84 protein-coding genes and 1 pseudogene (1 of these 85 running past the window's edge) are annotated in these 49,870 nt (G+C 65.5%); 43 read left to right on the plus strand and 42 right to left on the minus strand.

All coding sequences use genetic code 11. The features are described from left to right. Positions 1–149: 149 nt before the first annotated feature. The 37 genes and pseudogenes from CCR97_RS07585 to CCR97_RS07770 all read right to left on the minus strand — a co-directional run bounded on the left by CCR97_RS07585 (position 150) and on the right by CCR97_RS07770 (position 15,370). Positions 150–1,193 carry a tyrosine-type recombinase/integrase gene (locus CCR97_RS07585; protein ID WP_201159423.1) on the minus strand — a complete coding sequence of 348 codons (1,044 nt, stop codon included), beginning with the start codon at positions 1,191–1,193 and terminating at the stop codon, positions 150–152. Positions 1,194–1,574: 381 nt separating this feature from the next. After that, positions 1,575–2,108, minus strand: a complete 534-nt coding sequence (locus tag CCR97_RS07590; RefSeq protein ID WP_146618680.1) for a hypothetical protein — start codon at positions 2,106–2,108, stop codon at positions 1,575–1,577. 100 nt (positions 2,109–2,208) lie between these two features. Next, on the minus strand, positions 2,209–2,460 hold the full coding sequence (locus CCR97_RS07595; protein ID WP_111356259.1) for a hypothetical protein: 252 nt from the start codon (positions 2,458–2,460) through the stop codon (positions 2,209–2,211). A 1-nt stretch (position 2,461) separates the two neighbouring features. Further along, entirely contained in the window at positions 2,462–2,845 is a 384-nt protein-coding gene (locus tag CCR97_RS07600) for a hypothetical protein (protein WP_111356260.1), read from the minus strand. 2 nt (positions 2,846–2,847) lie between these two features. Then, on the minus strand, positions 2,848–3,105 hold the full coding sequence (locus CCR97_RS07605) for a hypothetical protein (protein WP_111356261.1): 258 nt from the start codon (positions 3,103–3,105) through the stop codon (positions 2,848–2,850). Positions 3,106–3,109: 4 nt separating this feature from the next. Beyond that, positions 3,110–3,352, minus strand: a complete 243-nt coding sequence (locus tag CCR97_RS07610) for a hypothetical protein (protein WP_111356262.1) — start codon at positions 3,350–3,352, stop codon at positions 3,110–3,112. Next, complete coding sequence (locus tag CCR97_RS07615) at positions 3,345–3,536, minus strand: hypothetical protein (RefSeq protein WP_111356263.1); 192 nt, start codon at positions 3,534–3,536, stop codon at positions 3,345–3,347. Before CCR97_RS07615 ends, CCR97_RS07610 begins: the two co-directional genes overlap by 8 nt. Then, positions 3,529–3,798 carry a hypothetical protein gene (locus CCR97_RS07620; RefSeq protein WP_111356264.1) on the minus strand — a complete coding sequence of 90 codons (270 nt, stop codon included), beginning with the start codon at positions 3,796–3,798 and terminating at the stop codon, positions 3,529–3,531. The genes CCR97_RS07615 and CCR97_RS07620 overlap by 8 nt, the downstream gene beginning before the upstream one ends. Continuing rightward, a complete protein-coding gene (locus tag CCR97_RS07625) occupies positions 3,791–4,249 on the minus strand; it encodes a hypothetical protein (protein ID WP_170145734.1) in 459 nt (152 codons plus the stop codon). The genes CCR97_RS07620 and CCR97_RS07625 overlap by 8 nt, the downstream gene beginning before the upstream one ends. A gap of 13 nt (positions 4,250–4,262) precedes the next feature. Further along, entirely contained in the window at positions 4,263–4,628 is a 366-nt protein-coding gene (locus CCR97_RS07630; RefSeq protein WP_111356266.1) for a hypothetical protein, read from the minus strand. Next, the gene (locus CCR97_RS07635) at positions 4,625–5,128 is read right to left on the minus strand and encodes a hypothetical protein (RefSeq protein WP_111356267.1); all 504 of its coding nucleotides are present in this window, start codon (positions 5,126–5,128) and stop codon (positions 4,625–4,627) included. Before CCR97_RS07635 ends, CCR97_RS07630 begins: the two co-directional genes overlap by 4 nt. Next, complete coding sequence (locus CCR97_RS07640; protein WP_111356268.1) at positions 5,125–5,757, minus strand: lambda exonuclease family protein; 633 nt, start codon at positions 5,755–5,757, stop codon at positions 5,125–5,127. Before CCR97_RS07640 ends, CCR97_RS07635 begins: the two co-directional genes overlap by 4 nt. Further along, positions 5,754–6,587 (minus strand): annotated as a pseudogene (locus CCR97_RS32255) (ERF family protein). The gene CCR97_RS07640 and the pseudogene CCR97_RS32255 overlap by 4 nt, the downstream one beginning before the upstream one ends. Next, a complete protein-coding gene (locus tag CCR97_RS07655; RefSeq protein ID WP_170145735.1) occupies positions 6,584–7,192 on the minus strand; it encodes a helix-turn-helix domain-containing protein in 609 nt (202 codons plus the stop codon). Before CCR97_RS07655 ends, CCR97_RS32255 begins: the two are co-directional and overlap by 4 nt. Positions 7,193–7,197: 5 nt before the next feature. Further along, entirely contained in the window at positions 7,198–7,410 is a 213-nt protein-coding gene (locus CCR97_RS07660) for a hypothetical protein (protein ID WP_170145736.1), read from the minus strand. 2 nt (positions 7,411–7,412) lie between these two features. Beyond that, complete coding sequence (locus CCR97_RS07665) at positions 7,413–7,664, minus strand: acyl carrier protein (protein WP_207199411.1); 252 nt, start codon at positions 7,662–7,664, stop codon at positions 7,413–7,415. Positions 7,665–7,729: 65 nt separating this feature from the next. Continuing rightward, entirely contained in the window at positions 7,730–7,897 is a 168-nt protein-coding gene (locus CCR97_RS07670) for a hypothetical protein (RefSeq protein ID WP_170145737.1), read from the minus strand. Between the two features lie 7 nt (positions 7,898–7,904). Continuing rightward, the gene (locus CCR97_RS07675; protein ID WP_146618681.1) at positions 7,905–8,210 is read right to left on the minus strand and encodes a hypothetical protein; all 306 of its coding nucleotides are present in this window, start codon (positions 8,208–8,210) and stop codon (positions 7,905–7,907) included. Between the two features lie 4 nt (positions 8,211–8,214). Beyond that, on the minus strand, positions 8,215–8,490 hold the full coding sequence (locus tag CCR97_RS07680) for a hypothetical protein (RefSeq protein ID WP_111356275.1): 276 nt from the start codon (positions 8,488–8,490) through the stop codon (positions 8,215–8,217). 17 nt (positions 8,491–8,507) lie between these two features. After that, complete coding sequence (locus CCR97_RS07685) at positions 8,508–8,714, minus strand: hypothetical protein (protein ID WP_111356276.1); 207 nt, start codon at positions 8,712–8,714, stop codon at positions 8,508–8,510. Next, complete coding sequence (locus CCR97_RS07690; RefSeq protein ID WP_111356277.1) at positions 8,711–9,160, minus strand: hypothetical protein; 450 nt, start codon at positions 9,158–9,160, stop codon at positions 8,711–8,713. The genes CCR97_RS07685 and CCR97_RS07690 overlap by 4 nt, the downstream gene beginning before the upstream one ends. A gap of 10 nt (positions 9,161–9,170) precedes the next feature. Next, positions 9,171–9,470, minus strand: coding sequence for a hypothetical protein (locus tag CCR97_RS07695; RefSeq protein ID WP_111356278.1), 300 nt, complete (start codon positions 9,468–9,470; stop codon positions 9,171–9,173). 2 nt (positions 9,471–9,472) lie between these two features. Further along, entirely contained in the window at positions 9,473–9,700 is a 228-nt protein-coding gene (locus tag CCR97_RS07700; protein ID WP_111356279.1) for a hypothetical protein, read from the minus strand. Continuing rightward, positions 9,697–10,323 carry a hypothetical protein gene (locus tag CCR97_RS07705; protein ID WP_111356280.1) on the minus strand — a complete coding sequence of 209 codons (627 nt, stop codon included), beginning with the start codon at positions 10,321–10,323 and terminating at the stop codon, positions 9,697–9,699. The genes CCR97_RS07700 and CCR97_RS07705 overlap by 4 nt, the downstream gene beginning before the upstream one ends. Continuing rightward, positions 10,320–10,574: a hypothetical protein gene (locus CCR97_RS07710; protein WP_111356281.1), complete on the minus strand. Its 255-nt coding sequence runs from the start codon at positions 10,572–10,574 to the stop codon at positions 10,320–10,322. Before CCR97_RS07710 ends, CCR97_RS07705 begins: the two co-directional genes overlap by 4 nt. Beyond that, entirely contained in the window at positions 10,571–11,245 is a 675-nt protein-coding gene (locus CCR97_RS07715) for a hypothetical protein (RefSeq protein ID WP_111356282.1), read from the minus strand. The genes CCR97_RS07710 and CCR97_RS07715 overlap by 4 nt, the downstream gene beginning before the upstream one ends. Before the next feature lie 2 nt (positions 11,246–11,247). Further along, positions 11,248–11,775 carry a hypothetical protein gene (locus CCR97_RS07720; RefSeq protein WP_111356283.1) on the minus strand — a complete coding sequence of 176 codons (528 nt, stop codon included), beginning with the start codon at positions 11,773–11,775 and terminating at the stop codon, positions 11,248–11,250. Positions 11,776–11,783: 8 nt separating this feature from the next. Then, the gene (locus tag CCR97_RS07725; protein ID WP_170145738.1) at positions 11,784–11,936 is read right to left on the minus strand and encodes a hypothetical protein; all 153 of its coding nucleotides are present in this window, start codon (positions 11,934–11,936) and stop codon (positions 11,784–11,786) included. A gap of 5 nt (positions 11,937–11,941) precedes the next feature. Continuing rightward, positions 11,942–12,202: a hypothetical protein gene (locus CCR97_RS07730; RefSeq protein WP_111356284.1), complete on the minus strand. Its 261-nt coding sequence runs from the start codon at positions 12,200–12,202 to the stop codon at positions 11,942–11,944. A gap of 8 nt (positions 12,203–12,210) precedes the next feature. After that, positions 12,211–12,567, minus strand: coding sequence for a DUF3850 domain-containing protein (locus tag CCR97_RS07735; RefSeq protein WP_244670331.1), 357 nt, complete (start codon positions 12,565–12,567; stop codon positions 12,211–12,213). Positions 12,568–13,143: 576 nt separating this feature from the next. Then, a complete protein-coding gene (locus CCR97_RS07740; RefSeq protein WP_111356285.1) occupies positions 13,144–13,407 on the minus strand; it encodes a hypothetical protein in 264 nt (87 codons plus the stop codon). Positions 13,408–13,450: 43 nt separating this feature from the next. Next, complete coding sequence (locus CCR97_RS07745; RefSeq protein WP_170145739.1) at positions 13,451–13,621, minus strand: hypothetical protein; 171 nt, start codon at positions 13,619–13,621, stop codon at positions 13,451–13,453. Continuing rightward, entirely contained in the window at positions 13,621–13,797 is a 177-nt protein-coding gene (locus CCR97_RS07750) for a hypothetical protein (protein WP_170145740.1), read from the minus strand. The genes CCR97_RS07745 and CCR97_RS07750 overlap by 1 nt, the downstream gene beginning before the upstream one ends. A gap of 2 nt (positions 13,798–13,799) precedes the next feature. Further along, on the minus strand, positions 13,800–14,654 hold the full coding sequence (locus tag CCR97_RS07755) for a DUF7666 domain-containing protein (protein WP_207199412.1): 855 nt from the start codon (positions 14,652–14,654) through the stop codon (positions 13,800–13,802). Positions 14,655–14,724: 70 nt separating this feature from the next. After that, a complete protein-coding gene (locus CCR97_RS07760; RefSeq protein WP_111356287.1) occupies positions 14,725–14,955 on the minus strand; it encodes a hypothetical protein in 231 nt (76 codons plus the stop codon). Positions 14,956–14,957: 2 nt separating this feature from the next. Beyond that, positions 14,958–15,146, minus strand: a complete 189-nt coding sequence (locus CCR97_RS07765) for a hypothetical protein (RefSeq protein WP_111356288.1) — start codon at positions 15,144–15,146, stop codon at positions 14,958–14,960. A 47-nt stretch (positions 15,147–15,193) separates the two neighbouring features. Beyond that, positions 15,194–15,370: a hypothetical protein gene (locus CCR97_RS07770; RefSeq protein ID WP_170145741.1), complete on the minus strand. Its 177-nt coding sequence runs from the start codon at positions 15,368–15,370 to the stop codon at positions 15,194–15,196. A gap of 796 nt (positions 15,371–16,166) precedes the next feature. On the opposite strand from CCR97_RS07770, the gene CCR97_RS07775 reads away from it, so the two are divergent. Beyond that, complete coding sequence (locus CCR97_RS07775) at positions 16,167–16,577, plus strand: hypothetical protein (protein WP_146618683.1); 411 nt, start codon at positions 16,167–16,169, stop codon at positions 16,575–16,577. A 38-nt stretch (positions 16,578–16,615) separates the two neighbouring features. Here CCR97_RS07775 and CCR97_RS07780 read toward each other — a convergent pair whose 3' ends face one another. Continuing rightward, positions 16,616–17,104 carry a helix-turn-helix domain-containing protein gene (locus tag CCR97_RS07780; protein WP_111356290.1) on the minus strand — a complete coding sequence of 163 codons (489 nt, stop codon included), beginning with the start codon at positions 17,102–17,104 and terminating at the stop codon, positions 16,616–16,618. Here CCR97_RS07780 and CCR97_RS07785 point away from each other — a divergent pair. Next, entirely contained in the window at positions 17,046–17,267 is a 222-nt protein-coding gene (locus tag CCR97_RS07785; RefSeq protein WP_201159424.1) for a helix-turn-helix transcriptional regulator, read from the plus strand. The genes CCR97_RS07780 and CCR97_RS07785 overlap by 59 nt on opposite strands. A 5-nt stretch (positions 17,268–17,272) precedes the next feature. On the opposite strand, the gene CCR97_RS07790 is transcribed toward CCR97_RS07785, so the two are convergent. Next, entirely contained in the window at positions 17,273–17,485 is a 213-nt protein-coding gene (locus CCR97_RS07790) for a hypothetical protein (RefSeq protein ID WP_146618684.1), read from the minus strand. Between the two features lie 197 nt (positions 17,486–17,682). Between CCR97_RS07790 and CCR97_RS07795 the strand changes: the two genes are divergently transcribed. The 21 genes from CCR97_RS07795 (at position 17,683) to CCR97_RS07890 (ending at position 33,614) form a co-directional block, all read left to right on the plus strand. Beyond that, on the plus strand, positions 17,683–17,946 hold the full coding sequence (locus CCR97_RS07795) for a hypothetical protein (protein WP_111356292.1): 264 nt from the start codon (positions 17,683–17,685) through the stop codon (positions 17,944–17,946). Then, complete coding sequence (locus CCR97_RS32025; RefSeq protein ID WP_274611497.1) at positions 17,943–18,068, plus strand: hypothetical protein; 126 nt, start codon at positions 17,943–17,945, stop codon at positions 18,066–18,068. The genes CCR97_RS07795 and CCR97_RS32025 overlap by 4 nt, the downstream gene beginning before the upstream one ends. After that, positions 18,065–18,265, plus strand: coding sequence for a hypothetical protein (locus CCR97_RS07800; RefSeq protein ID WP_111356293.1), 201 nt, complete (start codon positions 18,065–18,067; stop codon positions 18,263–18,265). Before CCR97_RS32025 ends, CCR97_RS07800 begins: the two co-directional genes overlap by 4 nt. Next, on the plus strand, positions 18,265–18,456 hold the full coding sequence (locus CCR97_RS07805; RefSeq protein ID WP_111356294.1) for a hypothetical protein: 192 nt from the start codon (positions 18,265–18,267) through the stop codon (positions 18,454–18,456). Before CCR97_RS07800 ends, CCR97_RS07805 begins: the two co-directional genes overlap by 1 nt. Positions 18,457–18,554: 98 nt before the next feature. Beyond that, on the plus strand, positions 18,555–18,908 hold the full coding sequence (locus CCR97_RS07810) for a hypothetical protein (protein WP_146618685.1): 354 nt from the start codon (positions 18,555–18,557) through the stop codon (positions 18,906–18,908). 346 nt (positions 18,909–19,254) lie between these two features. After that, positions 19,255–19,659: a hypothetical protein gene (locus CCR97_RS07815; protein WP_146618610.1), complete on the plus strand. Its 405-nt coding sequence runs from the start codon at positions 19,255–19,257 to the stop codon at positions 19,657–19,659. A 248-nt stretch (positions 19,660–19,907) separates the two neighbouring features. After that, positions 19,908–20,879, plus strand: a complete 972-nt coding sequence (locus CCR97_RS07820; RefSeq protein WP_146618611.1) for a hypothetical protein — start codon at positions 19,908–19,910, stop codon at positions 20,877–20,879. 4 nt (positions 20,880–20,883) lie between these two features. After that, a complete protein-coding gene (locus tag CCR97_RS07825) occupies positions 20,884–21,681 on the plus strand; it encodes a ParB/RepB/Spo0J family partition protein (protein WP_111355229.1) in 798 nt (265 codons plus the stop codon). Then, entirely contained in the window at positions 21,678–22,256 is a 579-nt protein-coding gene (locus tag CCR97_RS07830) for a GcrA family cell cycle regulator (protein ID WP_111355230.1), read from the plus strand. The genes CCR97_RS07825 and CCR97_RS07830 overlap by 4 nt, the downstream gene beginning before the upstream one ends. Before the next feature lie 24 nt (positions 22,257–22,280). Continuing rightward, entirely contained in the window at positions 22,281–22,910 is a 630-nt protein-coding gene (locus tag CCR97_RS07835; protein ID WP_111355231.1) for a DUF2312 domain-containing protein, read from the plus strand. Beyond that, positions 22,910–23,287 (plus strand): RusA family crossover junction endodeoxyribonuclease, encoded by a 378-nt coding sequence (locus tag CCR97_RS07840; RefSeq protein ID WP_111355232.1) that lies wholly within the window; start codon positions 22,910–22,912, stop codon positions 23,285–23,287. Before CCR97_RS07835 ends, CCR97_RS07840 begins: the two co-directional genes overlap by 1 nt. Next, entirely contained in the window at positions 23,287–24,180 is an 894-nt protein-coding gene (locus tag CCR97_RS07845) for a hypothetical protein (protein WP_201159425.1), read from the plus strand. The genes CCR97_RS07840 and CCR97_RS07845 overlap by 1 nt, the downstream gene beginning before the upstream one ends. Beyond that, on the plus strand, positions 24,177–26,441 hold the full coding sequence (locus tag CCR97_RS07850) for a DEAD/DEAH box helicase (RefSeq protein ID WP_111355233.1): 2,265 nt from the start codon (positions 24,177–24,179) through the stop codon (positions 26,439–26,441). Before CCR97_RS07845 ends, CCR97_RS07850 begins: the two co-directional genes overlap by 4 nt. Then, on the plus strand, positions 26,438–27,166 hold the full coding sequence (locus CCR97_RS07855) for a GIY-YIG nuclease family protein (protein WP_111355234.1): 729 nt from the start codon (positions 26,438–26,440) through the stop codon (positions 27,164–27,166). The genes CCR97_RS07850 and CCR97_RS07855 overlap by 4 nt, the downstream gene beginning before the upstream one ends. Then, a complete protein-coding gene (locus CCR97_RS07860) occupies positions 27,166–28,122 on the plus strand; it encodes a toprim domain-containing protein (RefSeq protein ID WP_111355235.1) in 957 nt (318 codons plus the stop codon). The genes CCR97_RS07855 and CCR97_RS07860 overlap by 1 nt, the downstream gene beginning before the upstream one ends. Before the next feature lie 17 nt (positions 28,123–28,139). Then, positions 28,140–28,709, plus strand: coding sequence for a transcription termination/antitermination protein NusG (nusG, locus tag CCR97_RS07865; RefSeq protein ID WP_111355236.1), 570 nt, complete (start codon positions 28,140–28,142; stop codon positions 28,707–28,709). A 229-nt stretch (positions 28,710–28,938) separates the two neighbouring features. Continuing rightward, on the plus strand, positions 28,939–29,121 hold the full coding sequence (locus tag CCR97_RS07870) for a hypothetical protein (RefSeq protein ID WP_111355237.1): 183 nt from the start codon (positions 28,939–28,941) through the stop codon (positions 29,119–29,121). Further along, on the plus strand, positions 29,122–29,412 hold the full coding sequence (locus CCR97_RS32505) for an HNH endonuclease (RefSeq protein ID WP_111355238.1): 291 nt from the start codon (positions 29,122–29,124) through the stop codon (positions 29,410–29,412). A 94-nt stretch (positions 29,413–29,506) separates the two neighbouring features. Then, positions 29,507–29,914, plus strand: coding sequence for a hypothetical protein (locus tag CCR97_RS07880; protein WP_146618612.1), 408 nt, complete (start codon positions 29,507–29,509; stop codon positions 29,912–29,914). Next, positions 29,862–31,424 carry a terminase large subunit gene (locus CCR97_RS07885; RefSeq protein ID WP_111355240.1) on the plus strand — a complete coding sequence of 521 codons (1,563 nt, stop codon included), beginning with the start codon at positions 29,862–29,864 and terminating at the stop codon, positions 31,422–31,424. The genes CCR97_RS07880 and CCR97_RS07885 overlap by 53 nt, the downstream gene beginning before the upstream one ends. A gap of 12 nt (positions 31,425–31,436) precedes the next feature. Then, positions 31,437–33,614, plus strand: coding sequence for a phage portal protein (locus tag CCR97_RS07890; RefSeq protein WP_111355241.1), 2,178 nt, complete (start codon positions 31,437–31,439; stop codon positions 33,612–33,614). Between the two features lie 193 nt (positions 33,615–33,807). Here the strand turns inward: CCR97_RS07890 and CCR97_RS07895 are convergent, their stop codons facing one another. Beyond that, complete coding sequence (locus CCR97_RS07895) at positions 33,808–34,035, minus strand: hypothetical protein (protein WP_111355242.1); 228 nt, start codon at positions 34,033–34,035, stop codon at positions 33,808–33,810. A gap of 76 nt (positions 34,036–34,111) precedes the next feature. Here CCR97_RS07895 and CCR97_RS07900 point away from each other — a divergent pair, with 76 nt between their 5' ends. The 11 genes from CCR97_RS07900 (at position 34,112) to CCR97_RS07950 (ending at position 41,439) form a co-directional block, all read left to right on the plus strand. Then, complete coding sequence (locus CCR97_RS07900; protein ID WP_170145652.1) at positions 34,112–34,270, plus strand: hypothetical protein; 159 nt, start codon at positions 34,112–34,114, stop codon at positions 34,268–34,270. 4 nt (positions 34,271–34,274) lie between these two features. Next, the gene (locus CCR97_RS07905) at positions 34,275–35,009 is read left to right on the plus strand and encodes an HK97 family phage prohead protease (protein ID WP_170145653.1); all 735 of its coding nucleotides are present in this window, start codon (positions 34,275–34,277) and stop codon (positions 35,007–35,009) included. 25 nt (positions 35,010–35,034) lie between these two features. After that, a complete protein-coding gene (locus CCR97_RS07910) occupies positions 35,035–36,297 on the plus strand; it encodes a phage major capsid protein (RefSeq protein WP_111355244.1) in 1,263 nt (420 codons plus the stop codon). A 73-nt stretch (positions 36,298–36,370) separates the two neighbouring features. Further along, a complete protein-coding gene (locus CCR97_RS07915; protein WP_111355245.1) occupies positions 36,371–36,793 on the plus strand; it encodes a hypothetical protein in 423 nt (140 codons plus the stop codon). 77 nt (positions 36,794–36,870) lie between these two features. Continuing rightward, a complete protein-coding gene (locus CCR97_RS07920) occupies positions 36,871–38,244 on the plus strand; it encodes a class I SAM-dependent methyltransferase (RefSeq protein ID WP_111355246.1) in 1,374 nt (457 codons plus the stop codon). A 15-nt stretch (positions 38,245–38,259) separates the two neighbouring features. Beyond that, positions 38,260–38,526, plus strand: coding sequence for a hypothetical protein (locus CCR97_RS07925; protein WP_111355247.1), 267 nt, complete (start codon positions 38,260–38,262; stop codon positions 38,524–38,526). Beyond that, positions 38,519–39,742 (plus strand): SGNH/GDSL hydrolase family protein, encoded by a 1,224-nt coding sequence (locus CCR97_RS07930; protein ID WP_146618613.1) that lies wholly within the window; start codon positions 38,519–38,521, stop codon positions 39,740–39,742. The genes CCR97_RS07925 and CCR97_RS07930 overlap by 8 nt, the downstream gene beginning before the upstream one ends. 44 nt (positions 39,743–39,786) lie before the next feature. Then, positions 39,787–40,002: a hypothetical protein gene (locus CCR97_RS07935; RefSeq protein ID WP_111355249.1), complete on the plus strand. Its 216-nt coding sequence runs from the start codon at positions 39,787–39,789 to the stop codon at positions 40,000–40,002. A 2-nt stretch (positions 40,003–40,004) separates the two neighbouring features. After that, on the plus strand, positions 40,005–40,646 hold the full coding sequence (locus CCR97_RS07940; RefSeq protein ID WP_111355250.1) for a phage head-tail connector protein: 642 nt from the start codon (positions 40,005–40,007) through the stop codon (positions 40,644–40,646). Next, the gene (locus CCR97_RS07945; protein WP_111355251.1) at positions 40,643–41,083 is read left to right on the plus strand and encodes a hypothetical protein; all 441 of its coding nucleotides are present in this window, start codon (positions 40,643–40,645) and stop codon (positions 41,081–41,083) included. Before CCR97_RS07940 ends, CCR97_RS07945 begins: the two co-directional genes overlap by 4 nt. Continuing rightward, complete coding sequence (locus CCR97_RS07950; protein ID WP_111355252.1) at positions 41,080–41,439, plus strand: hypothetical protein; 360 nt, start codon at positions 41,080–41,082, stop codon at positions 41,437–41,439. Before CCR97_RS07945 ends, CCR97_RS07950 begins: the two co-directional genes overlap by 4 nt. A 4-nt stretch (positions 41,440–41,443) precedes the next feature. Here CCR97_RS07950 and CCR97_RS07955 read toward each other — a convergent pair whose 3' ends face one another. Then, positions 41,444–41,743, minus strand: coding sequence for a helix-turn-helix domain-containing protein (locus tag CCR97_RS07955; protein WP_244670326.1), 300 nt, complete (start codon positions 41,741–41,743; stop codon positions 41,444–41,446). 148 nt (positions 41,744–41,891) lie between these two features. Between CCR97_RS07955 and CCR97_RS07960 the strand changes: the two genes are divergently transcribed. The 4 genes from CCR97_RS07960 (at position 41,892) to CCR97_RS07975 (ending at position 44,852) form a co-directional block, all read left to right on the plus strand. Next, entirely contained in the window at positions 41,892–42,677 is a 786-nt protein-coding gene (locus CCR97_RS07960; RefSeq protein WP_146618614.1) for a hypothetical protein, read from the plus strand. Further along, positions 42,670–43,566, plus strand: coding sequence for a hypothetical protein (locus CCR97_RS07965; RefSeq protein WP_146618615.1), 897 nt, complete (start codon positions 42,670–42,672; stop codon positions 43,564–43,566). Before CCR97_RS07960 ends, CCR97_RS07965 begins: the two co-directional genes overlap by 8 nt. A gap of 166 nt (positions 43,567–43,732) precedes the next feature. Then, entirely contained in the window at positions 43,733–44,410 is a 678-nt protein-coding gene (locus CCR97_RS07970) for a hypothetical protein (protein ID WP_111355256.1), read from the plus strand. A gap of 4 nt (positions 44,411–44,414) precedes the next feature. After that, positions 44,415–44,852: a phage tail terminator-like protein gene (locus CCR97_RS07975; protein ID WP_111355257.1), complete on the plus strand. Its 438-nt coding sequence runs from the start codon at positions 44,415–44,417 to the stop codon at positions 44,850–44,852. On the opposite strand, the gene CCR97_RS07980 is transcribed toward CCR97_RS07975, so the two are convergent. Then, positions 44,853–45,023: a hypothetical protein gene (locus CCR97_RS07980; protein ID WP_170145655.1), complete on the minus strand. Its 171-nt coding sequence runs from the start codon at positions 45,021–45,023 to the stop codon at positions 44,853–44,855. A gap of 166 nt (positions 45,024–45,189) precedes the next feature. Between CCR97_RS07980 and CCR97_RS07985 the strand changes: the two genes are divergently transcribed. The 5 genes from CCR97_RS07985 to CCR97_RS08005 all read left to right on the plus strand — a co-directional run. Continuing rightward, positions 45,190–46,653, plus strand: a complete 1,464-nt coding sequence (locus CCR97_RS07985) for a phage tail tube protein (RefSeq protein WP_111355258.1) — start codon at positions 45,190–45,192, stop codon at positions 46,651–46,653. A gap of 121 nt (positions 46,654–46,774) precedes the next feature. After that, the gene (locus tag CCR97_RS07990) at positions 46,775–46,984 is read left to right on the plus strand and encodes a hypothetical protein (RefSeq protein WP_146618616.1); all 210 of its coding nucleotides are present in this window, start codon (positions 46,775–46,777) and stop codon (positions 46,982–46,984) included. Beyond that, the gene (locus CCR97_RS07995) at positions 46,984–47,415 is read left to right on the plus strand and encodes a hypothetical protein (protein WP_201159426.1); all 432 of its coding nucleotides are present in this window, start codon (positions 46,984–46,986) and stop codon (positions 47,413–47,415) included. The genes CCR97_RS07990 and CCR97_RS07995 overlap by 1 nt, the downstream gene beginning before the upstream one ends. 68 nt (positions 47,416–47,483) lie before the next feature. Beyond that, positions 47,484–47,756, plus strand: coding sequence for a phage tail assembly chaperone (locus CCR97_RS08000; RefSeq protein WP_111355259.1), 273 nt, complete (start codon positions 47,484–47,486; stop codon positions 47,754–47,756). A 6-nt stretch (positions 47,757–47,762) separates the two neighbouring features. Continuing rightward, on the plus strand, positions 47,763–49,870 hold the 5' portion of the coding sequence (locus CCR97_RS08005) for a phage tail length tape measure family protein (RefSeq protein WP_111355260.1). The gene runs 676 nt beyond the window's last position; only the first 2,108 of its 2,784 coding nucleotides appear in the window; the start codon lies at positions 47,763–47,765; its stop codon lies beyond the right edge, outside the window.

Below are 49,870 nucleotides of genomic sequence, written 5' to 3' on the forward strand. Positions count from 1 at the left end.
GCCGGCTCTCCCCCAAGAGCCGGCCGCACCCCTTTTATACGCTGAAAAATCAACGAAATCCATCTGTTATCCGGCACGTTCGCGTCGTTTGGTGCACGAACGGAACACGCACACGATGCAACGATCTGGGGAAATTTTGGGGAATCTGTTCACCCTTCGGGCTCGCCCGGCAGGTCGTCGACCCGGCACCACTCGTCGCGCGGCACTACGTGCGCGTAGCGGGCGGCCGAGCGCGGGTCCGACCAGTTCCCCGTCGCCACCAGCCCCTGCACGTCGGCGCCGCCGTACATCCGCATCCAAGTCGCCCATGTGTGCCGGAAGGTGTGGAAGTTCACCCACGCCAGCCGGTAGTCGGGCCGCGGCCGGCGCTGGCCCGTCTTGCCGCGGGGCGGCATCGGCACGTCGCACACCGCGAGCTTGGCGCGCAGGAACTGGTCCTTCAGCCGGCCGCCGTAGGCGAACTGGAACACCCGGCCGGCGCCGGTCTCGGGTCGAATGGCACGGAGCTGCGCCACCAGGTCGGCCCGGAGCTTGGCGGTGCGCGCCTCCCCGGTCTTGGTGAGCCCGACATAGGCCGTCCCACCGGCCAGGTCGATGTCCTCCCACCGCAGCCGCAGCGCCTCGTTGATGCGCATCCCGGTGTAGAGCAGAAGCCGGAGGAGCAGCCCGAGCCGAGCGTCGATCTGGTCGGCCTCGCGGATGATGGCGAACGCATCCGGCTGCGTCAGGAACCGGGTAACGACCCGCCCCTTAGCGCCCTTGGGCCGGCGGATCGGGCGATCGACGCCAGCATGGCGCAGCACGGCCGACAGCGGCGTGTAGAAGCACGTGTTGCGGGTCTGCGGTTGGACGGCCGGATAGAGCTCGACAGCGGCCCGGTCGATCTCGGCTTGCGTGATCCCCGACAGCGGCGTGTCGCCGAACCGGTCCAGGAGCTTCAGGAGGTACTTGCGGCGCCGGCCGGCTCGGACGTAGCCCTCGACGGCGTCGGCGAACGTAGGCTCGTGGCGCGGGGCAGGCGGGGTGCTCCACTCGCCGGCCTCGATCTCGCGCTCTACCTCGCGGAGCCGCCGTTCGGCGATCCGCCGGTCAGGAGAGCCCGCACTGCGCTCGACCGCGATCCCGCGGTGTGTGCCGCGGATTTCCCAGTTCGGCGTCCGGCCGAGGCGGGGCGGGCGGAGACGGAGAGCCATTGCATGGTCTCGGCGATGCGGTCCAGGTCTCGGGGGCTGAACAGCATAGTGCGACCCGCGCGGGTGTAGAAGGGGCGCCCGGTGTGGTCTACGGGGTGAGCCCGCAGCCACGACCGGAGCCAGCGCGGCCCCTTGCGGAACCGCTCGGCAGCCTCCCGGATGGTCAGGAGGTCGGGCATGGTCACCCTCTCTTCGGCATGCGGTTCTTGTTCCACCGGAAAAACTGCCCGAGACAGCGCCAAACCCGGCGGTTGCGCTTCAGACGGAACCTGAACCTCACCTCCAGGAACGGGCTCCCGCGCAACCGCAAGAACCCGTCGGGCACGATCTGGTGCGGGCGGCGCTTCTTCGGCAGCTCGGACCAGGACGGGCGGCGCATGGTCAGGCGGGCTCCATGCCGGACGGCAACGCCTTGCGTGGCGGCGGCGCTTTCTTGGCGTACTCGCGCACGTCCTGGAATATCGGCGCCTTCGTGTCGATCCCGTGCTTCTCGATCCACGCATCGATTGCGGCGTTGACCATGTCGGCGAGATCGCGTTCTTGATCGGCTGTGAAACTGAGGAACTCACCGTCCTCGTTCATCCGGTCTTCGTTCTGGCCGTAGAACAGGTCATACAGTACATCAGCGTCGACATGCAGGTCGAAGTCGCCATCCTGGCACTCGGCGACGAGGCCGTAGCCATAGTCATCGAGACGCGCGAGCGCTTGTTCTTTGGAATCGCACAGATCGGTGAAGAACTCGCCGCCGACATCGGTCGTGAACCACCAGCGATAGGGCCGCTCCGCAGCGACGACGGGAGTCGCCACTGGCGCAGCGGCAGACTCGCAGACAGCCGCAGGGGTGGCGCTGATTGCGGCAACCGCGGGAACAGCAGCGGCGACTTTCAGAACAGAGCGTCTCGAAAATTTGGACATCCTCATCTCCTGTTACCCGCACGCCGGCCGCGCGGGCGGGGTGGTCAGCCCTTCGCCTTCCACGCCCGGAGCGCGGCGATGCAGATCAGCTCGTCAATCGTCACTGCCGCCTCCCCTGGACCGAAACGTCGGCCATCCCAGATGCCGACTGAAACAACTGCTGAGACGCACCCTCACATAGCGTGTTCATCACGCCGGGATCGCCGCGGGACGCGACGGCGATGGTGAGCCCGAGTGAATGGACGAGCCGCTCGATCATGACGGCGGCGCGAGCCGGGTCTTTGCGGGCGTGGACGCACTCGCGTGAGCAAAGCTTGGAGAGCTGGTCGGAGAAGTCGGGGTCGATGGTCATGTCACTTCTCCTCGGCCGGCGGGGCGCTACTGATGCGGTAGTGAGTCGGGAGGATTGTCGTGTCGTCTTGAAATTGAAATACATCATGTCCCGTTAGAAGCCCCCGCCAACGTTGGCCGTCCCAATACCCGTGGCCTAACCGGAGATCACGCCAAGACTTGATCACCGCGGATTTCGGACCCCCACGACAATCGTCAAGCTTCAAATCGCGGTAGAAATACTCGACTTGACACGGCGCGGCGGGGAGATGTTCGATGGGCTCCCACGCGACCCGCTCCGCCGCATCCAGCGCATCCCTGATCAGCGTTTCGGTCACGCTCGGCGGTGCGTCGATCATGTCGCGCAGGATTTCCGCTGCCGCCTCGATCTGCTTCTCGGTCGCCATGGTCACGTTCCTTTGAACGCGTTGGTCAACACGTCGCGGCAGCGGAGCAGCCGGCGGCGTCGCTCCACCGCGCCTTCCCGAACCGTCAGCAGATCATTTAGACGGCCCGACATGTCCTTGAACACGACGTACATAGGATCGTCCGGCGACACGCCGTGCTCGTCAGGACTCTCGTCGAACGAGAGTTCCGCGACTGTCATGGAGTCCATGTCCTCGTCGTCCAGATCGGCCACCATCGTGGCCAGCATCGAGATTGCCATCGCTCTACCTCTCCACCCATCCGTTGCCCTGCTCGCGCGCCGGCCCGGCGCCGCTGGTTTGCACGTTGATCGCATTGACGCGAGCACGCGGGTTCTTTGCGTTGATGAAAAACCTCGTCTCCGAACCGTCCTGATCGGTGATGCAGACAAACCATGACGAGCCCGACATGCGCTCGATCTGCACGTCAGCCCCGCGGGCCACGACCTCGTCGATGGCGCCTGCGTCGTCGTGGCGGAGGTCAGGCATTGGACGGCTCCCGCGCCACCGTGACCGGGACGACCTTCCATCGATCGTCGTCGCCCATGATGCGCCTCGCGTTGTTGAGTCTGATCGCCTCGTCAATGTTGCCGAAGGCCGAAGCAGCCCAGACCTCGCCGAATCCATGCTCCGGGTGCCACGGCGCCCACATCTTGATGGTGGTCTCAGCCATCGGCGTTGCCCTCCATCACCTTTCGGATCGCGTCGCGTATCTCGTGCTGCCGCTTCCAGTAGCGATCGGCCGTGTCGCGCGACACGTACCCGTCCCCGCCATACTCTCCACCGCACAGCGGGCACGGCTGCTCTTCCTCTCCGCAGACGCACAGATCGCCTCCGCAATGGCAGGCGATCTCGCCATCACCGTTGCACCGCGGGCAGAGGACGTGATCAGTCGGGATGCTGGGCTCATGGTAGTCGTCCTCGTTGTCACACATCGGTCTTCTCCGTGCTCTGCAGGCGGGCGATAAGGTCGCTGGCCGTGTGCAAAACAGCCGTGCGCCCACAGGTGCATGTATTGCCGCCGCGACAGAACCCGACGTGCGCAGACCAGCGCGCGATCCATCCTTCACACGCCTCCAGAGCCTCCGCCGCCTCGGCCAGATCGCGCCTGGCGGCGTCTCGGTCGGCCTTCACCCGCGTCAGTTCGGCTTCGTACTCGGGCCACACCTCGCCGCCAGCCGCCGCGCGCGCCAGAAAGTCGGCGGTCTCGGATAGTTCGGTGTTGGTCGTGACGAACGCAGCGCGGATGTTCTCCGGCGCCTCGTCGAGCGACGCGATAATGCCGCGGCCGGCCGTTGATGAGGCACACCAGAAGCAGCACGACGAAGAACGCCACAAGCCCAACCGTAATCGGCCAAAGCGCCACAAATGCTGCAAGGCGCTCATCGCCCGCCCCTCCTCAATCTCTGAGCACGACTGATCCGTCCATGCGCTTCTTCCACCGGCTATCGCGTGAGCAGGGGAAGCGTGACGGCTTTCGGATTCCCAAGTGCTTGGCCTTTCGACGCTTCGCCCGCGCGATCGTCGCGAGGTCGCCATCCGGCCCGTAGGTCTTGGCGTCGGCGCAGGCCTTGTGCGCCGGCCGCAGCTCGCCGCGATCGTCACTGCCACCCAACCCGAGCGCCGTGGGGTGCTCGACGATCCACCCGTCGCCAGCCTCGATCTTCCCGCCACAGCAACAGCAGACCCCGCCGGCGCGCTCGAAGATCGCCAGCCGCTCGCGAGGCGACAGCTTCCGGCGCTGCGTGGTGGAGACGTCGGTCATGCGGCGTTCTCGGCTTGACTGGTGAGCGCGACGCTCGTCGTACCGATCAGGCCCGATACGATATCGAGGACCCGTTGCTTGCTTTCGTTGAACACTTTACCGCCCATCGCTCGCATCGACTGGCTCTTGGCCGTGTAGACCGACACGACTGCTTCTGACACCGTGACCACGGCGAACTCGTCCATCGGTCCGACAAACGCTGCGACACGGTGGGCCTCGGCTTTCGACGCGCAGACGATCGATCGCTCGTCGCAATACCCGGCCTTGATCAACGCCCATTTCCGCAGCGCTTCGGGGTTGGGGAACTGGTCGGCCATGTGCTCGGGGAGGTTCCGCCACGCTTCGGTCAGGGCCGCGAAATAGAAACGATGGCTCTTGGCCGACCGCTGTTCGACCACCTCCAGATTGTACACCTCTCCGACGACGAAGTCCTGATCAGCTCGTTTCCGGAACGAGTTGAGCACAACGAATCCGTCGCCATCCCATCGGGCAGGGGTCATGCCGCACTCCCATACATACGCTGAAGCGTTGCGATCTTCTCGTCCATCTCAGCGAGGAAATCGACGACGGCCTTCTCGATCTCGACGATCTGCTCCTCATCCCACCGAATCCGTCTCACGAACAGTTTCATGGACTCCGGCATCCGGTTGTCGAACGATACAAAGTCGCACCATCGGCGATTGGTGCAGCGCATCTGCCACAGCATTTGCTTGACGTATTTGCTCGGGATTGAGCCGCCGATCAGAGTCTCGATGTGCGTCGCGGTGTTCGGGCACTTGATCTCCACAAGCCCGTCGTCGTCGACAAGCCCATCAGGGCTGGCGCCGGACATCCGGATGACAGGATGCGGGACGAACCCGACCTCCGCCACGGTACTGCCGGTCACGAACTCGTACGCGGCGCGTGCCTCGGCCTCAGTCTCGATCCCCCAGCGCATGGCGTCGGTGGTGAATCCCTCGGCCGGGACGCCGGTGAGCCGCTCCGAGATCAGCGTCGCCATCAGGTTCGCCCGGGACGCGCCCCACCCCGTCTTGGTGCGCGCCATCAGGTCGGCGATGCGTGATGCCGTGACGCGGCCGGCCCTGGCAGCTTTCCATTCCTCTGAGCCCTGGACCAGATCGGCTGTCATGCGCTGGGCTCCGCAGCGCGTGCGGCTTTCGCCTTCAGTGCCGCCACGGCCTTGTCGTAACTGGCGGCCGGGATGTCTTCGATCGCCCCGATTTCGCATTTGCACGCCTTCGCCATGTACTTCAAGAACCCCGGGATGTCCGTCCCCGTGGCGACGATGCGCGTCTGAAGATCGGCCACTTGATCCTGCGTGATGGTGTCCGCCGGCTCGGCGCTCTTGGCGTCGTCGTCGGCGCTGGCCGCGAGCCCGAGCGCGGCTTTGAGCGTGTAGCGAGACAGGTACGTCACGGCGCTGGCGACCGCCTAATGGCTGTTCTTGTTGCCGGTGTCGTCACGCCCGGCGCTCAGCGTGTTCTCCTCGAAATAGCCGTCGCGGTGCGAGATGATGCACGTCACGGTCACCGGCTCGTTCACCGGAGACTGCGTGCGGAACCGGTACGAGAGGCCGTGTCGCGCTAAGATCGGGTCGACGACGCTGGCGATCCCGGCGAGGTCTTCGTGTCGGTAGTGCGTCCTCCCCTTGGTGGACGTGAAGTCGACCTCGCGGTTCTTGAAGATCACCGGGATCTCGGCCTTGGCGTTGGCGATGGCCGCGTTGAACGCCTTGCGAGCCTCGTTCGCCTCCCACCGCTCGTGCAGCGACATCAAACGTTCCATGACGTCGATGCCGGCGCCGCGCTCGACCGCGGCCTGAAGCATCGCCATCGGCGTCATGCCGACTGGCGCCAGCGGCGTGTCTTCGTGAACGATCACCTGTCCCATCTTACTCTCCAGTGCTCCGACGACGCCGGCCGCCGCCTGCCCAATGCTGATTGCGTCGCGCTCGCTCATGCCTCGCTCCCGATGCCGAGCTTGGCCCGCACCGCGGCGATTGCGGCCAGCGTCTCGGCGTCGCCGCGCTCGATCTTGGCGTCGACCTTCCGGATCCCGTGAAGCACCGAAGTGTGATCTCTGCCGCCGAGCACGCGGCCAATCTCGGGCAGGCTGATGCCCTTCACGTCCCGCAGCATCCAGTAGGCCAGATGCCTCGCCCGGACGATCGGCGCATCCCGGCGCGGCGCCCGCAGGTCCATCGGCGAAAAGCCGTAGTGCTGGCCCACGATCTCGACGATGCGGCGATGCGTGATCATGACGTAGCGCGTCGGCACGGTGTGCGGCGACCGATACCGGACCGTGCCGTTCTCAAACCGCACCGCGACGTCGGGGTCGAACTCGACGACGTGGGTGATCGGCGCCGGGCCCGGTGTTGGCTCGGGCGCGCTCTCCGGCACCGGCACCGGGATCGCGATCAGGAACGGCCGGCGCTGTGCCTCCGGATCGGGCCGGGCGTTGGCCGACATGCGGGCGAGGCGCGCCCGGTGGTCGTTGAGCCACGTCGCCGGGTTGAACGGGCGCATCCGGACTTGGCTGGGGGCTGAGGCGTCGATCGCGGGCATGGGCGTCAGTCCAGCGTGATGGTGCAGCGGCGGACGCGGTATCCGGCCTTCTTGGCGGCCCCCCACCCGGCGACCAGGTCGTCGTCGAACATCTCCGCAATGTTTCTCCGCACGTCCTTGGCGAGGCTTTCTGTCGACCATGGAAGGATGACGACGACGCCATCTTCGTCAGTGGTTGTCGCGACATACGCCAGCGTCGATGTGGATTCGCGTGCCATGGTCAAGCCGCCTCCAGCCGCCCGACGACCGTCGCGATCAGCTCGGCGACCGTCGTGTCCCCGCTCACCGCGTCGGCGCCGATCCGGACGCCGAACTCGATCTCGAGCCGCACCGCGATCTCGTCGACCTCCAGCTCGTCGGCGTGCAGCGAGTACAGCGTCCGGTCGTCGGTGATCTCGTCGGGCTCGTAGCTCACGACGCTGCACAGAACGGCGCGAACTTGGTCGGCGGCGGTCTGCTTCGGGTGGACCATGACTTGCTCCTGTCTGGTGGCAGGTTGTGCTTGATCGAGGATTCGCATCGGCGTCGTGAGGTGGCTCATGACGGTGCCGTCCATTCGAGAGCGATCGTCTCGCCGTCCATGTCCCACGTCGCGTCATCGACATTCGCCGGGACCGGCAGGTCTTTGTCGCGCAGCCATTCCAGGATCATCTCTTTCAGGTCCTTCTTGGCGAAGGCGTACCGGCGTGTGATCTGGCGTTCCATCTTGGCCTCACGCTGCATCGTTGGGATCGAACGGGTCGCACACCACCGCGCCGAGGTGCTTCGACGGCGCCGGCAGGTCGACCACCGCGTCGCGCGCGATGGTGTCGATCGCGGCGCTTGGCCGGCAACGGAGGTTGGCCGGCCACATGGCCCGTCTGGCCCGCTGCACCTGCAGCCCGAGTGCGCGGCGATGGATCAGCGCAGGGTCCGCCTCGATCGGGATCACGTCGCCGTCGTGGCGGGTGGCTGGGTCTTGGTTGCGGCGCTGGCGAGCGAACCAGTCGAGCGGCTTGCGGACGATCTGTGCGGTCATGGTGTCACCCATTCATGTTCGGCAGGCATTCCATCGACACGACTTCCTTGCTGCCGAGCGAGATGCCCATTTCGCGCAGATCGCCGTACCCCTCAATGAAGGTCGTGTACTTGTCGACGAGCCCGCGGGCGTAGAGCTGAGCGATATGTTCGATGTGGCGCTCGATGGTGTCGAACGGGTAGAAGCTCGCGCGGTACTCGGCCATGAAATCCGGCGTGAACTTCTTGCGGTCGATCGTAATGCTGACCTCTTGGGTCACAGATACGGTTGTAGTGCGCATGCGCCATCCTCCGTCGATCACCAGCGCTTTGGTATTGCCACGAAAATCTTGTCTGCCCAGTCAGTCCGATCTGGCGTCTTCGCCAACAGAAAGCCTGCGCTCTCGATTGCGTCGATCGCCTCTTTTGCGACGACCTCCGCATTGTCCACGCCGACTCGCCGGTTTGACAGAAGATCGGAGACAATGCGGACCAGCTCGTCATAGTGCGGGCTCAGATTACTCATCGATCACCTTCGACGGCCGCCGCGATCTGGTTGAGATGCGTCCCGAGTTCTGGATGCTCATCGCGCACCAGACTCCGGATGTCGTTCGGGAGCCCGTCCCACGCATCGAGCAACGGGCCGATCAGAGGCATGACGCGAGCGGCTTGCTCCGCCCGGAGCGCAGCGCGCTCGGCCTCAGTGACAGGCTCAGTGCCGCCCTCGGCACGCGCTATCAGCGCCTCGTTCTCGCGAATCTGCCAGTCGATCGGATACGGCGGCTCAGAGTCGTAGGAGTGAAAGTGCTCGCGCAACGCCTTGAGCTTCGCCGTGTTGTTTTTCAGCTCGTTCACGGCGTCGTCGATCAGCTCGGCCGCCATGATGGGCAGAGCGGCATCGGCAGCGCGGTCGCGCCAGTCTTTGGCGTACCATCGAAGCGCTTCGGATACGGTTCTAACGATCTTGGTCATGATAGGCCTCTTACAGTCCTATGGTCTTGGCGAACCTGTCGCGTGCGCCCCGCAGGTATGAGTACGCCTCGGCGCTCGGGAATTTCACATGCGGCTCTTTCCACACCGCATCGAACTCGGCGACAAAATGCATCCCGGCGGCGACAATCTCGACGGTTTGTTCAGGGTGCGGGAGGCGCAGTTTGGAGATAGCGCGCTCTTTCAGAGCGGTGGTCTGCGCGGCGAGGTGGGGACGGTACGGGTAGAGGGCCTCACTTTGGGCCGCGAGGACCAGATCATCGATCATTTTTTCGGCGTCATCTTTGGTCATCCTCACGTCTCCGCAGCATCGGACGTCACGACATGGTCGTTGATAGCTCTCAACGACACGGCGAATGCGTGGTCGCATGGCTGAACGCCATACAGCCTTCCGTTCCCCCACCGCTCTGCCTTGGCGCCGCAGTCATATTCCCAGAACGCGAAATCGTCCTCTGTCTCGTCGGCGCTGTCGTGCAACCGGCTGCCACATGCCGGGCATAAATCGGGCATGATCTTCTTCATGCTTTCTCCAGAATATGAGTTGTTGATGCGATCGAGATCAGCACATCACGGAATGCTGGCGGCGTCGCATTCCTGATGCGCGTCTTGTCCTTTCCGCCGACCATGGCGGTCATCCCGATGCGCCGCGCCTTCTCATAGCCGTAGCGGGCAAGCGCGGTCGGGTGCAGGCGCTGCGCGCCCTTTGACCAGTCCAGTTCGGGGAGTGTCGTGTGAGCGGCGTAGAGCCACGTCGGTTTGCGGCTCATGTGTCCGTAATGGCCTTGTTCGACATAACAGGTGTATCCGATCAGATCGCCGGCTGGCTGCCAGCCTGTGTGACGCTTGGGCCGGTCAATGCCGAAGTGCTTCCACGCATGACTGTCAGCCGGATGTTCGAGGACTCCGCCCCAGCGGCGAACCGCATAGACCGCAGCAGAGAAGCACCCACCGTCATCGCCGAGCTTGAATTGGTGTGGCTTGCGTGTGCTGCCATGCCAAAAGCGGCCCCATCGCTGACACGGCGGATGTGCGACGACCGGCCACGGTCCGGCATAGTTCCTCGCGTCGCGCTGCTCGTCCCACGGGTCGACTCCTTTGATCCCGGAGTAACAACCCCCCGCCTCGACAAACAGCGCGGCAATCACCCCACCCTCCTGATCTGCTCGCGCCCCGCCACGGTCAGCCCGAGCCGCCACAGCCTGGGCAGGCCGCGGGGCTGCACGATCTCCGTGATCTCGACCAGGCCGAGCCGGCTGAGGCTCTGCGCGTGCGACCAGAGGATCGCGCGGGCGCCCGGCGAGATCGGCTTGAACGTCGGCTTGGTTCCCTGTCCGCGGTACGGGTGCAGCACGAGCGCGTGGAGCGCGCCGAGGTGGCGAGTGGTGAGGTCGGTCATGGGGTGCGGCCCTCGGCATCCTGCGCCGCAGGCGAAATAAAATCGCGCACCCACTGCGGTAGCCGCGAAATCCGCTCGCTCGTGATCGCCGCATAATCGTAGTTGGGCTGCTTCGTATCGTCGTAGTGAAGTAGCCACAGAAACGGTTGCTCGATCCACGGGCACACGAACTCGCCGCGGTTCCGAAGCTTCATAAGATTGTGGCAGAGCGCTTCGCGCGCGTCGTGGTAGCCGACCCACACTCCGTCATTCATGTGACCGCTCGATCTGACGTTCCGCCAGTCATCGACTTTTGGCATCCAATTGTATGAGACCTTAGCCGCATTCACGGTGTTGCCGCGGAACGTGTCGAATGACAGCAGCAAGCCGTCCCGGTGGGCGAACACGAAAAAAGTCTCGATCACGCCGTTATGCGACGACGGCCACTCGTCGGCCAGCACTTGCTCGAACCCGAGTCTGTCCAAGATCGATAGGTAGCGCGCGAGGGAGTCGCCATACGTGGTGTCGCCAACCTCATGCAGCGCATCGCGCTTCATCTTGCTGTGCGTGCAGGCGAACAGGAGCCCGAGTGCAGCCGTCTCGTCATTGAGCGACTCCCCCATGCGCTCACCCGTCAACCCTTCGGCCGCAGCCAACGGATCAAAACTCAGCAGGTCGTCGATCTTGCTCACGCTCACCTCCCCGTCATCACGAACCGCGCCGTCTCGGCGCTGACATGCACCGTCGCGCCGACCCGCGGCTCCGACATCACGGCGAGCACCGACGGGACCCAGTGGTCGAGCCGGTACCGCCGCATCCAGCGCGCGATGAGCAGGGCCTCGCGGGCGGCCCGGAACAGCGCCGAGTCCGGGGTCCGCCGTTCCTCGGCGATGCGGCGCTCCCTGATCACGTGCCAGCGCAGCGCCTCGCAGGCCTGCGTCGCGTCGGCCACCTGTCGTCGGATCAGGAGATCGATGACGGGGCCGAACCAGATTCGCGACTGGTCGTTGTCGGGGCCGAGCCGGATCGTGCGCTCGGCCGCCAGCTTCATGTTGTTCGGCTCGCGGAACTCGGCCCGGAACGCGGCCGTAATGCCGGCCTCGTGGGCGGCGAGCGCGTCGGCGCCGGAGGCTTTGGCCTGGGCCGTGGCGACGGCGGCGACGCGCGTGAGGCGAGTACGGCGCGGAACGTGAGTGATGGGCGTGGCGATGCGGTCGAGCATGGCGGGCCTCACATCTTCGAAGACAGGATCAGCAACGACAGCCAGCCGGCGCCGGCACCGGAAAGGAAGCTCGGGATGTCAGCGTCCGGCGACGTCATCGCCACGGCGACGGCGAGCGCGGTCACGAGGATCGTCGACCAGCGGAATGTGGTGGCGAGCATGGTGTTCATCCCCAGAACGAAACGGCCGACGCGATGATCGGCGCAGCGGGATCGGGCAGAGCGGGCGGCGGCGCGTCGGCGAAACGGTCGCAGCACTCGATCAGTTCGGCGCGCTCCGCGGCGTCGGCGTCCCAGGCGCAGATCAGCGTCAGGGCCGAAGCGCGCCAGTTCTCCCAGCGGTCGTGGTCGAGCCGGACCGACAGCGTCGGGCGGCGGGCGCCGAGCTGGACGGCGCGAGAGATGAGTCCGTGCGACGTGGTGAACATGGCGGACTCTAACGTCCGAGCCCGAGGACGACGTATCCCGGCTCAATGCCAAACTGCCCCCCAGTCAGCACGTATTTGATGCGCCGCCGGAGTTCGTAAGGTCGGTTGTCGCTGATGGTACGCGTGAAATTGTTACGCTCTCGATCCCACCGTTTGAGGATCAGGGTATCGCCCTTCTGAAAGCCGCGATCGTCACGGCGAACCTCAAACGTTTTTTCTCCGTTGGAGATCGCGTCCCAATAGACGTCCCAACATTTCAGATCGTGTTCGCGAGCCATCGCATTCATGCTTATCCGGTTGGCACACACAGCCCTAGATGTTGTGGTCATCGCCATCGCCCAAAACTGAGTTGAAACCACGCCCATCGAATCCACCAGATCGTTTCGCCATCGGCTTTGGCAGTTTCGGTTAGGTCGCGTCGAAAGCGTGCGCTCGGCAGAAGCCAGAAACCAAAGGGGTTTAGCTCCAGAGAGATACGAGTGGCGCGCAAGGGATAAGGCAGGGGGTTTTTCATGGCTCATCCTCTTCAGGGGGTCGAAGGCTGTCGATATGCACGCCGCATCGACCGCAAATCTTCGGATCGCTCTTGCTCGCGACGTGGCCGGTGCAAGCCTCTTCGGAAAACCAAGGCCCATACAGTTCGAGAACCTCGCTCTCACCCTCCATCTTTATGACATCGCAGGGGCGGGCGGCGGTTCTGCCGGCTTCCAAGGCCGAATTGATAAATCCAAATCCGGTCGGGACTGGCGCCAACGGATGGTCGCGAAGCCATTGGCAAGAGAGACAGACGCAAGTCTTGGCCTCGTAAGATGCGGAGATCGAACGACCGCAGTCTTCGCAGGTGAAGTGCGTGGCGCCCTCTCGATCAACAAACGGGATCAACATCTAGTATGCCTCAGCGCTTGTGTGCGTTAACCGGATAAGCATGATCGCATTCCTCCTCACAGCAGTCCGTCGCGCCGCAGCGCCGCGGCCAGATCAGCGGCCGGCGCCTGGCGCTTCGCCCGGTACGTGGCGACGTTCATTTCGTGGTTCGCCCGGAACTCCGCCGTGTCGATGCCGGCGTCCCTGATCACGCGCTTGATCCAGCCGAGCGCGGTCGGGTCGTCGATCTTGAGCGCGCAGACCAGTCCGTACAACGCGAGCCGGAGCATCACGCCGTCGGTGAGCGCGCGGCCCGGCAGCATGGGGATGGGCTCGCTCATGACGCGGGCTTCGTGGTGCGGGCGGCGGCGAGGGCGGCGTTGACTATCGTAATTGTATAACGACGCTCGGGCACAAGCCGGATGCTAGGAGCATGCAGTCGAGCGATCTGAGCGCCTCCGTCAGCTTCTCGATCAGCGCGGCTTGGCGTTCGATATTCGCGGTCAACCGGCCGTTCTCGGCCATCAGGTCGCAGACTTCGTCGTGGTGTCCCATTATCCCCTCCTCACGGCCACAAACGGCCAGAACGTCCTCGCATCGGGCAGCCGGCGCCTGACCGGCGGCACATGGCTGGCGACGAGCCGCGCCGTGACGCTCGGACCGCGCCCGGCATCCCAATCGGCCCGCAGCTCGGCGAGACGGCGCGGCTGCTCCGGGAGGCGGCGGGTCATGATCAGGACTCGCTGCCCGCGACCTCGACCGGATGACCGGACTCGTCGAGCGAGTACCAAGTCATCGGTGTGATGCCCTCGCGGCCGACGATGCCGGCCCAGACGTGAGTAATCGCGCCGTCATCGTCACGGCGATCGAGATGCAACGCCGATCCTGCAACGCCCCGCACGCGGCCGTAGCGACCGCTCGCATGGGCGGTAGCCGTAGCGTGCATGGCCGAGGCCGCGCCCCTGTAGCCGGTGGCCGAGGCCGCGCCCCTGTCGCCGGTGGCCGAGGCCGCGCCCCTGTAGCCGGTGGCCGAGGCCGCGCCCCTGTAGCCGGTGGCCGAGGCCGCGCCCCTGTCGCCGGTGGCCGAGGCCGCGCCCCTGTAGCCGGTGGCCGAGGCCGCGCCGCTGTCGCCGGTGGCCGAGGCCGCGCCGCTGTCGCCGGTGGCCGAGGCCGCGCCGCAGTTGCCGGTGGCCGTTTCGCCCTCGATCGTTGCCCGCGACCACACATAATCCCAGGCGCGCCGCACGAGGTCGCTGATCGAGAGTTCGACGTTGATCGTGATCCGTGCCGCAGCGATCTTCGTGTCGCTGTCGTTGCCGTCCATCTCGCCGGACAGCGTCACCTCGGCGTAGCGGTTGCTGGCTGGCGCGTAGTAGCCGAAAACGTCAAGCGGGTGTTCGCAGGCGTGGAAGCCCGAAGCGCAGGCTTCGATCTTGCCGGCGTGCTCGTAGGTCTTCCCGACCTCGTACTGATAGCCGCGGCAGCGAAGCTGCGCGTCGAAGCCCTTGAAGGCCGTGACAATATTCTCCACGGCCGGGGCGATTTCTGCGGTCGTGGCAGTCACCTCGGTCTTGCGTCTGCGAGCCATGTCGGTGGCCTTTCGGAGTGATCAGGATCGGAAGGGTGAAAGCGGCAGGGTTTGAGCCCCGCCTACTGCATCAGCGGTCCAGCGCGGCGCCGAGCCGCTGCGCCTCGATCCGGTCGGTCTCGACGCCGTCCCGGGCGTACCGCTCGCACGCCGCGTCGTAGGCCGCGGTCAGGTCGACACCGACGGGCACCGGCGGCGGGAACATGGGCGGGTGCTCGGCGAGCATCGCGGCGTGGCGAGCCGCGGCACGGGGCGGGACGGCGCCCGCGCTGCTAAAGCTGATGCGGTCGGTGATGGTCATGATCACTCTCCCCCCGGCGCGGCGGCAAAACGCTCGGCCGCGGTATGGAAGGCATCGACATTCGTGATACCGAGACCGCCGAGAACATCCGCGGCGAGCAGCGCGTCTTCTCCGAACATCGTCAGGAAAAAGCGGGCAAGAACGGCGACGACCACATGGTCGTCGATGTCGATGGCTGCGTCGGTGGTCATGGTCCTCTCCTGATCAGTTCAGCAAGTGGGGGCTTTCGCCCCCGCCGTCACTTCAGCTCGATCAGGTCGGCGAGGAACTGAACTTCCTCGATCAGCTTCGCGCGCTCCCGGGCGTTCTTGGTGCGAGCGACCTGGGCGGCGACCCGGTCGTATCGGGACGCCAGCTCGAGGCGGGCGGCTTGTCCGTGGCGGCGGTTCAGTTCGTTGCGGCGGCGGCTGGTCATTGGTAGCTCCCGTTCCCGTGCTTCGATGGTCTAAATGTACACGAGGTGCACACGGATGTCCAGGGGGCATGTGCATGTCATGTAAAAAAATGTTCAGCAGACCTTGCCGCCGAGAGGCGGCTGGGTCATCTTTGATGCGCGTGTCGTTGCTGAAAGGCCGGGCGAAGACCTCGGCCGCAGGGCAGGCAGGCAAAAAGAAAGCCGGGCAGGGTGGCGACCCTCCCGGCTTCGATCGGGGGCGTGCTGAAAAGCCCCGACCGCTTGGTGTGTACGGTTTACATAGCGGCCGTTACAAAATCAAGCGTCTTCCCTTTCGGGTCAGCACAAATCGCCGGCATAGGGCGCGCACCTCGTCGTGTGTTGCGCCTCCGCCCGCGATAGAGGGCCGAACCCGCGGAGCATGACGTGGGGGGACGAGACCGGCGAGAGCCGGAGACGAGCGGTGCCGGCAACGGCACCTCGGAGCCCTCGATCCCACGAGGGTCCGGACCGGGCTCCGGCTGGCGCCGACCCGGTGGGCGCGCCCGGCTGGCGGATCGGCTTGGCGATAAGCGCCCGCGTCAATGACAGACGTAAAGCCGACAGCGTGACCCCGGCTTCCCTTCCTCGACGAAGGTCGTTCGATCCGTCCGTGCTCGTGGCCTCGCCTAACTTCGGGGTTCAGAGGATGGCTTCGCCCTCGCTGGCGAAGCTATGCCCGGACCAGCAGCCTTCATCGAGGTTCAGGGGCCTTCTGAAGTTGCTTCTACCCTTACGAGAGTCTACGGTTGAGAGATCAACGCAGGGGTGGTTTATCATGCGCAATGTGATTGCAATCGCTGCACTTTCGTTTTTCGTCGCGGCCGGATGCGCCGGCACGCCGACTGCGCCTCCTGTCGCAATCGCAGCCGAGCCGCCGCCGGCGCCGGTCGTCATCACGTCGAAGATGCGGTCGGCGATCGAGCGGGGCGCCAGGCAAGGCCTTAAAGACCCCGACAGCGCGCGATTCGGCGACATGAAAGCCTCCACGGGCAAGGAGGGCCTCGTCAACGTTTGCGGTTGGCTGAACGCCAAGAACAGCTACGGCGGGTACACCGGCATGGGTCCGTTCACCGGGCAGCTTGCGGGCGAAACCTTCGTGCTGCTCGGGTCCGGGACGTTCGATTCGATCGGCGGGCGCGCTGTCTTGGAGATCTGCCGGACGCGCTATGGGCTGCCGCTCGACTAATCGACACGGAGTCGGGCGATGCTGCCGTCGCGGGAGGGTCAGTGCTTGTCGTCCAGCACGGCCCGGGCGTGGCGGGCGATCTGCCGGCGCTGATCGGGTTCGGCTGACGAGAGCAGCATGTCGAGCTCATCCGGCTCGTCGGGATGCCGGGTCAGCAGCGTGATCGGGTCGGTGCCGTACACCGCGGCGAGCGCCTCGAGCAAGTCGCCTGTGTAATCCTGCACGCCACGCTCGATTCTGGACAAGCTGGCGTGGCTGTAGTCGATCTTGGCGCCGACCTCCTCAAGGGTCATCTCGCGCTTTTCCCGCCACTCTCGCAGGTAGTTCCTGCGGCGGCAGACCCTTCGCCTCTTTGCACTAACCATCTTTGCCATGTGCACATGATGCACCGGCCATCCCTGTGAATCCATGTCGCTGGGTGCACAAGGGGGCTGGACGATCATGTGCACAGGGTGTACATTACGCGACATGACGAAGACCTCGAAGCCCAAGACGAAACTCGCGGCCTGGATGAAGGACAACGGCATTACGGATGCCGACCTCGCCGAAATGGTCGGTACGTCCCGCGAGCAGATCAACCGCGTCCGAAATGGCGTGAGCTCCCCGTCGTGGGGGCTTGCGGCCAAGCTGAAGGCCGCGACACGAGGCGTCATCACGGCTGACGACTTTCTGCCGGACGCCGCGGCATGACGCTTTCAGTTGCACCCGCCGCGCGCCGGCATCCGCAGCACGCCAGCCGGCGCCACGATGCGCGCCACCACCACGCGTTCGCGGGTGCGGCCGTCCAGGCTGGTCTGCTCCGTGTAGAGCGTGAGCCGCTCGTTCGGCCCGATCTGTTCGATGGCGCCGATGCCGTCCGCATACACGTCCGGAATGGGCGTGATCTCGACCAAATGCGTCCTGCTCATCGCAATCCCCTGGCGCGCTCTTCTGTCGGCGCGCGGGAATTGTGTGCGCGGATCGCTGTTTCATCAACCTGAACTGGTAAACGATCATCTGATTAGCTCCCGGCTTGGTTAAGGCGAGCATCTGACGATCTGATCAGATCATCGGTTGTTGCGTGAAACCTCGTAAGCGTCTGTCCGTAGGAAAAACGGGTGATAGCATGAGCATTGACACGCAAGCAGACCAGCGCCGCCACACGCACCCGGCGCCGCCGCGGATGCCGCCGGACGTGGAGCCGATCACACAGCCGCTCGTCTTCACACATCGCCCTCTGTCGGATGTTGAGGTCGCCGTGCTCCGCACGATGCGACCGGCGGGCGATCTCTACGTCCACGAGCCCGACCTCTCCCTCCACGTCATCAGCATGGCCCTCGCCGCGATCTCCGGCGCGCTGGTGGGATTCGTCATCAGGGGGCTGCTGTGAGCCCGGACCTGCACTCCACGCGCGTCCGCCCCGAGTTGGCCGGCTCCGCCCTCATCGTGCTGCTCGGCTTCATCGTCGCGGCGGCGCTGATCACGATCCTTGTGCTGGTGGTGGTGTCATGACCCAGCACCGCACCGAAACCGACCGCCTCGTTGCGATGTGCTCGCCCGTGGTGGCGGACGCGCGGCGGACCCGGATCGCGCTCGACGCTCTCGCTGCGCACATCGAGTGCAGAACCGCCGTGCTGCGGGAGATGCGGCGCGAGGCCGCGATCGGCGCGCGCGTCGCCGAGCTGAAGCGCATCTCCGGAGCGAGCTGATGAACGACGTCCGCCCTTGGCACACCGAAGTCGGCACCACCCTCGTCACGATCCCAGCCGTCCTGCTCGGCAGCACGTGGCTGCTCATCAACCTCGCGGTCTGGCTCGCCTGGAGCGCCAGCCTCTTCGTCTCCGCGCCGCTCGCCGCCGTGTGCCGCGCGGTCGCTGCGGATGTGGCGGGGCCGCGATGAGCACTCTTCGCGCGCGCCGTCGAGCACGTGATGTGGCCCCGCGGGCTTGCCTGCACCTGTGCTGCAATAGGCATGAGGACGGGTCCTTTGCGGGGCGCGTGTCGGCGATCGAGGTCGCCCGCCGGGGCGAGTCCGTTGCGCTGGAACACTGGTCCCGCGGCGTTCGTCTGACGCTCGACGACGGCGGCCTGCGGCTTCTGCGCCGTCGGTGTGTCGTGCTCGACAGCAAGCAGTGGGTCGGGAACTGGTCCTGGAACCTCTACGTCGTCCCGGTCGCGGACGTCGCAGCCGTGATCGAGGCAGCCATGTCGGCCGGGTTCACGTGCGAGTCGGCAACCGGCGAGCACGCGATTCACCTGAGTGAGCTGCTCGACGCGCGCCGAGCCGGGCCGTGGGCCGGGTCGTCGGCTGAGATCGAGATTGCCCTCGCGGCTTTCGGTGAGTGCGCCTGACATGCAGATCCCCACGCGCACCCGTTCCTCCCGGTGCTCCATCCCCCGCGGGGCCACTGGCGCCGGCTCGCTGCTCCGTGTGAGCGCGGCCGGCGCCTCTTTCATCACGAGGTTCGCGCCGGCTTCGGCCGTGCGCCTCAAGACCCTGGCATCGCCACCGACGCCGATCGATGCGGTGGCGTTTGCGATCCCGCTGGCAGACCGGGTGGGGCACGTCTGCATGGTGGGGAGCCGGGCCGCGGACGCCTCGCGGCCCGGCTCCTTACGCCCTGCGACCCGGTACGCGAGACCGGTCCGGACCGCGGCGGCGAACGTGATTTGCTCATTGGTTTGAACGGTGATCGTCATGACCACATCGTCCTCTGCGACCGCGGTTAAGGCAAATGGGCGGGGGTACAGCTCGGCTGTCATTCGCAGCCAACCTGGCACCGCTCAGTCGATTTTGTCGAAGTTCTTCAACGAAAGGATTGGTCGGCAGCGGAAACCGTGGGCGCTGCTCTGCGTGTGGCTCGGGATCGACGAACACACCGCCAAACACAGGCTCGCCGAGCGCCGGGATTTTTCCCCAGATGACATCGTGACCGCGCTTCGCGGCGAACTCGGCGGCGACCTTCTAGCCGCGATCATGGGCGACTCCAAGGCGGCTTGGTACGCCAAATACAAACGCACGCTCGACATTGCCAACCTCAGGAAGTTGCAAGCCGAGCACCAACGACTGCTCGAAAAGTTGGAACAGGACGCTGCCGAATGAACGGGTTTTTGTCTGATCTCTGCATTTGGCAGTCCACACGACTGCTGATCCGCTCGCGCCAATGGTCCGAGTGGGCGCGGATGCTCAATCACTCCGATCGGCTGACGGCCGTGCGGAGACTTTACGAGGCTCATTGGCGCGAACGCGCAGTTGCAGGGCTACAGCCGAGCCGTCGCGATTAGGCGCTGAGAACGCGCCGCAGGCTCCACCTCCGGCCTGCAGAGATCGCGTCACAGGAGGAAGAGAGGGTGGAAATGTTGGACCGTCTATTTGGAACTGCCGAGCCGATGGCGCCGCGTGCGCCGGTCAAGACAGGCATGGGTGACCCGGACGTGCTGTCGTCCATGAAGGACACTGGGGACGCCCGCAAGCGTCTGCGCTGGTGGTGCCAGGAGGCGAACAAGGAGCCACAGGCGCACTTCTTGACTATCGACCCCTCGATGGCGTGCGCCATGATGGAGCGGAACCAGGACGACGAATGGCGCAATCGCCCGTCGAGCGAGAAGGGCGTGCGCCGCTACGTCCGCGCCATGAAGACTGGGTGGAAGCTCACAGGCGAGACGATCGTGTTCGGCCGCAGCGGGCGTCTGCTCAACGGTCAGCACCGCCTCAAGGCGTGCATGGACTCCGGGGCGACGTTCCCGTGTCTCGTCGCGTTCGGGATCGACGACAACGCCTTCACGTTCATGGACAGTGGCATCAAGCGGACCGCCGGGCACATCTTCGCGATCGACGGGGTGCCGAACGCTGCCGGTGCCTCGGCTGCGGCTCGTCTTCTCTACGGCTACGACAAAGAACGGGATTGGGGCGGGAACGCGCCGGACGTCGACAGCGACCCGCTGCTTGCCTTTTACCACGAGAACGAAGGACTGGCCGAAAGCGTGAACGTCGGCCAGCGTCTGTATCACACCCGCCTGATGGTCATCAGTTGGGCGTCGTTCCTGCATTACGTGATGACGCGCAAGAGCCGGTCCGAGGCCAACGACTTCTTCGAGAAGCTGATCACCGGCATTGGGCTCACCAGTAAGAACGACCCGGTGTGGAAACTTCGGAACAAGCTCGAAACCAACGCGCGGTCCGACAGCGCCAGTCTCAGCCTACCGCACATCGGCGCGTTTACAGTCCAGGCGTGGAACGCCGTCCGGACGGGGTCATCTCGTGACCTGTTCCGTTGGCGCGGCGAGCAGGCCCCCAACCAGTCCTTCCCGCGAGTGGTGTGACGTCATGAAGCTGGACAACATCGAAGTCTCGGCGGTCATCGTGCCGCCGGGTCGGCGGGAGCCAAACATGGCACGGGTCCGCGAGATCGCGGAAAGCATCCGCCGTGTCGGGTTGCTCCAGCCGATCGTCGTGCGCGAGCAGGCGCACGGCTACAAGCTAATCGCCGGGCGCCATCGGCTCGCGGCGGTCACTCTCTTGGAAGAGCCGTTCATTGACGCCTTCTTGTTCAAAGGAGACGACATCGGCCAACGGCTAGCCGAGATCACGGAGAACCTGCACCGAGCGGACCTGACGGCGCTTGAACGCGACGAGCAACTAGCCGAGTGGATTAGGCTAACTGAGGCGCAGCAAGTTCAATCGTTCCAATCTGAAACGATTGAAAGCAAGCGAGTAGACGGCAAGGGGCATCGGCAAGAGGGCGGCGTTAATGCTGCCGCCCGCGACCTCGGCGTCAGCAAGGCAGACGCCCACCGCGCCATGAAGGTGTCGACCTTGTCAGAGTCGGCTAAGCAGGCCGCTCGCGACGTCGGACTCGACAACAACCGCACGGCGCTGCTGAAGGCGGCGGCGGTGCCGGTCGATCGTCAGGCCGAAGCGATCAGGCAAGAAGCCGAGGCGCGCAAGAAAGACAACAAGGCCCGCAACGAGATCATCCGCGACGACCACACGGAAGAATTCGCCGAATGGCTATATCAGCACGGCGGGCAGGAGCTCCCGTCGCTGATCTCGTGGCTTGAAGTCTGCAAGCCGAAAGAAGTGATCGAGGCATTGCGGCGCATTTCACGAGGGGCCGCCGCATGACCGGCACCTCGTCCTACGACACCCTGAGCCCCGGCTGGACCGACGAGCGCGTGGCAGAGCTGCGCCAGCTGTGGGCTGACGGACTATCGGCCTCTCAGATCGCGGTCGAGCTTGGCGGCGCGACGCGGAACGCCATTCTAGGCAAGGTCAACCGGATGAAGCTTGAAGCGCGAGGCCGCGGCCACATCGTCAAGCCGCGCGGCGAGCCTCGCCCCAAGCCCGACAAGCGCAGCCACGCCCGGAAGCCCGACACGGATAAGCGCGCCCCGGTCCGCCGTCCGCCCGTGATCGAGCCCGACGACACCCCACTGAGAGCCGCGCCGATCGAGTGCGTGGTCCCGCTGCTCGACCTGACCGAAGGCATGTGCCGCTACCCGTCCGGCGACGGTGCCGACATCCGGTTCTGCGGCGCCCCGAAGGCGCGCGGCTCGTGGTGCGCGACGCATGCCGCGCTCGTGTACGTGCCGCTGCACCGCCGGCCGGAGGGCGTCGACTACCGGGTGAAGCGGGGCGACGCGATGAATGCGATCCGCTGGCGGCAAGGTCGCGGCACGACGCAATACGCGGCTGAGTGATCACGACAACCGAAAGGCACCAGCATGGACAAGGAAATGCACGCTTTGGCCGAGCGGTGGGCCAACCTGGAAGACCAGCGGAAGCAGATCGCCGACGACATCAAGGATCTGCGCGCCGAAGCCGAGGGCCGAGGCTACGACCCGAAGCTGCTCGCCAAGACCGTGCGCATCATGCGCATGGAGGCCGACAAGCGCGCCAAGGAACTGGACCAGCACCAGTTATTCGATGTGTACCTCGCCGGCTGCGGCCTGATCGCGAGCGCTCCGGTCGGCCGAGCCGTGGAGCGCGCGGCGAAGAGCACCAAGCCGCGCCGCGCCACCCCAGACCACGACTCCGACGGAGTCATCCACGAGCCGGCGAGCCACGACGAGGCGGCCTGCACGCTCGACACGGAGGAGGGCGACAAGGCCGACGACTTGGACCCGGCTGGCCGCGATTGGGAGCCGCCGCCGGCCGATAACGAGGTCAGGGAGGCGACTGCCGCCGCGAACGAACTCGCTCGCCTGCTACGTGAAGACGGCGCGACTGGTTCGCTGAGCTTCCGCGACGAAGACGGGACCGAGCGCGACATCACGCCAGCCGTGATCGCTGCGGTCGGCCGGTCCGCGATCGACGACGGCCTCGACATCCCGGCCAACCTGCGGCGGTTCTGATGACCGCGATCGTCCTCGACCTTCCGATTCCGCCCCTCGTGAACCGCACCCGTCGCATCGACTGGTCGGCGCACCGTTTGGTCAAGGCGTGGCGCCGCACCGCCGACGGCCTGATGCTCGTCGCACGCTGTCGCAAGGTCGATCCGATCAGGCTCGCCGCGCCGCTCGACAGGTTCGAAGTCGAGATCATGCTCTCGTCCGAGCACACCAAGGGCGACCTCGACTCGGTGATCAAGACGACCATCGACTACCTCAAGCACGCCGGCCTGATCGTCGACGACGCGCAGAAGCATCTCCGCCGGCTGACCGTGGGTTGGACATGCTCCGAATACGCGAGCGAGGGCATGCGCGTCACAGTGCGGGAGGTGATTTCCTGATGCTCGACCACAGTTGTCAGGTTCAGAGAGCCCCGCTATCCGAGCGCGGAGACGACTTCTATGCCACCCCGCCGGTCGCGGTCGAGGCGCTGTTGCAGGTCGAGCGGTTGCCGCGCCTGATCTGGGAACCAGCATGCGGCGACGGCGCGATTGTCAACGTGCTCCGCGCGGCCGGATATGACGTGGCCGCCACGGACTTGGTCGACCGCGGTTGTCCGGACAGCGCGGCCGGCATCGACTTTCTGATGGAACACCGCGCGCCCGCGGGCGTCCAATGCATCGTGACCAATCCGCCGTTCAAGCTGGCGGAAGAGTTCGTCGTCAAGGCGCTCGATCTCTGCCCGCGCGTCATCATGCTTCTGCGCCTCGCCTTCCTGGAGTCAGAGCGGCGGTCGTCAATTCTGGACTGTGGCCGGCTGGCGCGCGTGCATTGTTTCTCGCGCCGCATCCCGATGATGCACCGCGGCGGGTACGAGGGAAAAAAGATTGGCAACAGCGGCATGGCGTTCGCGTGGTTTGTCTGGAATCGCGACCATCGCGGGCCGACCGAAGCCATGAGCCGGATGAACATTGAGCAGCGCGATTTGATTATCGCTCTGGCGAAGGCCGGCACGCCACCAATCGAGATCGTGCGCAAGCTGGCCGACTGCTACCAGCGCGTCGGGCTGGAGACGGTCAGAAACGTCATTACCTATGAGCGAAGCAGGGGGCGGCTGATTCCCCGCTGCACCCGCCGCGGCGCTCCGATTGTCATGCCAGACGTCAAGGCCAGCCTGAGAGAGCACGCTACTCGACGCCGGATGACGGTCCGGGCGCTCGCGCGGGAGATCATCACGACTGTGGTTGCGTCCGGGATGGTTGATGCCGTGCTCGACGACGGGGTGCAGCCATGACGCCTCAATCCCGCGACCCGCTGCACCGGGAGATCGCCGCGCTTCGTGAGCAGGTCGAGGGGCTGCAAGCGGGGATCGATCGGCTTCGGCAGATCAATGCAGTCGACCCGTTCGAGCCGCCGATCCCATGGGCGCAGACGCAGGCTGCGATTGATCGCCGATACATGCGGCTTTTGATCAAACGCGCCAAACTCAGCCGCGCCTACCGGGACGTCCTACAGACAATCGTGAACCTCTGGTTCCGCAACCGGAGCAACGGCGGGGTCATCCATCCCGGCAGGTCCAAGATCGCAAAGATGGCCCGGGTCTCGGTTCCGACCGTCACCCGAGCACTGTCGGAATTCCGCGAAAGGTCGTTCATCAAGGCGACGGCGTACCAAGATGGGGGAGCAAGGGTGACCCGTTATCTGGTCGACCTGAACGCCATCCGAGACGCGCTTACGCCGCCCCATCTCATCCCCGTGACGGTTCCGGGCACGCTCGGCAAGATCGTTGATCTGAGAGAGCGCGATCTGCCGAAAGAATACGACGAACCAATCGGTTACGATGCATGGCTAGCCGATACCGACTATCACTGTAACCCGGATCAAAATGATCCACGGATAATAGACTCTCCTAGAGATGAATTCGACCAGCGCTCTCCCGAGCCGATAGGCACGGAAGGCCCCGGCCAAGAAGAGACCGGGCAGGATGTCCGGCTCCCTGGTTCCAATGTCATCCCGTTTCGCCCGTGGTCGTCCATCTTTTGGCTAGGGTCATCTTCGATGCTCACGGCTTCGTCGCCACGTCAGCTCCGCCCGCATCAGCAGTCCGCAATCGACATGCTTCGGGACTCGCTTCGCGCCGGGAACAAGCGAGTGATCCTTCAAGCGCCCACAGGATTCGGCAAGACGATCACGGCCGTAAAGATCATCGGCGCTTCTCTGGCTAAGGGGCACAGGGTGCTGTTCACGGTGCCGAGGCTGTCTCTGGTCAATCAGGCGATTGCCGATTTCGAGCGGGACGGTCTGTCTCATGTCGGCGCGATGCAGTCCGACCACCCGCGAACCGACGACAGTGCTCCGGTTCAGGTCGCCACGGTCCAGACGCTCAAGCGTCGGCTGCGCAATGGCAACATGGACGAGAATTTCGGGTTGGTGATCGTCGACGAATGCCACGAGGATTTCACGGTCATTCGCGAAATGATGGCCCGCTGGCCGACGCGAGTGTTCGTCGGTCTCTCTGCGACGCCATGGACGATCGGGCTCGGCAGGCACTGGCAAGACCTGCGTATTGCCGCGACGATCGGATCGCTGATCGAGGCGGGCTACCTGTCGAAGTTCGTAGCGTTCGCCCCGGACAAGCCGGACTTGAGCAAGGTCCGAACGGTTGCTGGGGACTATGCCGAAAACGACCTTGAGCAGGTGATGAGCGAAAACAAGCTCGTCGGCCACGTCGTGCAGACGTGGCTTGAGAAGGGGGGAAACCGGCCGACGCTGGTGTTCGGCGTGAATTGTAGTCACGCCAAGGTTTTGCAGGAACAGTTTCTGAGAGCCGGGGTGTCGGCGGGATACTGTGACGCACACACCGACATCGTGGCGCGCGAGCATTTGAAGCGCCAATTCATCAGCGGCGAGATCAAGGTTGTCTGCTCAGTCCGGACGCTCACCACAGGCGTCGACTGGCCGGTGTCGTGCATCGTGGACGCCGCCCCGACCAAATCCGAAATGCTCCATGTGCAGCGCATCGGCCGTGGGCTCAGGATCAACCCAGGCACCGAAGACCTCGTGATCTTGGACCACGCCGGGAATTCGCTCCGGCTCGGGCTCGTGACCGATATCCACCACGCGGTGCTCGACAAGGGTGAGGGCGGGAAGGCGAAGGCGCGGCGGAAAGCGGAAAAGCTCCCGAGGGAATGCAGCGCGTGCGGCGCGCTCCACACTGGCCGGGTCTGCCCTGAGTGTGGACACGAGAGCCGGCGCCCGTGTGAGGTCGAGACGGTTGACGGCCGCTTGGTCGAGATCACCGGTCGGGCGAAGGCGCCAACCCAAGCCGAGAAACAACGGTTCTGGAGCATGGCGCTCGACATGGACGACCATCGGAAGCGTGGCGGAAAGCTGGCTCTCGGGCTCTACAAGTCGAAATTCGGTGTGTGGCCCCGCGGCTTGCTCGACGTGCGGATCCCGTTCGACGGCGCGTTCCAGCGCTACGAGCAGAGCCGGAGAATTAGGTGGGCAAAGAAGATGGAGTCTGAGCGTCGTGCTGTTGGGGGCGTTCGATGAAGGACCAGACGAAACTCGAAACGCGCCTCGGGCATGGCGTTTGTGGGGTTTATTCGATCGCAACGCCAACGGGAAAAGAGTACATCGGCTCAAGTGTTGACGTTCGCCGGCGGTGGTATGAACATCATTGGCGAATGAAGAACGGGAGGTCGAGCAGCCCTCAGTTGAGCAGGGCGTATGGGAAATATGGCTTGTTGTTGAAATTCTCCGTTCTGGAGGAATGCGACCCAGGCGAACTGAGGCGTCGTGAACAGTGGCATATAGACACACGAAAGCCTGCTCTGAATGCGTCTGATAATGCTTATTGTGCCGCGTTGTGGGCGGCCAAGAAGGGGGCGCAATTATCAGCGGGTGCTCAAGCGCGCCGCTGCGCCGTTGAAGATAGCATGGGCCGCCTGTACGAAAGTATTACATTTGCGGCAAAGACTATGGGTTGCTCGCAAGCGATGATGGCTCGGCGGATAGCCCACCATGATCCGTTTCCATGTGGGCTCCGATTTAGACGAATCGGTGAGATTTGGAAGCCGCTTCGCCCATCTCCTGAGGTGCGGAAGCGTGATGCCATAATCAAATCTCAGATTGAGCGACGCGCGGCTGGTAAGCTGGTCCACAGTGAGAAGGCGAAACTTGAGAAGAGCCTACGGACTAAGGGGGTTCCGTGGAGTCAGGAGCGACGGGCTAAGTTCTACGCCAAGAGCATGCTGAAGCAGCGTGGTGCCGCCTGATGGCGTTTCACGAGAAGACAGCCCTGGCGGCGACCGGGAAGTGGCGCGGCATCCTGCTCAGCTTCGGCGTTCCGGAGCGCGCCCTGTCAGGCAAACACGGCCCGTGCCCGATCTGCGGCGGGACTGACCGGTTCCGGTACGACGACAAGGACCGTCGGGGCACCTGGATATGCGGCCAGTGCGGGGCAGGCGATGGGATGAAGTTGGCGATCGAGTTTACCGGCAAGCCATTTTCCGAGGTCGCGGCCCGCATCGACGAGATGCTCGGCAACCTAAAGCCGGATTCGACGCTGCCGAAGGTCGACTTGACGGACGAGCAGCGCATCAAGGCTCTGAGGGCCATTTGGGTTGAGACCCGTCCTGTGACCCCGGGCGATCTGGTGCATCGCTATTTCGATGCGCGCGGGATTGAGGAGCGGGTCGTCTATCCGAGGGCTCTTCGGTTCGGCGAGCGCCTCAGGGACGGGGATGGTGGTGTCCGACCAGCTTTGGTCGCCATGGTCGGGTTGTTCGGAGTGCCGAAGTTTGTGTCGATGCATCGGACGTTTTTGCGGCCGGACGGACTCGCTAAGGCCGAAATGCCATCGCCTCGCAAGCTGATGCCCGGGAGCCTCCCGGATGGTGCCTGCGTCATGCTGAGCGACTACACCCACGGCCCCCTTGGGATCGCCGAGGGGATCGAGACTGCACTGAGCGCCAGCATCCTGTACGAAATGCCGGTGTGGGCTGCGATCAATTCGGCTCTCATGGCGAAATGGCACCCGCCACCAGCGTGCGATGAGGTCGCCATTTTCGGGGACAACGACCCGAAATACGGCGGTCAGTATGCGGCCTATTCGCTCGCCCACCGTCTCGCCGTCAAGAATATCGAGGTGTCAGTGCATATCCCCCCGATCGTCGGGCAGGACTGGAATGACGTCCTTATGGCGTCCCGGGGCCTGTCAGGCGGTGCCTAGCAGAAAGGGCAAGCGGCATGACCCTCACCGTCCACAACGCACCAGAGCGGCCGTCTCAGCCCGCTGTCGCGGCCGGGGCTTACCCGTACTGGCTCATCGCCCTGATCGAGCCGCAGCACGAAAAGCGGGCGCGTGACTGGCTATGGGAGTCCGCCGAGATCCCGAGCTATCTGCCGGTCGAGCGGGTGACGCAGGTGCGGCGAGGCCGAAAGGTCGATGTCGAAAACCTGATGATCCGGGGCTACCTGTTCGTGCCGGCGCTGTACGCCAACCATGCCCAGATCCAGCGTGACGAGGTCCGCGGCATCCGAGGTCAATGGCGTTACGCCAGCGGCGCGCTGAAGCTGGTGCCTGACGCCGCGCTCAACCCGATTCGGACGATCGAGGCCAACCTCAACGACCCGGCGTGGCTCGCCGGCAAACCGCGCAAGTATCGAGCGGGGCAGGCCGTTCGGCTGATCGATGGCGCGTGGCGCGGGCTGATTGCCACGGTCGACTCGCTTCGGGATGGGCAGAGGATCGTGGTGGACATCGGCGGGGTGCTCGGGCACGTCGAGCTTGGGGAGGAGCACGTAACCCCGGCCTGATCCGCTTGACAAATCAACATGAGTCTGCATTACCTGCATGCAGCGTAGCGTGACCGCCCCGGCAATGCCCTGAGAGATGGGCGAGGACCGCGCACTTGGGCAACGGTCCAGGCTCAGGACACCGTTCTGAGTCGGCGTGCTGCTGCATCCACCGAAATCGCGAGACGAGATGCCCAGGCCACCGGCCATGCCGGATGAGGCACGGGCATCCGGTCCCATAGGACCCGACATGACCGTCACCCTCGTGCTGTGGCTGATCGTCGGTGGTGTCGACATCGCCGGACCGGGCATCCGCATGCCGGACCTCGCTACATGCCAGGCGCAGGCCGAGAAGTTCATGGCGATTGCGCCCCCCGATGAGGCGCAAGCCTACGGTGCGGCGTGTCTGATCACCCTTGGGAGCCGCAGCTAGGTGGCTCGCCTATCAGCCCGACAGCGTGGCTACTCGACCGCGTGGGACAAGGCCAGGGCTGGCTTCCTGCGCGATCATCCCTGGTGCGCGATATGCCTCAAAGCAGGCCGCTACACCCAGGCAACAGTGGTTGACCACATCAAGCCGCATCGCGGAGATCAATCTCTGTTTTGGGATAGGTCGAACTGGCAAGCCTTGGACGCGACATGCCATTCGAGTGCGAAGCAGAAGGCGGAGAAAAGCGGCAAGCCTGTGAGGGTGACCGGGGTAGACGGGTGGCCGATCGATTGACCCCTACCCGGGTCTGGATCTTGGGGGAAATAGGGGCAGGACCGCGCCGGTAGTTGACTTTTCATAACCGGCCCCAAAAAAGGTTCCATAACACATGACGCCTCGCGGACGGAAATCTGCCGCCTCGCTTGAGGTTCTTCCGGCGAAAATTGAGGCTGTTCAACGACCTGACGCGCCATACGACCTGACGGACGAGCAGGCGGCGGAGTGGTGGGCGGTCGTCAATCGGATGCCGGCGGACTGGTTTCCGCGCGAGACGCACGGGATGCTGACCGCGTATTGCCGGCACGTTGTGGCGGCGCGCCGGGTGGCGCAACTGATCGAGCAGGCCGAAAAAGCCGACCCGTTCGACGTCGCGAACTACAACACGCTGTTGATCATGCAGGAGCGCGAGGGCCGGGCGCTGTCGTCGCTCGCCACCCGGATGCGTCTTTCTCAGCAGGCCACGTTTGACAAGAAAAAGTCCAAACCGATCCAAGGCAAGAAGCCTTGGGAGGCCTGAGACCCGCGCTGAGCGGAACATCCGGTGGATCGAGGAATTTTGCCGAATTCCAGAAGGGCGCGACGTCGGCAAGCCGGTTCGGCTCAGGCCATGGCAGCGCGACGAGATTCGTAAGATCTACGACAACCCGGCCGGCACGCGCCGGGCGATCCTGAGCTTCGGGCGGAAGAACGCCAAGACGACGCTGTCGGCGTTCCTCTTGCTTCTCCACCTGTGCGGCCCGGAGGCGCGGCCGAACTCGCAACTGTTCTCGGCGGCGCAATCCAGGGATCAGGCCGCGCTGCTGTTCGCGCTGGCTGCGAAGATTGTCCGCATGTCGCCGGACCTCTTGGGCGTGGTAACGCCACGCGACACGGCAAAGCAATTGTACTGTTCCGATCTCGGGACGCTATACCGAGCGCTGTCGGCAGAGGCCAGCACGGCATACGGGCTCAGCCCGGTGTTCATCGTCCACGACGAGCTTGGCCAGGTGAAGGGGCCGCGTTCCGAACTCTACGAGGCGCTGGAGACAGCAACCGGGGCGCAGGACAGTCCGCTATCGATCATCATCTCGACACAAGCGCCGACTGATTCAGACCTGTTGTCGCTTCTGATTGATGATGCGATGGCTGGGCACGACCCGCGGGTCACGGTCTCACTCTATACGGCGCCGCAAGAGGACGACCCGTTCGTCGAGGCGACCATCCGAAAGGCCAACCCGGCGTTCGGAGACTTCCTGAACGCCACCGAAGTCCTGGCGATGGCGGCTGACGCCAAGCGGATGCCGAGCCGCGAGTCGGAGTACCGCAACCTCGTCCTCAACCAGCGCGTCGAAGCGGCGTCACCGTTCGTTTCTCGTGCCCTGTGGCAGTCCTGTGGCGCCGACCCGTTGTCGATCGAAGACGTTGAGGTGTACGGCGGACTGGACCTCTCAGCGGTCAACGATCTGACAGCGCTGGTCCTGATTGGAAAGGTCTCCGGGGTTTGGCAAGTCCACCCCACGTTCTGGCTCCCCCGTGACGGGCTGGCAGACAAATCAAGGACTGATCGCGTCCCCTATGATCTGTGGGAGCGGCAGGGTCAGCTTTGCACCGCGCCTGGGCGATCGATCGACTATGAGTTTGTGGCGAGCATTTTGCGCGAACAATGCCGAGCGCTCGACATTCGCAAGATCGCGTTCGACCGTTGGAACTTCAAGCACCTCAAACCGTGGCTGCTTCAAGCCGGGTTCACAGAGGACGAGATCGCGGAACGGTTCGTCGAGTTCGGGCAGGGCTTCCAGTCGATGAGCCCGGCGCTGCGCGACCTCGAAAGTGAGATCTTGAACGGCCGGATCGCACACGGCAACCACCCGGTTCTTGCGATGTGTGCGGCGAACGCCGTGGTGCAGACAGACCCGAGCGGGAATCGCAAGTTGGCGAAGAACAAGAGCAGCGGGCGGATCGACGGCATGGTTGCTCTTACCATGGCAATGGGCGCGGCGCCGTCGGAAGACGAATCCGCCCCCCGCCCCTTCATCACCTTCCTCTGAGGCATCGGTCGTATGAGCTGGAGGAAGTGGCTGTTCTGGAAGACTCCGACCGAGGTCAAAGCGGTCGAGTTTTCGCCGGAACTGCTCTCCGCGATCCTGACCGGGTCGTGGGGCGGCCCGGCCAAGTCCGGCGCCTCGGTGTCGACCGGCTCGGCCCTGCAGGTGGCGGCGTGGTGGCGCGGCATCAACGTGATCGCCGACGGCATCCGCCAACTGCCGGTCGAGATCTACCGCGAGCTGCCGGACGGCCGCGGCTCGGAGCCGGCCAAGGACCACCCGCTCTACGACGTTCTGCGGCACAAGCCGAACCAGCACCAGAGCGCGGCCGACTTCTGGGGCACGGTGCTGCTGCACGCCGCCGGCGCCGGCCGGTCGGTGAGCTACAAGAACACGGTCGCCGGGCAGGTCCGTGAGCTCATCCCGGTCCGGCCGGACTGGGCGCATGTCGAGACGCTGGCCGACATGAGTCTGCGCTACCGCGTGACGTTCGAGAACTCGCGCAGCGCGACGCTCGAGCAGAACGAGGTGTTCCATCTCCGCGGCCCGAGCTGGGACGGCGTGGACGGGCTCAACCCGGTCGACCTCGGTCGCGAGGCGCTCGGCCTCGCCATGGCGACCGAAGAAAGCCATGCGAGGTTCCACGCCAACGGCGCGCGGCCCAGCGGCGCGCTGGTCGCGGACAAGGCGGCGAAGGCACTTGACCCTGCGGAGATCGACCGGCTCCGCGCGATGTTCGAGGAGAAGTACGTCGGCACGGCCAATGCCGGGAAGCCGATGATCCTGCAGGGCGGGCTCGACTGGAAGCAGATGCAGATGACGGGCGTCGACGCCCAGCATCTCGAAACCCGCAAGCACCAGGTCGCCGAGATCGCCCGCGTGCTCCGGCTGTGGCCGATCATGCTCGGGCTCGGCGGCGACGAGAGCCCGACGTTCGCGAGCGCCCTGGAGTTCATGCGGGCGCACGTCCGGTTCAGCCTGCAGCCGTGGCTCACGTCTATCAAGGGGGCGATCGAGTGCCAGCTTCTGACGCCTGAGGAGAGGCGCGAAGGCTACCACGTCAAGATCGACACGGCCGAACTGCTCCGCGGGTCACCGCAAGAGCGCGCCGAGGCCTACAAGGCCGCGCTCGGGACGAACTCGTCGCCGGGTTGGGTGTCGATCAACGAGGTCCGCGAGGACGACGGGTGGAATCCGCTTGAGGGTGACCAGTTTTCGCGCCCGTGGACGCCGAAAGACTACGGCATGGACGGCGGAACCGCTGACGATCAGGGCGCGCTAGCTGATGGCGAGTTCTACGACGAGAACGGCGACCCGGTCGAGCCCGATCAGATCGTGAAGGTCGACGGCGAATGGTACGAGATCAAGCGGAAGGTTAGCAAGAAACCGGCCGGTGGCGCGCGACCGGACTTTCGCGAGGAGCTGCACCGCCGGGACCGCGGCGGACGGTTCGCGCCGAAGCCCGATGCCAACCGCGGCGCCGCGCCGTCTCGTGATTATTCCAGCTATACCATGGACGACGGCGCGCTCCGGGCCGGGCGCGACGCTGGGATCTGGACCGACGAGGCCGACGCGAAGCGGCTGGTCGACAAGATGATGTCCGGGGTGCCGGTGGGTGAGCGGCTGCAGGTGACCGTGACGCGCATGCCGTCCGGCGACATCTTCGTCCGCGGGCAATCGGCCGGCGCGCGCGTCGAGCGCAGCTTTACGCGCGACGTCGAGTACGAGGCCGAGACGGGCCGCGTCGGTTACAAGGCCCGACACGAGCTGTTCTCGCTCGCGCCGAGCTATCAAGGCGGCGGGCACGCCAAGAAGATGCTCCGCGACGCGATCGACGAGTATCGGGCTCGCGGAATCACGGCGATCGAAGCGCAAGCGAACATCGACAAGGGCGGGTACGTGTGGGCGCGCCTCGGTTTCCGGCCACAGGCGCGAGCGACGAGGTTGATCAGGTCGGACACGCTCGATCACGTCGCGAAGTCGACGAAGCTCTCCGCTGCGCACAAGAAAATCATCACGGACATCGTGAACAACAGCAGCGACGACGACCTGATGTTCAACCTCGCCGCAGCGCGCGGCCCGCGCGGCAAGAAGATCGGGTACAGCCTGCTCGCCGGCTCAAACTGGTTCGGACGGCTCGACCTCACAAACGCAAAGGCCTACCGACGCGCCGTAAGGGCTTTGGCGTCCTGATCAATCTGATCTGGCGTTGTCTTGGTCTGCACCATCAGCGTCAGCAGCATGGAGACGGGCTTCGGAACAGGGTACTCACCGGAAAGCCACCGCCTGACCTGCCGTCCGTTGCCGTGGCCTAGAAAGCGACCGGCGGACTCTTGGGAAAGCCTGAGTTTGTTGAGGGCGGCGCGTAGCTGAGACGGGGTCATGGTCAGCCCCGCATCTTCGCCTGCCGTTGGTTCGGGGTCAGCGCAAACCACCGGCGATTGATCTCGGCAGAAATCAGGTCGAGATTGCGCTGAGCCATGGCGCGGGTCTGGGGCCGGCTGGTGGTGTCGGCGACGTCCTGGAGCCGGAGCTGCTCGGCTCCGAGTTGTTCGGTGGCCCATGTCCGGTACTCGGCGCGGGCGGCGGCGGCGGTGTTGAGGTTGGTGGTCACTGGTTTCCCCTCCGTTTCAATATCTGAACTATAGCGGACAACTCGTCCTAGGTCAAGCGGTCCTATGAAAGATTCCGTGGTCTACGACTTTTCCGGTTTTGCTCCGGCTGATGCGACCGACGGCACGGAAGAACTCCTGCCGGACGGCGATCTCGACGACCTCGACGATGACGAGGCGCTGGTCGGGTTGCTGAAAGATGCCATCGCCGCCGGGGCGGCTGGCGAGAAGGACTAACGCAATGGACATCCACGTCCTCGGCGCATCGCTCGAAATCAAGTTCATGGACGGCGGCGACTGCGCGCCCGGCACGTTCGAGGGCCTGGGAGCGGTTTTCGGCAACGTCGACAGCGTCGGGGATCTGATCGAGCCCGGCGCGTTTTCCAAATCGCTCTACGCCTGCAAGGCCTGCGGCAAGTACCCGCCGATGCGCAAGATGCACGGCATGGGCGCGTCGAGCCTCGACCCGATCGGGGTCTGGGATCACATGGAGGAGGACAGCCGCGGCCTGATTGTCAAGGGCCGGCTCGTTGGGCTCGACACCGAGCAGGGCAAATGGAACTACGCGCAGCTCCGCGAAGGCGCGCTGAAGGGCCTCTCGATCGGCTACCGCGTGTCGCCGAATGGCTCGCGCCGCGGCTCCGGCAAGATGGGCGAGCCAGCCCGCTACCTGAAACAGATCGACCTCAAGGAGGTCAGCCTCGTCGACATGCCGGCGAACGCGCTGGCCACGGTCACGGCGATGAAGAGCCTGTACGGCGCCGCCGCCGACATCAGTTTCGATCCTCGCGAGATGGAGGGCGCCCTGCGTGATGCCGGGCTCTCGCGCGCCGACGCCGTCAAGGGCGTGGCGGTCTTCCGCACCTACCTCCGGCGTGATGCCGGGGATGCCGATCCTGCCCTTCGTGACGAAGCGGCCGCGGCTGAGCTGGTCACTGCCATCAAGGCGGCGGCCGATCGCCTCCGGGCCCTGTAGCCCGACCGCACGAAGGACCATCATCATGGAAGACGCGAAGCAGGCCATCGACGGCCTGATGACGGCGTTCGAGGAGTTCAAGTCCACGAACGACGCCCGTCTGAAGGAGATCGAGAAGAAGGGCACGGCCGACCCGGTCGTGACCGACAAGCTCAGCAAGATCGAGAACACGATCGCTGGCTTCGAGGGCATCAACCAGCGGCTCACCCAGGCCGAGGCGCAGAAGAAGGCGCTCGACGACCTGAAGAGCCAGTTCGACGCGATCGAGCTGAAGGTCGGGCGCATCGTCGGCAAGCCGCGCGACGAGGGCGAGAAGAAGGGGCGGGTCGAGACTTGGCTGCGCGCCGCTTGGCGGGCTCATGCCGTCGGCAAGACCAACCTCTCGGCCGATGAGGCCAAGGCCCTCGACGCGGTCGAGACCGAGATGAAGGCCCTCAACGTCGGCACCGACACAGCCGGCGGATTCCTCGCGCCCACCGAGTATGTGCGCGAGATCATCAAGGGCATCACCGATGTCAGTCCGGTTCGCAGTCTCGTCCGGGTGCGCCCAACGGCGAACAAGGCCATCCAGATCCCGGCTCGCCGCGGTCAGTTCGCCGCGCAGCGCGTCGGCGAGCAGGGCACGCGCACCGAGACGACCGGTCTCACCTACGGTCTGGAGGAGATCACCGCGCCGGAGATGTACGCGCTGGTCGACATCTCCCGGCAGATGATCGACGACGCGGCCTTCGATATGGAGGGCGAGATCCGGATGGAGGCCGAGGAGCAGTTCGCCGTGAAGGAGGGCGCCGAGTTCGTCTCCGGCACCGGCGTCGGCCAGCTCGAAGGCATCCTGTCGAATTCGTCCGTCGCCGAGACCAACTCCGGCGCCGCGACGGCGATCGCCGCGGACGGCATGATCAATCTCTTCCACGGCATCAAGACGGCCTACACGCGGAATGCCACTTGGGTCCTCAACCGGACCACGCTGGGCTCGGTTCGGAAGCTCAAGGACACGACGAACCAGTACCTGTGGCAGCCCGGCGTCGCCAACGGCGTCCCGAACTCGATCCTGGGCGCGCCCTATGTCGAGGTGCCGGACATGCCGAACGAGGCGGCGAACGCCTACCCGGTGGCGTTCGGCGACTTCCGGCGCGCCTACACGCTGGTAGATCGCATCGTGATGGAACTGCTGCGTGACCCCTACACGCAGGCCACCAGCGGCAACATCCGCTTCCAGTTCTGGAAGCGGGTCGGCGGCAAGGTCACGCTCGCCGAGGCGATTCGGAAAATGAAGTGTTCGACCTGACGAAGGTCCGGCGCCGTCGGCCCCGGCCGGCGGCGTTCACCTCTCCCGCAATCAGAACTGAGGACAGATCGTCATGGACGACCTCTACAGCTCCCTCAAGGTGACCCGTGTCATCCCGCCCGTCGCGGTCGGCACCACGGGCACCGGCCAGACCGGCAAGATCATTGATCGGCAGGGCTACGTCGGCCCGGTCCTGTTCACCGTCGGCTACGGAGCCATCACGTCGAGCACCGCGGTGTTCACGGTAACGGTGAAGGAGGGCGATGTCACCGGCACGCTCACCTCCGTGGCCGACACCGACCTGATCGGCACCGAGTCCGCGGCCGGCCTCGCCGCCGGCGCCCGCACGTCGAACTCGACCAAGCTGGTCACCAAGAAGATCGCCTACAAGGGCGCCAAGCGGTACGTGCAGTGCAACGTGAAGAGCACTGCCACGGCCGGCACCCCGGTGCACGTCGACGCGTTCCAGCGCGCCGCGTCCGCCCCGGCGAGCTGATCACGACACTTGCCCCGGGCCGGCCCCGAACTCCGGCCCGGGGTTCCTCAGCGTCTCCGAACAGCGCAGGACACGAGATGAGCCTCGACAACGGCGAGCGCCAGGTCGCGCCGACCATCGACGGAATCCGGGCCGACCACGTCGCCCGCTACAGGTGGGCCGCCGAGCGGCTGCCGGCCGGCTCCCGCGTGCTCGACGCGGGCTGCGGCATCGGATACGGCGCCCGCATCCTGGCCGAGGCCGGCCACAAGGTCGTGGCGCTGGACCGCAGCGCCGAGGCGCTCGCCTACGGCCGCGAGCACTACGACCACGAGGGCATCGCCTGGCGCACCGGCGACCTGTCCGACCTCGGCGTGCTGCCCATGCTCGACGCCGTGGTCTGCTTCGAGGCGATGGAGCACCTCGCCGAGCCGATCGCGTTCCTGCGTGAGGCCCGCCGGGTTGCGCCGCGGCTCCTGCTCTCCGTTCCGAACGAGCTCGGCATGCCGTTCGGCCGCCGCGGCTACGCCTTCCACCACCGGCACTACACGCCGGACCAGCTCGGATGGCACCTCGCTCGGGCCGGATTTGAGCCGAGCCTCTGCGGGTGGCAGGCGGACGCGGTCTCGCCAGTCATGGAAGAGTGGACGAGCACCGAGAGCTACCCGCGAACCCTAGTGGTCGACGCCAAGCGCGTCGCCCCGGCGCTGAACCTCGGCCCGGAGCCGGCCACGCCAGAGCGCGCCCCGCGCCACGTCGTCATCCTCGGGCTCGGCCCGTCGCTGGAGACCTTCGTCGACCTCGTGAAGCGCATGGGCGGCGCCTCGGCGCTCTGCGACGAGGTCTGGGGCATCAACGCGGTCGGCGACGTCATCGCGTGCGACAAAATTTTCCACCTTGACGACGTAAGGATCCAACAGGCGCGCGCCGAGGCATCTCCGACTAGCAACATCGCCGCGATGCTGCGCTGGATGAAGCGCCATCCCGGCCCGATCTACACCAGCCGGACCCATCCCGACTTCCCCGGCCTCGTCGAGTACCCGCTTCAGGACGTGCTCAACTCGATCGGGTTCGCCTACCTCAACAGCACCGCGGCCTACGCCGTGGCCTACGCGATTCACATCGGCGTACAGGAGATCGGCCTGTTCGGCCTGGACTTCAGCTACGCCAACAGCCACCAGGCCGAGAAGGGCCGCGGCTGCGTCGAGTTCCTGCTCGGCATCGCACACGCCCGCGGCATCCGGATCGGGTTCCCCGAGACCACCACGCTGATGGACGCGTGCGCACCGAACGACGAGCGGCTCTACGGCTACGACACGGTCCACGTCGACCTCGCAGGCGGCGGCGACGAACCGATCACCGTGGCGCTCCGCGAGCGTGAGACGATCGCGACGGCGGCCGAGATCGAGGCCCGCTACGACCACGCCCGGCCCACCGTGCCGGCCGAGATGCTCGCCAAGGCCGCGGGCTGACGACAGGAGATCTACATGGCGGCTGCGCAACTGATCGCGACCGGGGACACGGCGACGAGCTCGTCCGACCAGACGGTCGCCGATGGCTCGACGCTGACCGTGGCGCTCAAAGGCGTCACGGGGTCTCAGGCCCGCGTCCTGATCGAGCTGAAGGACGACGGCGGCACCTACAACGTGGTTGGCGAACTGAACTCGCTGCAGCCCGCCACTGTGATCGCGGCGCCCGGCGTCTACCGCCTCACCCGCGTCGCCGGCGCGACCTGCGGGGTCTACAGTGGGTAGCCCGCTCCGTCCGGTGCTGCGGCCTCTGTTGAGGAGCCCGCTGCGCGATCCGCTCACCACGGGACAGGGTGTGCGGGTGACCCCCACGTTGCGAAACGTGGCCACGCGGTGCGCGATTCCGAACGTTCTGAGCACGACACTCAAGTATGCGAACGCGCGCCGCGCGCACTACGCTCGGGACGCGATTGCGTCGTTGCAGATCGTCATCCCGAATTTCTACGTCAAGGCGACTGCCGCGACCGGAGAGGCTGGGACCGGCGGCACCGCGACCGTGTCGGCGAGCATCGAGTATCCGCTCGGAACGCGCACACAGGTGCTGTTCTCCGGGGTCGCGACAGGTTCGATCCCGAACAACAGTTACATCGTTTCCGACGCGGTTGCTGTGTCGATTCCGAAGGATGCTCTATTTTACGTCTGGCTGCATTGGGAGAATGCGTCTGGGTTCCCTTATAGGAATTACACCGGTAACAATCCTGGCGTGTTCGCGAGCGACGGCTACGAGTATTCGGCCTCGTCGCTCGCGGACAAGACGATGAGCGGGACGATCGCCAACAATTCTCCAACCAACACCAATGTATTCGGCTGCTGCGCGATTATTGCGATGTCGAAGCGGCCGGCGGTGCTGCTGATCGGCGATAGCCGATGCCTCGGTACGCGGGACTCCAATGTCGCAGGGTTCGGCGACCTCGGTGAGGTGGAGAAGAGCATCGGCCCGTCGCTCGCGGTTGCGAATTACGGAATTTCGTCGCTCACGGCGCAGGGGTGGAACAACTCGCACGCGAACCAAGTCGCGTTGGCCCAGTATTTTCAGAACATCGTCATTCAGATTGGGGTCAACGATCTGTACAGCGGCGCATCGGCCGCAACTCTCATCACCAGAAACACGACGATCGCCGGAAACTTCACGGGAAAACGCATTTTCTATACGACGATCCCGCCAGAGACGACGTCGACGGACAACTGGGCGACGGAAGTAAATCAGACGCCGGTGTCGGTTGAGAACGACACACAGCGGAAATCTTACAACGCCTCGGTTCGGGCCGGGTTGTCCGGAGCGTACGGCTATTTCGAAATCGCCGATGTGGTCGAAAGCGCACGGGATAGTGGCATATGGAAAGCTGGCTACACGCCTGATGGTGTGCACGAAAACGCAACGGCGACGGCCGCGATCAAGGCGAGCGGTAACATCAACGCGACGGTTTTCGCGGCTACCTGACCCACCCACACCCCAATCTCAGTTGTGCCCCATCGCGAGGCAAGATGAAACTCACCATCCTGAAACCCTTCCCCTACGCCGCAGACCACATCAACGCCGTGATGGTCGAGCCCGGAGAGGCCGAGATCGCGGACGACGTGGCTACCGGACTGATCGTCGAGGGCTACGCGCGCGACCCTGCCAAGCCGCAGCCGATCCCGATGCAGCAGGTGCCGGTCGACAAGCCGGCGGCGCCCGCCGCCGAGAAGCGCAAGGCCTGACCATGCTCGTCGTCACCACCGCGGCGGCCCGGACCGATCTCACGACGCTGGAGCGGGTCAAATCCGACCTCCGGATCGAGGGCTCGGCCGAGGACGCCTACCTCCGCGGCCAGATCGCGGTGGCGACCGACCTGATCACGCGGCACCTCGGCGTTGTGCCGGCCGGCCGGTCCCGCACGCTCGGGCGCGAGACCTTGGTCGAGACGCTCCGCCCGGACCGCAGCCGCGAGCTCCTGCTCCTGTCGCGCACCCCCATCGTGTCGATCGCGTCGGTGGTCGAGGCTGACGAGACGGTGGACGCCGCGGAATACGAGATCGAGGACGCCGCGGCCGGTATGGTGCGCCGGCTCGACGCCGACGGCGATCCCGCGCTCTGGGCGACCGGCCGGATCGTGGTGACATACACGGCGGGGTGGCTGATGCCTGGCGATGCCAGCGCCGACCTGCCTGCCGCGATCGAGGCGGCCGCGATCGAGCTCGTCGGCTCGTTCCGCTCGGCGCGCGGCCGCGACCCGCTGGTGCGCTCCGAGAGCGTGCCGGGGCTCGGCGACACCTCGTATTGGATCCAGTCACCCATGGAGGCGGGCGAGCTGCCGCCGTCCGTCGCGACCAAGCTCGCCCCGTATCGGAGGATCGCGCTGTGATCAGCCCGCTCAACCTCGGCGACTCCGTCATCGGCGCAGCCACGGCGGCCGCGGGCGAGGTCATCACGTCTTCGGCCGACATCAACGGCGCGACGCAGGCCTACCTGGAGATCGAGGACGACGTCTCCGCGGTCCTGCTGTCGGTCAACTTCACGTACGGGTCTGGCGGGAGCACCCTGAAGGTCATCGTCGAGACCAGCGTCGACGGTGGCACGACCTGGACCGAGGTCTATCGCGCGGCCTTCACCACGGCGAGCGGCCAGCGCCTCGTCAACCTGTCGGCACTGACCCCGGTGAGCCCCTACACCCCGGCCGCGCTCAGCGACGATGCGGTCAAGGACGGCATCATCGGCCCGCGCTGGCGGGCTCGCAAGATCGTGAGCGGGACCTACGCGGGGAATTCGAGCCTGTCGGTTCGGATGGTGCCGCGGCGATGAGCCCGGAGGCGGCCCGCGCGATGTACGCGCGCCTGATGCAGGGCGGCCAGACCGTCACCATCAGGCGTCGGACCGGCGCCGGGTCGAACCCGCCAACCTTCGAGTTTGCGGTCCGCGGCCGGCATTCCGGCTTCGACCCGGCTTCGTTGGTCGGCGGCATCGTCCAGGGCGACAGTCAGGTGATCATCCTCGCGGAGGATCTTGCCGGCGTCGGGTTCGCACTACCGTTCCGGACGACCTATGACGCCGTGATTATCGACGGGCAAAGCTACAGCATCAAAGCGCCAGTGCCGCGCCGGGCGAGCGACGGGACGATCGTGGCGTACGAACTGCAAGTCACGGGTGGTGGGAAGTAATGGCTCACTCCCGCATCCTGACCCCAGCCCCACCGGTGCGGGTGTCGCCGGGGTCGAGGAAGACAACGCCGCCGCGTTCCAGGGCGCCCTGGATAGCGGCAAGGATCGTGGCGCGGACCGGCGGGACGTCGTCGGTCTGCTCGGTACGGGAAACGGTGGCGTAGGAGACCGACGCGGCCTCGGCGAGCTGGGATGATGTCCACCCCAACAACGCCCGTGCCGCCCGAATTTGCTTCCCCGTGAGCATCGCGGGCGGCTTGTACAGCGCGGCGTGGTGCCGGACAACAGCGGAATTCCTCGGCATTTCTCGGCCTTTCTCGGCAGAAGTGCGACGTTACGTAAAAAATGCGCTTGCAACGTAGCTGAAAGGCGATATCTTGTCACTACCGAGCACGATCGCTCATCAGCACGTCGAGGGTAGAGCGCAGATGCAAACCACTATGGCTGCAGCCATGAAGAGCACACCGGCCGGCCGGCTGATGGTCGCCGACGTCAATCTCCGGATCGCGGTCGAGAACGCGCTTCGCGCGCGCCGCGGCAGCGTCGATCAGGCGCTCGACCTGTTCCTGCGCACCAACGGGCGCGAGGCGCTCCACGATTATTTCGAGCTTGTCGCCGCCGACATGGCCGGCGCTGCTCTGCCGGGCGGGGGCCATATGTCGATTGGCTCCCAAAGAACTCGTGCCCTCGCCCGGCGACCGAATGACGACGACGCTGGCCAATGTTTCGGTGCCAACCACTCGGCGAGTGCCGGCGCGTCGTCACCCTCTGACGGACGGACCGACCATACCTGCGGTGTAGCCCACGTTGCGCCTGTCGGTTCTCCGTCTCTCTCTGACGGCGGTGCGGGCCAGCTCCGCATTGGCGCCCATTCACCTCGTGCCCGCGCCCCGTCACCCCTTCGCGAGCGGGCGGACCAAAGCCGCATTGTCACCCAGTCGCCGGGTGTCCGCCCCGCTCGCGATCCCTCTCCGACCCAACTTCGCGCCGTCGACGCGGTGAAGGGCGCCGCCGCAGATGCGATCTGGCGGGTGAAGAAGACCAGTGACGGCCGCGCGTGGGGCGAGATCGGGTATCACGAGCTGGCCGGGCTGGCGCGCGACGGCGGCATCGCCAAGGCGCTGATCGACCACATCGGCGCGGTCAACGACAAGCAACGGTTCGCGCCGCTCCCGACGCTGGTCTCGGCCGGCACATTCGAAACGCTCTGCCGCAACGCGGAGCGGGCCAATGTCTGAGGAGATCATCGCTCAGATCCGCGCGTGGCACCGGGAGCGGTGTTATGCCATGGAGCAGCGCAAGCGTTCCAACGCCGCGCTCGGCGCCTACCTGCGGACCGCGCTGGGCTGGCGCAAGGACGCGCCGGCCGAAGAGCGGAAGGCGATCGAGGCGTTGGCCAAAGATCTGATCATCTGCGGCAAGCTGGGTGCCAAGGCCGCGGCACTGAAGACGCCGAAGCAGAACCATCATGAACTGGCCGGGTCACCAGAGTACAAGCGGTTCGCCAAGATCATCAGCGCCTCGATCAAGGCGCGAGCGCCGTGGGACGCGATCGAGTCCGAGTCGGTTAAAGCTTTGGAGGTTCTTGCCGAGCAGTTGCCCGTGTGGGCGGCGTTCGGCGCAGAGATTCGCGGATTCGGTCTGAAGTCGCTGGCGACGATCGTCGGAGAGGCCGGTGACCTGTCGAACTACGCCACGGTCGCGAAGCTGTGGAAGCGGATGGGCGTCGGGGTCGTCAACGGCAAGCGGCAAGGTGGCCTCGCCAAGTCGGCCAGCAAGGACGAGTGGATCGAGCACGGCTACAACCGGCAGCGCCGGTCGCGCATGTGGAACGTCGGCAAGGCGCTGATCTATGCCGGCGGCGAGTACGCGGACCTGTATCGCGCACGGAAGGAAGTCGAGCGGCAGAAGGCGGCCGACGAAGGGCTGACCGTCGCGCCGGCCGGGTCGATCCCAAAGAAACGGGCGGCTGAGTTCCGCTCGCTCGGACACATCGAAAAGCGCGCTCAGCGCGTGATGGAGAAAGAGCTTCTGAAACGCCTGTGGAAGGCGTGGCGGCGGGCCAGCATCCAGGTGAACCCCGAGGAGAGAATGCCCGCCTCCGAAATTCTGATCGCGGCCGAATAGCCGCGCGCGGCGGACCATTGCTGAATTGCAAACCACTGGTGCGGTGTCCGCCGCACTAATTCGGCGAAAGCCGAACGCCAGACCAAATCACCTTTGAATCCCAGAGACCGAGTGTCTGGCAAGCGGGTCGCAGCGATGCGGCCCGCGCACCTATGGAAGGTAGGCAATGGCGCTGTCGGCCAAGATCGAGGCACTCGACCGCGACGTTGAACTGATCATTCAGTCCGACCTCTCGCCGGCGGCGCGCAGCCGCGTGCTGGCGCAGTTCGCACGGGAGCAGATCGGGATCGCGAGCGAGCAGAACCGCCGCGCTCTGGGCTCTGTCCCGCCGTTCACGACGTTCGTTGACGGGTCGGAAAGTGCCGCACTCGATCGGGTTCGCCCGGATGGCGTGATCTCGGTCGAGTACGAGTTGTTCGTCGATGTCCTGCGCTTCATCGCCGACGAGTTGGTCAAGACCTCGCCGAAACTCACCGGCCGCTACTCGAAGAGCCACATCCTGATGGCCGATGGCGACGAGATCGAGCTGACGGACGACCTGCCGGACGCTGCCGAGTTTGCGTTCGTGTCGACGATGCCGTACAGCCGAAAACTTGAAAAAGGCTTGTCGCGGCAAGCACCTGATGGAATTTACGAAGTGCTCGCCGCCAAGGCCAAGCGCAGGTTCTCCAACATCGCCACAATCCGCTTCGGCTTCCGATCGGTGCTCGGCGCCTCGGCGCTGAACACCTGGGCAGGCCGGACCCGCATGCGGCCGAACCGCACCAACAAGCAGTCGGCCCGCGCGTTCGGCGACTGGCTCCGCCGGCAGCCGGCTATCGTCGTCACGTTCAGGAACCGATAGCAGCATGGCCGCCGACGCCGTTTACGACGCGATCCGGGCCTACCTGGAGGGCACCGAGAGCACGCCGCCGGCGTGGACCGCGACCCGGATCCGCTGGGAAAACGAGGACTTCGTCAAGCCCGAGCCGCCGTCGCCGTGGATCGCTGTGGCACTCACCGGCGTGGTCTACGGCCAGCAAAGCATCGGCGCCGCGACTCAGGCGGATAACCGCTGGGACGAGGACGGGACGCTGTGGATCTCGGTGTTCGCCCCGGTCGGCCAGGGCGTGAGCGAGATCCGCGCGCTGTGCAAGCAGCTCGCGGACCTGTTCCGCGGGACGACTCTGCTCGGTGGTGCTTTGGAGTTTATGGACGCCGCGATCGGCACGAATGGGCCGGCTGCGGAAGAGGGGAATTGGTTCGAGCTGCTGGTCGCGATTGACTGGCGACGAATGGAGGCGTGATCACTTCGTCTTCATGAACGCTTCGACGGCCTCGGCCAGTGCAACAAGATCGACCTTCCCGTCGATCCCAAATTCGCGCGGGTCGTCGCAGTCGTACAGGTACGGGCCACCGCTGAACAGTGGGCCTGATTGCCGTTCAAGCTCGGCGATGATCGCGTCGAGGAGTGTCATTTCGGCCTCCTGTGAGGCGGAGAGAGTACCAAAATCCGGCCGCTTCGGCGAGCCGTAACGCCCTAACTGGCGCCTTGGGCAAGCGTCATCCGCGCCGTCGTGAGACGCCGCAACACCGCCGCCGTCGTGATGACGCCGGCTTCCTCCCTTTGATGGAGCCCAAACTATGACGTCGAGCAATCGTACGAGGGTGGCCGTCTGTCGTGAGTCGACGGTCGGGACGACGCCCAACACCCCGCGCATGCGCACGATGCGCATCACCGGCGAGTCGCTGTCGTTCACGCCGGAGTACGTCGACAGCGACGAGGTCCGCTCGGACCGCATGCTCGGCGACCCGATCAAGGTGATGCAGGCCAGCCAGGGCGGGCTCAATTTCGAGCTGAGCTACCCGGAGGACAACACCCCGTTGTCCGAGGTGATCCGGTCGGCGCTGTTCGCCACCTGGACCAACACGCCGACCTTCGACAACGACGGCACAGCCGACAGCGTGTGCACCCAGGTCACGGACTCCACCGACACCTTCACGGTCGCGTCGGGCGGCGCCGCGGCCGTCGCCGGACATCTGATCCGGACGACGGGGTTCACCAACGCGGCGAACAACGGGATCTTCAAGGTCGGGTCATCGACCGGGACGACCATCGTGGTCGCTGGCACGCCCACGCTCACCGACGAGGCGGCCCCGCCCGCCGCCGCGAAGATCAAGGTGGTCGGGTTCCAGGGCGCGTCCGGCGACATCACGGCGACCAGCACCGGGCTCGGATCGACGCTGCTCGATTTCACGACGCTCGGCCTCGCGGTCGGCCAGTGGATCAAGATCGGCGGCACAGCGACGGGCGACAAGTTCGCGACGGCTGCGTGCAACGGCTTCGCCCGCGTCACCGCGATCGCGGCACACGCCCTGACCTGTGACAACCTGCCGAGCGGATGGACCACGGATTCCGGCGCCTCGAAGACGATCAAGGTCTGGTTCGGCGACCAGATCAAAAACGGAACCACCGTCTCGTCGATGACGATCGAGAAGGGGTTCATGGGCCAGACCACGCCGACCTACATCTACAACACAGGCATGGTCGCCAACACGCTGGAACTGACGTTCCAGAGCCGGCAGAAGATCACGGGCTCGGTGAACTTCATGGGCATGGGCGGCGGACAGGACACAACGTCGCTCGATTCATCGCCCGACGCCGAGACGACGAATTCCGTGATGGCCTGCCACGCCAACGTCGGCCGGCTCGCCGAGAACGGGTCGACCCTCACCGATCCGAACTGGGCGCGCTCGTTCTCGCTCAACGTCAACAACAACATCGAGATGAAGGACGCCGTCGACTCGACGTCGCCGGTCGGGCACCGCGAGGGCGAGTGCACCGTGACCGGCAACATCACGACGTACTTCGGCTCGAACTCGCTGCTGGCCAAGCTCTACGCGGGCACCGCGACCAGCATCAACGTCAGGGCCGCAAAGGACAGCCAAGCCATCATCCTCCAGGTGCCGCGCGCCACGCTGCGCTCTGGCGTCCCGGCAGCGGGCGGGAAGAACCAGAACGTGGAGCTGTCGAGCGATTTCCAGGCGTCGAAGGACACGCTCACGTCGGCGCACGTCATCATCGACCGCATTCCCTACTACGAGTGACCCGTTCCGCGGCCCGAACGCCGCGGCCCCGCTTCGTGGTGGTCTCCTCCCACGAAGACCCTGCGCGCAGAGGCGGGCGGCGGGTTCGGCCGCCGTCCGCCACCTCCCGAACGAGGACAAAATGGCGACACACGAACAAAGGCGCGTCGCTCGTCGAATGGTCGACGCAATCGCCGAAGTGAACGCTGCGCTGGCTGAGGCGGCGAGCGTCGATCTGCATGTGGAATTCACGCCTGCTGTGGTCGGCCGCATCTCCGGGATCAAGCTCACGTGTTGCGAATCCCGCGAGCGCGTCGACCCGCTTCCCCCTTCCGAACACGGTGACGACTGATGGACCTCTCCCAGATCAAGACCAACTCGGCCCTCATCGAGCAGGGCGAGTGGATCGGCGACCTCCCCGAACTCGGCGACGTCGCGTTCCGGGTCCGCGGGCTCGGCAACGCTGACTATCGCGCCCTGCAGCACAAGCTGATCAACGAGATCCCGGCGCGTCTGCGCCGCAAGGGGCTCGGCGCCGACGACCAGGACCGGATCCAGACCGAGTGCCTGATCGAGACCGTGCTCACCGACTGGCGCGGCCTCACCTCCGGCGGCGCGCCGCTCCCCTATAGCCGCGAGAAGGCCCGCGAGCTGCTGACCGATCCCGACTTCCGCCGTCTGCGTGACGCCGTGTTCGCCGCGGCGTCGATGGTCGGCGAGGACGTGGCGGCGGCCGACGAGGCGCTGGAAAAAAACTCCGAGACGTCTTCCGCTGGCGCCTGACGCACCAGGCCGGCGCGGTCCTGCTCGCGGACTGCGCCGCGGAAGGCGACGAAGAAGCGGCCCGGGCCTTGGAGCAGATCCCGGACGAGCCCGAGCCGCTCCCCGGCGCCGAGCTCTATCTCTCAGCGTTCCACGACCTCTCCGGAGATCGACAGTACGGCGCGATGGGCGGGGCCGGTCCGATCCCATGGCTCGCGCTCGACCGATGGGCCGGGCGCGCCGGGCTCGACGGCGACGACTTCGACCGGTTGGTCCGCATGGTCCGGGCGGTCGACGCAGAGTGGCTCGCCGATCAGGCAGAGCGGGCCGAGGCGGAACGGCAGCGGCAGAAGCGGGACTAAGGCGACATGGAACTGAACGCGGTCAGGACGTTGCGGGTGGTCGGCCGGTCCGAAGGCGTGGACCGCGTCGCCTCGGACTTGCGGGATGTCGCAGATGCGCAACAGGCCGTCGCGGTGTCGTCGGACACCATGACGCGCCGGCAGACCTCGGCGGCGCGGTCGTTTGCGGCGATGAACGCGCAGGTCGACCCGGCGGTAAAGGCTCAGCAGGCATTCGAGCGCGCGCAGCGCATTGCCGACCGGGCGCTACAACAGGCAGTCATCACGCAGAACGAGCACGCGCGCGTGATGGAGCAGGCGCGCCGCCGTTATCTCGACATCGTGCCGGCGAACGAAAATCTCGCTCGCTCGACCGGACTTGCCGCGCACGAGATGACCAATCTCGGGCGACAGACCGCCGACGTGTTCACCATGTTGGCGATGGGCCAGTCGCCGTTCATGACGCTGGTCAGCCAGGGGCCGCAGGTCATCGACATCTTCAAGTCGACGAAGGGCTCGATGGCCGGATTCGGCCAGCAAATCGCAGCCCTCGTCACGCCTGCTCGGTTCGCGGCCGGCGCGGTTCTTGCGATCGGCACCGCGGCTGCGATGGCGGCGATGCAGTACGCCGACGCGCAGCGCGAGATGAAGATGGCGCTACTCGGCGCCGGCAGTGCGTCGGGGGCGACCGTGTCGGAACTCAACGACATCGCCACCACGCGCTCCGGTCTCACCGGCTACTCGATATCCGAGGCGCGTGCGCTCGCGACCGAACTCGTCAAGACGGGGAAGATCGGTTCGGCAGCGATCGGCGAAATCGTGTCGATCGGCCACGGGCTCGAAAAGTTCCTCGGCGTCTCCGGCCCGGAAGCGGCCAAGATGATGGCCGAGTCGTTCGCTGATCCGGTCAAGGGCGCGCAGTCGCTGAACGAGCGCATCGGATTCCTTGACGCCAAGACCCTGCACTACATCCAGACGCTGACGGAACAGGGCGACCGGCAGCGGGCGATCGCGACGCTCACCGACGCGCTCAGGCCGAAGATCGAGGCGGCAGAGGCGAGCACGTCGAAGTGGGCGCGGGCATGGAACGCCGTCGCGAATGCCGCCCCCGATGCGTATGACGCGATGGGGCGCGGCGTCGATCGCATCGTCTCCGGCCCGTCGACGCAAGAGCAGATCAGCCTCAAGACGATCGAAATGCTCGACGTGCAGCGTCGCGCGATGGAGATGGCGCGCAACCCGGCCTCCAGCTTCTTCATGTCGAAGGACCCGGCAGCCGGAGCGCAAGCGCGTGTCGCGCAGCTGCAGGCCGAGATTGACGCTCTCCTGAAAGTCGCCGAGGCGGAGCGCAAGGCGTCGGAGGAGAGCCAGTCGCGGGCGCGGTCGCTGTCCGTGCAACCGATCATCAGCGCGCTGACCCAGGAGGTGCAGCAGCGCGAGGAGTTGGAAAACAAGATCAAGGCTCTCGCGACGGCGATGGCGGATCCGAGGTTCGCCGAGTTCACCAAGAACATCGATCAGGCCGCGCTTGCCATGCAGCGTGCGCAGGGCGCTGTGGACACGCTGCTGTCTCCGATGGAGCGCGTGGCCGCGCAGACGAGGCTCGGCATCGACACGGCCAACGCGCGCGGCCCGAACGCGCAGGCCAACATCGCGGCGCGCCAGAAGGCGCTCGAACTCGCCGGGCAAGAGCTGACGACCGCCGAGCGCGCGGCTCAGATCGAGGGCGCGCGGCTCGTGTCGCTGGAGCAGTCGAATCGCGCCATCGCGGATGCGGTCAACGCCAGGACGCTGTCTGCTCAGCAGAGCGTGGAAACCGCGCGGCTTGAACTCGACCTCGTCGGCAAATCGGCAGCAGAGCAAGAGAAGATGCGTGGAGCCTTGCAGATCAGGCATCAGCTTGAGCAAGAGGCGCTGCAGACCTACGGGAATAGAGACGCCTACGACAAGGCTCACCTCGCGTCTCTGCTCCGGCAGAACGAGGCCACCGCGGAGTACAAGCGGCAGACCGCTGTTGCCCAGATCAACGACCAAATCAGGTTTGACCGCGAGACCGCGTTTCTGTCGTCGGAAGACGTCCAGATCGCGCAACAGCTCAAGTCGATCTACCCCGACGTCGCGGCGGCTCTGAACAG

It is taken from the genome of Rhodoplanes elegans (genome assembly GCF_016653355.1).
Taxonomy (GTDB): domain Bacteria; phylum Pseudomonadota; class Alphaproteobacteria; order Rhizobiales; family Xanthobacteraceae; genus Rhodoplanes; species Rhodoplanes elegans.

Excerpts from the sequence above, each read along its gene's own strand:
- CCR97_RS07615 (WP_111356263.1), bottom strand. The coding sequence starts at position 3,536 with ATGGCTGAGACCACCATCAAGATGTGGGCGCCGTGGCACCCGGAGCAT.
- CCR97_RS07985 (WP_111355258.1), top strand. The coding sequence starts at position 45,190 with ATGACGTCGAGCAATCGTACGAGGGTGGCCGTCTGTCGTGAGTCGACG.
- CCR97_RS07710 (WP_111356281.1), bottom strand. The coding sequence starts at position 10,574 with ATGACCGACCTCACCACTCGCCACCTCGGCGCGCTCCACGCGCTCGTG.
- CCR97_RS07940 (WP_111355250.1), top strand. The coding sequence starts at position 40,005 with ATGCTCGTCGTCACCACCGCGGCGGCCCGGACCGATCTCACGACGCTG.
- CCR97_RS07850 (WP_111355233.1), top strand. The coding sequence starts at position 24,177 with ATGACGCCTCAATCCCGCGACCCGCTGCACCGGGAGATCGCCGCGCTT.
- CCR97_RS07910 (WP_111355244.1), top strand. The coding sequence starts at position 35,035 with ATGGAAGACGCGAAGCAGGCCATCGACGGCCTGATGACGGCGTTCGAG.
- CCR97_RS07855 (WP_111355234.1), top strand. The coding sequence starts at position 26,438 with ATGAAGGACCAGACGAAACTCGAAACGCGCCTCGGGCATGGCGTTTGT.
- CCR97_RS07840 (WP_111355232.1), top strand. The coding sequence starts at position 22,910 with ATGACCGCGATCGTCCTCGACCTTCCGATTCCGCCCCTCGTGAACCGC.
- CCR97_RS07830 (WP_111355230.1), top strand. The coding sequence starts at position 21,678 with ATGACCGGCACCTCGTCCTACGACACCCTGAGCCCCGGCTGGACCGAC.
- CCR97_RS07925 (WP_111355247.1), top strand. The coding sequence starts at position 38,260 with ATGGCGGCTGCGCAACTGATCGCGACCGGGGACACGGCGACGAGCTCG.
- CCR97_RS07700 (WP_111356279.1), bottom strand. The coding sequence starts at position 9,700 with ATGAAGAAGATCATGCCCGATTTATGCCCGGCATGTGGCAGCCGGTTG.
- CCR97_RS07740 (WP_111356285.1), bottom strand. The coding sequence starts at position 13,407 with ATGAGCGAGCCCATCCCCATGCTGCCGGGCCGCGCGCTCACCGACGGC.
- CCR97_RS07745 (WP_170145739.1), bottom strand. The coding sequence starts at position 13,621 with ATGGGACACCACGACGAAGTCTGCGACCTGATGGCCGAGAACGGCCGG.
- CCR97_RS07720 (WP_111356283.1), bottom strand. The coding sequence starts at position 11,775 with ATGCTCGACCGCATCGCCACGCCCATCACTCACGTTCCGCGCCGTACT.
- CCR97_RS07805 (WP_111356294.1), top strand. The coding sequence starts at position 18,265 with ATGAACGACGTCCGCCCTTGGCACACCGAAGTCGGCACCACCCTCGTC.
- CCR97_RS07995 (WP_201159426.1), top strand. The coding sequence starts at position 46,984 with ATGGACCTCTCCCAGATCAAGACCAACTCGGCCCTCATCGAGCAGGGC.
- CCR97_RS07825 (WP_111355229.1), top strand. The coding sequence starts at position 20,884 with ATGAAGCTGGACAACATCGAAGTCTCGGCGGTCATCGTGCCGCCGGGT.
- CCR97_RS07935 (WP_111355249.1), top strand. The coding sequence starts at position 39,787 with ATGAAACTCACCATCCTGAAACCCTTCCCCTACGCCGCAGACCACATC.
- CCR97_RS07795 (WP_111356292.1), top strand. The coding sequence starts at position 17,683 with ATGAGCATTGACACGCAAGCAGACCAGCGCCGCCACACGCACCCGGCG.
- CCR97_RS07620 (WP_111356264.1), bottom strand. The coding sequence starts at position 3,798 with ATGTGTGACAACGAGGACGACTACCATGAGCCCAGCATCCCGACTGAT.
- CCR97_RS07785 (WP_201159424.1), top strand. The coding sequence starts at position 17,046 with ATGACGAAGACCTCGAAGCCCAAGACGAAACTCGCGGCCTGGATGAAG.
- CCR97_RS07800 (WP_111356293.1), top strand. The coding sequence starts at position 18,065 with ATGACCCAGCACCGCACCGAAACCGACCGCCTCGTTGCGATGTGCTCG.
- CCR97_RS07695 (WP_111356278.1), bottom strand. The coding sequence starts at position 9,470 with ATGACCAAAGATGACGCCGAAAAAATGATCGATGATCTGGTCCTCGCG.
- CCR97_RS07845 (WP_201159425.1), top strand. The coding sequence starts at position 23,287 with ATGCTCGACCACAGTTGTCAGGTTCAGAGAGCCCCGCTATCCGAGCGC.
- CCR97_RS07680 (WP_111356275.1), bottom strand. The coding sequence starts at position 8,490 with ATGCGCACTACAACCGTATCTGTGACCCAAGAGGTCAGCATTACGATC.
- CCR97_RS07730 (WP_111356284.1), bottom strand. The coding sequence starts at position 12,202 with ATGTTCACCACGTCGCACGGACTCATCTCTCGCGCCGTCCAGCTCGGC.
- CCR97_RS07970 (WP_111355256.1), top strand. The coding sequence starts at position 43,733 with ATGGCGCTGTCGGCCAAGATCGAGGCACTCGACCGCGACGTTGAACTG.
- CCR97_RS07600 (WP_111356260.1), bottom strand. The coding sequence starts at position 2,845 with ATGGCGACCGAGAAGCAGATCGAGGCGGCAGCGGAAATCCTGCGCGAC.
- CCR97_RS07955 (WP_244670326.1), bottom strand. The coding sequence starts at position 41,743 with ATGCCGAGGAATTCCGCTGTTGTCCGGCACCACGCCGCGCTGTACAAG.
- CCR97_RS07675 (WP_146618681.1), bottom strand. The coding sequence starts at position 8,210 with ATGACCGCACAGATCGTCCGCAAGCCGCTCGACTGGTTCGCTCGCCAG.
- CCR97_RS07905 (WP_170145653.1), top strand. The coding sequence starts at position 34,275 with ATGGACATCCACGTCCTCGGCGCATCGCTCGAAATCAAGTTCATGGAC.
- CCR97_RS07770 (WP_170145741.1), bottom strand. The coding sequence starts at position 15,370 with ATGACCAGCCGCCGCCGCAACGAACTGAACCGCCGCCACGGACAAGCC.
- CCR97_RS07915 (WP_111355245.1), top strand. The coding sequence starts at position 36,371 with ATGGACGACCTCTACAGCTCCCTCAAGGTGACCCGTGTCATCCCGCCC.
- CCR97_RS07950 (WP_111355252.1), top strand. The coding sequence starts at position 41,080 with ATGAGCCCGGAGGCGGCCCGCGCGATGTACGCGCGCCTGATGCAGGGC.
- CCR97_RS07595 (WP_111356259.1), bottom strand. The coding sequence starts at position 2,460 with ATGACCATCGACCCCGACTTCTCCGACCAGCTCTCCAAGCTTTGCTCA.
- CCR97_RS07790 (WP_146618684.1), bottom strand. The coding sequence starts at position 17,485 with ATGAGCAGGACGCATTTGGTCGAGATCACGCCCATTCCGGACGTGTAT.
- CCR97_RS07880 (WP_146618612.1), top strand. The coding sequence starts at position 29,507 with ATGACGCCTCGCGGACGGAAATCTGCCGCCTCGCTTGAGGTTCTTCCG.
- CCR97_RS07920 (WP_111355246.1), top strand. The coding sequence starts at position 36,871 with ATGAGCCTCGACAACGGCGAGCGCCAGGTCGCGCCGACCATCGACGGA.
- CCR97_RS07750 (WP_170145740.1), bottom strand. The coding sequence starts at position 13,797 with ATGACCCGCCGCCTCCCGGAGCAGCCGCGCCGTCTCGCCGAGCTGCGG.
- CCR97_RS07625 (WP_170145734.1), bottom strand. The coding sequence starts at position 4,249 with ATGAGCGCCTTGCAGCATTTGTGGCGCTTTGGCCGATTACGGTTGGGC.
- CCR97_RS07755 (WP_207199412.1), bottom strand. The coding sequence starts at position 14,654 with ATGGCTCGCAGACGCAAGACCGAGGTGACTGCCACGACCGCAGAAATC.
- CCR97_RS07980 (WP_170145655.1), bottom strand. The coding sequence starts at position 45,023 with ATGACACTCCTCGACGCGATCATCGCCGAGCTTGAACGGCAATCAGGC.
- CCR97_RS07605 (WP_111356261.1), bottom strand. The coding sequence starts at position 3,105 with ATGGCAATCTCGATGCTGGCCACGATGGTGGCCGATCTGGACGACGAG.
- CCR97_RS07870 (WP_111355237.1), top strand. The coding sequence starts at position 28,939 with ATGACCGTCACCCTCGTGCTGTGGCTGATCGTCGGTGGTGTCGACATC.
- CCR97_RS07610 (WP_111356262.1), bottom strand. The coding sequence starts at position 3,352 with ATGCCTGACCTCCGCCACGACGACGCAGGCGCCATCGACGAGGTCGTG.
- CCR97_RS07640 (WP_111356268.1), bottom strand. The coding sequence starts at position 5,757 with ATGACAGCCGATCTGGTCCAGGGCTCAGAGGAATGGAAAGCTGCCAGG.
- nusG (WP_111355236.1), top strand. The coding sequence starts at position 28,140 with ATGACCCTCACCGTCCACAACGCACCAGAGCGGCCGTCTCAGCCCGCT.
- CCR97_RS07635 (WP_111356267.1), bottom strand. The coding sequence starts at position 5,128 with ATGACCCCTGCCCGATGGGATGGCGACGGATTCGTTGTGCTCAACTCG.
- CCR97_RS07665 (WP_207199411.1), bottom strand. The coding sequence starts at position 7,664 with ATGGTCCACCCGAAGCAGACCGCCGCCGACCAAGTTCGCGCCGTTCTG.
- CCR97_RS07690 (WP_111356277.1), bottom strand. The coding sequence starts at position 9,160 with ATGACCAAGATCGTTAGAACCGTATCCGAAGCGCTTCGATGGTACGCC.
- CCR97_RS07780 (WP_111356290.1), bottom strand. The coding sequence starts at position 17,104 with ATGCCGTTGTCCTTCATCCAGGCCGCGAGTTTCGTCTTGGGCTTCGAG.
- CCR97_RS07960 (WP_146618614.1), top strand. The coding sequence starts at position 41,892 with ATGAAGAGCACACCGGCCGGCCGGCTGATGGTCGCCGACGTCAATCTC.
- CCR97_RS07775 (WP_146618683.1), top strand. The coding sequence starts at position 16,167 with ATGCGCAATGTGATTGCAATCGCTGCACTTTCGTTTTTCGTCGCGGCC.
- CCR97_RS07975 (WP_111355257.1), top strand. The coding sequence starts at position 44,415 with ATGGCCGCCGACGCCGTTTACGACGCGATCCGGGCCTACCTGGAGGGC.
- CCR97_RS07965 (WP_146618615.1), top strand. The coding sequence starts at position 42,670 with ATGTCTGAGGAGATCATCGCTCAGATCCGCGCGTGGCACCGGGAGCGG.
- CCR97_RS07670 (WP_170145737.1), bottom strand. The coding sequence starts at position 7,897 with ATGGAACGCCAGATCACACGCCGGTACGCCTTCGCCAAGAAGGACCTG.
- CCR97_RS07765 (WP_111356288.1), bottom strand. The coding sequence starts at position 15,146 with ATGACCACCGACGCAGCCATCGACATCGACGACCATGTGGTCGTCGCC.
- CCR97_RS07860 (WP_111355235.1), top strand. The coding sequence starts at position 27,166 with ATGGCGTTTCACGAGAAGACAGCCCTGGCGGCGACCGGGAAGTGGCGC.
- CCR97_RS07590 (WP_146618680.1), bottom strand. The coding sequence starts at position 2,108 with ATGTCCAAATTTTCGAGACGCTCTGTTCTGAAAGTCGCCGCTGCTGTT.
- CCR97_RS07835 (WP_111355231.1), top strand. The coding sequence starts at position 22,281 with ATGGACAAGGAAATGCACGCTTTGGCCGAGCGGTGGGCCAACCTGGAA.
- CCR97_RS07685 (WP_111356276.1), bottom strand. The coding sequence starts at position 8,714 with ATGAGTAATCTGAGCCCGCACTATGACGAGCTGGTCCGCATTGTCTCC.
- CCR97_RS07890 (WP_111355241.1), top strand. The coding sequence starts at position 31,437 with ATGAGCTGGAGGAAGTGGCTGTTCTGGAAGACTCCGACCGAGGTCAAA.
- CCR97_RS07660 (WP_170145736.1), bottom strand. The coding sequence starts at position 7,410 with ATGGCACGCGAATCCACATCGACGCTGGCGTATGTCGCGACAACCACT.
- CCR97_RS07585 (WP_201159423.1), bottom strand. The coding sequence starts at position 1,193 with ATGGCTCTCCGTCTCCGCCCGCCCCGCCTCGGCCGGACGCCGAACTGG.
- CCR97_RS07760 (WP_111356287.1), bottom strand. The coding sequence starts at position 14,955 with ATGACCATCACCGACCGCATCAGCTTTAGCAGCGCGGGCGCCGTCCCG.
- CCR97_RS07735 (WP_244670331.1), bottom strand. The coding sequence starts at position 12,567 with ATGGGCGTGGTTTCAACTCAGTTTTGGGCGATGGCGATGACCACAACA.
- CCR97_RS07630 (WP_111356266.1), bottom strand. The coding sequence starts at position 4,628 with ATGACCGACGTCTCCACCACGCAGCGCCGGAAGCTGTCGCCTCGCGAG.
- CCR97_RS07815 (WP_146618610.1), top strand. The coding sequence starts at position 19,255 with ATGACCACATCGTCCTCTGCGACCGCGGTTAAGGCAAATGGGCGGGGG.
- CCR97_RS07990 (WP_146618616.1), top strand. The coding sequence starts at position 46,775 with ATGGCGACACACGAACAAAGGCGCGTCGCTCGTCGAATGGTCGACGCA.
- CCR97_RS07655 (WP_170145735.1), bottom strand. The coding sequence starts at position 7,192 with ATGCCCGCGATCGACGCCTCAGCCCCCAGCCAAGTCCGGATGCGCCCG.
- CCR97_RS07725 (WP_170145738.1), bottom strand. The coding sequence starts at position 11,936 with ATGCTCGCCACCACATTCCGCTGGTCGACGATCCTCGTGACCGCGCTC.